46 protein-coding genes (2 of these 46 only partly in view) are annotated in these 57671 nt (G+C 42.6%); 26 read left to right on the top strand and 20 right to left on the bottom strand.

What is annotated here, in order from left to right; translation table 11 throughout:
• From xdhB to ACSLUK_RS07310, 11 genes are all read left to right on the top strand, one after another.
• Positions 1-336 carry the final stretch of a xanthine dehydrogenase molybdopterin binding subunit gene (gene xdhB / locus ACSLUK_RS07360; RefSeq protein ID WP_448547897.1) on the top strand. 2031 nt of this gene lie to the left of the window's left edge, so 336 of the gene's 2367 nt are visible here — the last part of the coding sequence; its start codon lies off the left edge, out of view; the stop codon is at positions 334-336.
• Between the two features lie 19 nt (positions 337-355).
• Positions 356-1369 carry a xanthine dehydrogenase accessory protein XdhC gene (xdhC, locus tag ACSLUK_RS07355; protein WP_448547896.1) on the top strand — a complete coding sequence of 338 codons (1014 nt, stop codon included), beginning with the start codon at positions 356-358 and terminating at the stop codon, positions 1367-1369.
• Positions 1370-1390: 21 nt separating this feature from the next.
• Positions 1391-2749: an allantoinase AllB gene (gene allB / locus ACSLUK_RS07350; RefSeq protein WP_448547895.1), complete on the top strand. Its 1359-nt coding sequence runs from the start codon at positions 1391-1393 to the stop codon at positions 2747-2749.
• Between the two features lie 25 nt (positions 2750-2774).
• Positions 2775-3836, top strand: a complete 1062-nt coding sequence (gene alc, locus ACSLUK_RS07345; RefSeq protein ID WP_448547894.1) for an allantoicase — start codon at positions 2775-2777, stop codon at positions 3834-3836.
• 8 nt (positions 3837-3844) lie between these two features.
• Positions 3845-4345 carry a 2-oxo-4-hydroxy-4-carboxy-5-ureidoimidazoline decarboxylase gene (gene uraD / locus ACSLUK_RS07340; protein ID WP_448547893.1) on the top strand — a complete coding sequence of 167 codons (501 nt, stop codon included), beginning with the start codon at positions 3845-3847 and terminating at the stop codon, positions 4343-4345.
• The gene (gene uraH, locus ACSLUK_RS07335) at positions 4342-4683 is read left to right on the top strand and encodes a hydroxyisourate hydrolase (RefSeq protein WP_448547892.1); all 342 of its coding nucleotides are present in this window, start codon (positions 4342-4344) and stop codon (positions 4681-4683) included. Before uraD ends, uraH begins: the two co-directional genes overlap by 4 nt.
• 21 nt (positions 4684-4704) lie before the next feature.
• A complete protein-coding gene (locus tag ACSLUK_RS07330) occupies positions 4705-5220 on the top strand; it encodes an ureidoglycolate lyase (protein ID WP_448547968.1) in 516 nt (171 codons plus the stop codon).
• A 21-nt stretch (positions 5221-5241) separates the two neighbouring features.
• On the top strand, positions 5242-6528 hold the full coding sequence (guaD, locus tag ACSLUK_RS07325) for a guanine deaminase (protein ID WP_448547891.1): 1287 nt from the start codon (positions 5242-5244) through the stop codon (positions 6526-6528).
• 28 nt (positions 6529-6556) lie between these two features.
• A complete protein-coding gene (locus tag ACSLUK_RS07320) occupies positions 6557-7756 on the top strand; it encodes a urate hydroxylase PuuD (RefSeq protein ID WP_448547890.1) in 1200 nt (399 codons plus the stop codon).
• Between the two features lie 85 nt (positions 7757-7841).
• The gene (locus tag ACSLUK_RS07315) at positions 7842-10058 is read left to right on the top strand and encodes a malate synthase G (protein WP_448547889.1); all 2217 of its coding nucleotides are present in this window, start codon (positions 7842-7844) and stop codon (positions 10056-10058) included.
• A 126-nt stretch (positions 10059-10184) separates the two neighbouring features.
• A complete protein-coding gene (locus ACSLUK_RS07310) occupies positions 10185-10814 on the top strand; it encodes a TetR/AcrR family transcriptional regulator (RefSeq protein ID WP_448547888.1) in 630 nt (209 codons plus the stop codon).
• Positions 10815-10909: 95 nt separating this feature from the next.
• Here the strand turns inward: ACSLUK_RS07310 and ACSLUK_RS07305 are convergent, their stop codons facing one another.
• Positions 10910-11098, bottom strand: coding sequence for a hypothetical protein (locus ACSLUK_RS07305; RefSeq protein ID WP_448547887.1), 189 nt, complete (start codon positions 11096-11098; stop codon positions 10910-10912).
• Positions 11099-11343: 245 nt separating this feature from the next.
• Here ACSLUK_RS07305 and ACSLUK_RS07300 point away from each other — a divergent pair, with 245 nt between their 5' ends.
• A complete protein-coding gene (locus ACSLUK_RS07300; protein WP_448547886.1) occupies positions 11344-11652 on the top strand; it encodes a cupin domain-containing protein in 309 nt (102 codons plus the stop codon).
• A gap of 23 nt (positions 11653-11675) precedes the next feature.
• On the opposite strand, the gene ACSLUK_RS07295 is transcribed toward ACSLUK_RS07300, so the two are convergent.
• Entirely contained in the window at positions 11676-12563 is an 888-nt protein-coding gene (locus ACSLUK_RS07295) for a LysR substrate-binding domain-containing protein (protein ID WP_448547885.1), read from the bottom strand.
• Between the two features lie 147 nt (positions 12564-12710).
• On the opposite strand from ACSLUK_RS07295, the gene ACSLUK_RS07290 reads away from it, so the two are divergent.
• From ACSLUK_RS07290 to ACSLUK_RS07280, 3 genes are read left to right on the top strand one after another with little or no spacing between them, the layout of a single operon-like run.
• Positions 12711-13154 (top strand): DoxX family protein, encoded by a 444-nt coding sequence (locus tag ACSLUK_RS07290; RefSeq protein ID WP_448547884.1) that lies wholly within the window; start codon positions 12711-12713, stop codon positions 13152-13154.
• A gap of 27 nt (positions 13155-13181) precedes the next feature.
• Positions 13182-14141 carry a glutathione S-transferase family protein gene (locus ACSLUK_RS07285; RefSeq protein WP_448547883.1) on the top strand — a complete coding sequence of 320 codons (960 nt, stop codon included), beginning with the start codon at positions 13182-13184 and terminating at the stop codon, positions 14139-14141.
• 19 nt (positions 14142-14160) lie between these two features.
• On the top strand, positions 14161-14868 hold the full coding sequence (locus ACSLUK_RS07280) for a pirin family protein (protein ID WP_448547882.1): 708 nt from the start codon (positions 14161-14163) through the stop codon (positions 14866-14868).
• A 19-nt stretch (positions 14869-14887) separates the two neighbouring features.
• Here the strand turns inward: ACSLUK_RS07280 and ACSLUK_RS07275 are convergent, their stop codons facing one another.
• Positions 14888-15388, bottom strand: coding sequence for a DUF2938 domain-containing protein (locus tag ACSLUK_RS07275; RefSeq protein WP_448547881.1), 501 nt, complete (start codon positions 15386-15388; stop codon positions 14888-14890).
• Between the two features lie 362 nt (positions 15389-15750).
• Between ACSLUK_RS07275 and ACSLUK_RS07270 the strand changes: the two genes are divergently transcribed.
• Complete coding sequence (locus tag ACSLUK_RS07270; protein ID WP_448547880.1) at positions 15751-16473, top strand: PEP-CTERM sorting domain-containing protein; 723 nt, start codon at positions 15751-15753, stop codon at positions 16471-16473.
• Between the two features lie 89 nt (positions 16474-16562).
• Here ACSLUK_RS07270 and ACSLUK_RS07265 read toward each other — a convergent pair whose 3' ends face one another.
• Positions 16563-16934 (bottom strand): thiol-disulfide oxidoreductase DCC family protein, encoded by a 372-nt coding sequence (locus ACSLUK_RS07265; RefSeq protein ID WP_448547879.1) that lies wholly within the window; start codon positions 16932-16934, stop codon positions 16563-16565.
• Between the two features lie 291 nt (positions 16935-17225).
• On the opposite strand from ACSLUK_RS07265, the gene ACSLUK_RS07260 reads away from it, so the two are divergent.
• Together ACSLUK_RS07260 and ACSLUK_RS07255 are read left to right on the top strand one after the other, a co-directional pair.
• Positions 17226-17636, top strand: a complete 411-nt coding sequence (locus ACSLUK_RS07260; RefSeq protein WP_448547878.1) for a hypothetical protein — start codon at positions 17226-17228, stop codon at positions 17634-17636.
• Positions 17637-17741: 105 nt separating this feature from the next.
• Entirely contained in the window at positions 17742-18047 is a 306-nt protein-coding gene (locus ACSLUK_RS07255) for a putative signal transducing protein (RefSeq protein ID WP_448547877.1), read from the top strand.
• Positions 18048-18498: 451 nt separating this feature from the next.
• On the opposite strand, the gene ACSLUK_RS07250 is transcribed toward ACSLUK_RS07255, so the two are convergent.
• Positions 18499-19620, bottom strand: a complete 1122-nt coding sequence (locus ACSLUK_RS07250; protein ID WP_448547876.1) for a pyridoxal-phosphate-dependent aminotransferase family protein — start codon at positions 19618-19620, stop codon at positions 18499-18501.
• A 388-nt stretch (positions 19621-20008) separates the two neighbouring features.
• Here ACSLUK_RS07250 and ACSLUK_RS07245 point away from each other — a divergent pair, with 388 nt between their 5' ends.
• Positions 20009-20827 carry a hypothetical protein gene (locus tag ACSLUK_RS07245; protein WP_448547875.1) on the top strand — a complete coding sequence of 273 codons (819 nt, stop codon included), beginning with the start codon at positions 20009-20011 and terminating at the stop codon, positions 20825-20827.
• Between the two features lie 401 nt (positions 20828-21228).
• On the top strand, positions 21229-22836 hold the full coding sequence (locus ACSLUK_RS07240; RefSeq protein ID WP_448547874.1) for a permease family protein: 1608 nt from the start codon (positions 21229-21231) through the stop codon (positions 22834-22836).
• A 289-nt stretch (positions 22837-23125) separates the two neighbouring features.
• Here the strand turns inward: ACSLUK_RS07240 and ACSLUK_RS07235 are convergent, their stop codons facing one another.
• The 5 genes from ACSLUK_RS07235 to pulA all read right to left on the bottom strand — a co-directional run bounded on the left by ACSLUK_RS07235 (position 23126) and on the right by pulA (position 32238).
• Positions 23126-25228: an ATP-dependent helicase gene (locus tag ACSLUK_RS07235; RefSeq protein WP_448547873.1), complete on the bottom strand. Its 2103-nt coding sequence runs from the start codon at positions 25226-25228 to the stop codon at positions 23126-23128.
• Between the two features lie 168 nt (positions 25229-25396).
• A complete protein-coding gene (locus tag ACSLUK_RS07230) occupies positions 25397-26167 on the bottom strand; it encodes a ribonuclease H family protein (RefSeq protein ID WP_448547872.1) in 771 nt (256 codons plus the stop codon).
• 3 nt (positions 26168-26170) lie between these two features.
• Positions 26171-26962 carry a prolipoprotein diacylglyceryl transferase gene (lgt, locus tag ACSLUK_RS07225; RefSeq protein WP_448547871.1) on the bottom strand — a complete coding sequence of 264 codons (792 nt, stop codon included), beginning with the start codon at positions 26960-26962 and terminating at the stop codon, positions 26171-26173.
• A gap of 245 nt (positions 26963-27207) precedes the next feature.
• Positions 27208-29268 (bottom strand): glycoside hydrolase family 97 protein, encoded by a 2061-nt coding sequence (locus ACSLUK_RS07220; RefSeq protein WP_448547870.1) that lies wholly within the window; start codon positions 29266-29268, stop codon positions 27208-27210.
• A gap of 111 nt (positions 29269-29379) precedes the next feature.
• Complete coding sequence (gene pulA / locus ACSLUK_RS07215) at positions 29380-32238, bottom strand: pullulanase-type alpha-1,6-glucosidase (protein WP_448547869.1); 2859 nt, start codon at positions 32236-32238, stop codon at positions 29380-29382.
• Positions 32239-32698: 460 nt separating this feature from the next.
• On the opposite strand from pulA, the gene ACSLUK_RS07210 reads away from it, so the two are divergent.
• The 3 genes from ACSLUK_RS07210 to ACSLUK_RS07200 all read left to right on the top strand — a co-directional run bounded on the left by ACSLUK_RS07210 (position 32699) and on the right by ACSLUK_RS07200 (position 38033).
• Positions 32699-35491: a TonB-dependent receptor gene (locus tag ACSLUK_RS07210; RefSeq protein ID WP_448547868.1), complete on the top strand. Its 2793-nt coding sequence runs from the start codon at positions 32699-32701 to the stop codon at positions 35489-35491.
• Between the two features lie 93 nt (positions 35492-35584).
• Entirely contained in the window at positions 35585-37087 is a 1503-nt protein-coding gene (locus tag ACSLUK_RS07205) for a tryptophan halogenase family protein (RefSeq protein ID WP_448547867.1), read from the top strand.
• A 31-nt stretch (positions 37088-37118) separates the two neighbouring features.
• On the top strand, positions 37119-38033 hold the full coding sequence (locus tag ACSLUK_RS07200; RefSeq protein WP_448547866.1) for an aldo/keto reductase: 915 nt from the start codon (positions 37119-37121) through the stop codon (positions 38031-38033).
• A gap of 315 nt (positions 38034-38348) precedes the next feature.
• On the opposite strand, the gene ACSLUK_RS07195 is transcribed toward ACSLUK_RS07200, so the two are convergent.
• Positions 38349-39557 (bottom strand): aromatic amino acid transport family protein, encoded by a 1209-nt coding sequence (locus tag ACSLUK_RS07195; RefSeq protein ID WP_448547865.1) that lies wholly within the window; start codon positions 39555-39557, stop codon positions 38349-38351.
• 244 nt (positions 39558-39801) lie between these two features.
• Positions 39802-40392 (bottom strand): carboxymuconolactone decarboxylase family protein, encoded by a 591-nt coding sequence (locus ACSLUK_RS07190; protein ID WP_448547864.1) that lies wholly within the window; start codon positions 40390-40392, stop codon positions 39802-39804.
• A gap of 205 nt (positions 40393-40597) precedes the next feature.
• Here ACSLUK_RS07190 and ACSLUK_RS07185 point away from each other — a divergent pair, with 205 nt between their 5' ends.
• Positions 40598-41185: a MarR family winged helix-turn-helix transcriptional regulator gene (locus tag ACSLUK_RS07185; RefSeq protein WP_448547863.1), complete on the top strand. Its 588-nt coding sequence runs from the start codon at positions 40598-40600 to the stop codon at positions 41183-41185.
• 18 nt (positions 41186-41203) lie between these two features.
• On the opposite strand, the gene ACSLUK_RS07180 is transcribed toward ACSLUK_RS07185, so the two are convergent.
• A complete protein-coding gene (locus tag ACSLUK_RS07180; protein ID WP_448547862.1) occupies positions 41204-42157 on the bottom strand; it encodes a helix-turn-helix domain-containing protein in 954 nt (317 codons plus the stop codon).
• A gap of 134 nt (positions 42158-42291) precedes the next feature.
• Here ACSLUK_RS07180 and ACSLUK_RS07175 point away from each other — a divergent pair, with 134 nt between their 5' ends.
• Positions 42292-42687 (top strand): rhodanese-like domain-containing protein, encoded by a 396-nt coding sequence (locus ACSLUK_RS07175; protein ID WP_448547861.1) that lies wholly within the window; start codon positions 42292-42294, stop codon positions 42685-42687.
• A gap of 83 nt (positions 42688-42770) precedes the next feature.
• Here the strand turns inward: ACSLUK_RS07175 and nhaA are convergent, their stop codons facing one another.
• The 7 genes from nhaA to ACSLUK_RS07140 all read right to left on the bottom strand — a co-directional run bounded on the left by nhaA (position 42771) and on the right by ACSLUK_RS07140 (position 56401).
• Positions 42771-44147 carry a Na+/H+ antiporter NhaA gene (gene nhaA, locus ACSLUK_RS07170; protein WP_448547860.1) on the bottom strand — a complete coding sequence of 459 codons (1377 nt, stop codon included), beginning with the start codon at positions 44145-44147 and terminating at the stop codon, positions 42771-42773.
• A 21-nt stretch (positions 44148-44168) separates the two neighbouring features.
• On the bottom strand, positions 44169-45053 hold the full coding sequence (htpX, locus tag ACSLUK_RS07165; protein WP_448547859.1) for a protease HtpX: 885 nt from the start codon (positions 45051-45053) through the stop codon (positions 44169-44171).
• A 353-nt stretch (positions 45054-45406) separates the two neighbouring features.
• Positions 45407-47236 (bottom strand): alpha-amylase family glycosyl hydrolase, encoded by a 1830-nt coding sequence (locus tag ACSLUK_RS07160; RefSeq protein ID WP_448547858.1) that lies wholly within the window; start codon positions 47234-47236, stop codon positions 45407-45409.
• Positions 47237-47255: 19 nt separating this feature from the next.
• Entirely contained in the window at positions 47256-49430 is a 2175-nt protein-coding gene (gene malQ, locus ACSLUK_RS07155) for a 4-alpha-glucanotransferase (RefSeq protein ID WP_448547857.1), read from the bottom strand.
• A gap of 8 nt (positions 49431-49438) precedes the next feature.
• Complete coding sequence (gene glgX / locus ACSLUK_RS07150) at positions 49439-51640, bottom strand: glycogen debranching protein GlgX (protein WP_448547856.1); 2202 nt, start codon at positions 51638-51640, stop codon at positions 49439-49441.
• Positions 51641-51642: 2 nt separating this feature from the next.
• A complete protein-coding gene (gene glgB, locus ACSLUK_RS07145) occupies positions 51643-53826 on the bottom strand; it encodes a 1,4-alpha-glucan branching protein GlgB (protein WP_448547855.1) in 2184 nt (727 codons plus the stop codon).
• A 55-nt stretch (positions 53827-53881) separates the two neighbouring features.
• Positions 53882-56401 (bottom strand): glycogen/starch/alpha-glucan phosphorylase, encoded by a 2520-nt coding sequence (locus tag ACSLUK_RS07140; protein ID WP_448547854.1) that lies wholly within the window; start codon positions 56399-56401, stop codon positions 53882-53884.
• Positions 56402-56735: 334 nt separating this feature from the next.
• Between ACSLUK_RS07140 and ACSLUK_RS07135 the strand changes: the two genes are divergently transcribed.
• Positions 56736-57671, top strand: partial view of a LacI family DNA-binding transcriptional regulator gene (locus tag ACSLUK_RS07135; protein WP_448547853.1) — the 5' portion only. Its footprint extends 87 nt past the window's final position; the window shows 936 of its 1023 coding nt (coding positions 1-936); it begins with the start codon at positions 56736-56738; the stop codon falls past the right edge of the window.

The raw sequence follows: 57671 nt of genomic DNA, 5'->3' as shown, positions 1-57671 counted from the left end.
GGCTGGCTTACTACTGAGGAACTGGTATGGAATGATCAAGGTCGCATCCTTTCGATTAATCCAGCCACCTATAAAATCCCAGCCATTAGTGATACGCCAGAAGACTTCCGCGTTGAATTAGTGCCTGACGATCCTAATCGCGAACAAACAATTTACAATTCGAAAGCAGTAGGTGAGCCGCCGTTTATGTTGGGCATGTCGGTGTGGTCAGCGTTAAAAGATGCAATTGCTAGTGTGGCCGACTACAAAGTTAGCCCTAAACTAGATACGCCGGCAACACCAGAGCGTGTGCTGTGGGCAGTTGAACAAACACGTTCAGCTGTAAAACAGTCATAATTCGGCATGTGAGGGCAGAATGATGAATTGGTCAAAAGCGACATATAAACTCGCTAAGCAAGGCAAGGCGTATGTTTTAGTCACCGTGATAGGCGTGACAGGATCTACGCCGCGCAATAACGGCACTAAAATGGTGGTCACCAATGATGCATTGCATGACACTATTGGTGGCGGTCACTTAGAGCATGTATCGATCAAGTTTGCCCGTCATTTACTGGTTAATAATCAAGATAGTCAGCAGTTGGAACATTTTCAGCTCGGCAGCCAGCTAGGTCAATGCTGTGGTGGCAGTGCGAGTGTGCTGTTTGAATGTTTCGCAGCAAGCGAAGTGAATATTATGCTGTTTGGGGCTGGCCATGTTGGGCAAGCCTTAATTCCTATGCTAGCCGCTTTACCTGTGCAAGTGACATGGGTAGATAGCCGCGAGTCTCAATTTCCTGAACACTTTGACCAGATAAATAGTCATGGCAATATTCAGCGTGTGGTGAGTGAACAACCAGAAGATGAAGTGGCGCTTATGCCGGCAAATAGCTACTACATTGTGATGACACATAACCATCAAATGGACTTTGAAATCACACAGTCAATCTTGAAGCGAGGTGATTTTGGTTATTTAGGCTTAATCGCATCAGACACTAAGTGGCGACGATTTCAGCAACGATTTAAACACCGTGAAATTTCGCCTGAATTAGTCCAACGCATGCACTGTCCTATTGGTTTACCTGATGTGACCGGAAAATTGCCTATGGAAGTGGCGGTGTCTGTAGCCGCACAAGTTATCAGTATTTATCAGCAACAGGCATTTGCTCAACAGGCAATAAATCGGACGACTAACGATCAGGAAAACGTAAAGGGCTCACATAAAGGTGTGTCATGGAAAGCGTTGGCTGCATCATTACAAGCAGCTGAGTCACCTTCTGAACAGAATGAATCGTCTGTCAGCCAGAACGGAGAAGCTAGTGGCTTAACTGAGACACCAGAATCGCCTGAGGCACAATTATCCTTTAAGGCGCCTACGCGTCATTCCTCGTAAATTTTATATAGGAGAAGCAAGGTGAAACATTTTGCCCTGCAAAGTCAAAACGTCATTATAAACGGCAGTATGAAGGCTGCCTGTGTGGAAGTTAAAGGCGAGTATATTCACGCCATTCACGCGTATGGTACCGAGCTTAACTGTGACGTACGTGATTTAGGTCAACAGGTGCTGATGCCCGGTTTAGTGGATTCGCACGTACATATCAATGAACCGGGACGTACGGAATGGGAAGGATTTAATACGGCGACACAAGCGGCCGCAGCAGGCGGCATTACCACTTTAGTCGACATGCCATTAAATTGTATTCCAGTAACTACAACGCCTGCAGCTTTTCAGGAAAAGCTAGATTCAGTGCACGACAAGCTGTGGGTGGACTGTGGCTTCTGGGGCGGTGTAATCCCACAAAATTTAGATGACCTAGATGATTTGTTAGAAGCTGGTGTACTCGGGGTCAAATCCTTTCTGATAGATTCAGGCGTTAAAGAGTTTCCACATGTTGAAGCTGAGCACATGCGCAAAGCAATTCCAATTTTGGCGAAACATGATGTGCCGTACCTAATTCATGCGGAATTAGACTGTGGCGGCTTTGATGATATTGTTATTGGTGATAAATATCAGAGCTTTTTGGCTTCTCGTCCTAAAAAATGGGAAAACGATGCGATTTCTCTAATGGCTGACTTAGCGCGTGAAGCTAAAAGTAATGGTCATAATAGCAAAATTCATATCGTGCATTTGTCGTCAGACGAAGGGCTCGAATATATTTCACAGGCGCAATCGGAAGGCATTACCTTTACCGCTGAAACCTGTCCGCATTATTTAACGTTGGCATCTGAAAACATTCCTGATGGGAAAACGTTATTTAAGTGTTGCCCCCCAATTCGAGAAAATAAGAATCGTGAACATTTATGGCAGGCAGTAAAAGACGGGCGTATTAGCTTTATCGTATCTGATCACTCGCCTTGTACGCCACAACTGAAACACATTGACTCTGGTGATATTGAGAAGGCTTGGGGTGGGATTTCTGCATTGCAATTTAGCTTACCGCTTATCTGGACAGAAGCGCAAGCGAGAGGATTCACGCTGGTTGATTTGGCACGTCTGATGTCTTTGGAAACCGCTAAATTCGCTGGACTCGATAGCATAAAAGGCAAGATTGCCAAAGGTCATCATGCTGATTTCTTAGTATTTGACCCAGATACTGAATTTACCATTAGCAACGACATGATAAAACATCGTCACAAAATCACCCCGTACGCAGGACGAAAAGTAAAAGGGCAAATTCTACATACTTATGTGCGTGGACATTTGGTTTATCAAGAAGATGAATTCATTGATTCACCTGTAGGGCGTCCGCTGTTAAAAGGCATGTTGAGCTAAGCCAAAACACTATTTGGAGTTATAAATGATAGAAAATACACAAGAACAAAATCATCTAACAGGCGAAGCAAAGGCGCTCGACCAAAAATTAAAACGCCAGTATGTCGACATAGCGAGCGAACGCGTTGGTGGTGAAACATTATGTTGTAGTGACGACTTTTTCGCTGAAATGGAAAACCTACTTAAGCCGGGACGTGGAATTTTCATCGATGACAAATATACTGAACGTGGCAAATGGATGGATGGTTGGGAATCAAGGCGCAGTTACGGTCGAAACAACGGTCGTGAATTTGACTGGTGTATTATTCGATTAGGCATTCCCGGTGTTATCCGCGCTTTTGACATTGATACCAATTATTTTCGTGGTAATGCGCCGCAGGAAGTTTCAGTTGAAGCGTGTGTTAGTGAAGGGCAACCAGACGAAAACACCGTATGGACGCCTATTCTTGAACGCAGTGCTGTAGACGCCCATAGTCAAAACCTATTTGAAATTGACGAATCGTCAGCATGGACGCATGTGCGACTGAATATGTTCCCTGATGGCGGCATAGCGCGTTTTCGTGTATACGGTGACGCGGTAGTAGACTGGTCACAGTTCGTTGACGGTGAGCTAATCGACCTCGCGTATATCAAAAATGGCGCTAAAGCATTATTGGTTAGCGACATGTTTTTCAGCGATAAGAACAATCTGATCATGCCTGGACGTGGCAAAGATATGGGTGATGGTTGGGAAACGAAACGTCGTCGTGATCCAGGGCCTGATTGGTCAATCATCAAACTTGCTGACCGTGGTACTGTTGAGAAGGTCATTATTGACACGTGTCATTTCAAAGGCAACTTCCCAGATACTTTCATGCTAGAAGGGTGTGTGAGTGATAGTGATGACTTTGAGCGTCTTGGCGACAGCATAAAGTGGCAGCCGATTATTGAACGCCAAAAGTTATATGCGCATCGTGAACATATGTTTATGAAAGAAATAGTTGCTGATAACCAGCAAAGTTTTACCCACGTTCGCTTAAGTATTTTCCCAGATGGTGGCGTGTCTCGCATGCGTGTATTTGGCAGACGAATGAGTAACGAAGGGTAATAATTAAGATGGATTTACAAACGCTAAATCAGTTACCTGCAAGTGAAGCGCACCACCACTTCATGCAATGTTGTACGGCGCAGCGCTGGGTAGACGAAATGGTGGCAGCTAGGCCGTTTGATTCGATTGATAAATTACGAAAAGTAGCGGATGAGGTTTGGCAAAACTGCAGTGAAGATGATTTTCTGCAAGCATTTGATGGACACCCTAAAATTGGCGATGTAAACAGCCTGCGTGCCAAATATGCCAATACCAAAGCGTTGGCTAGCGGTGAACAAAGCGCAGTAAATGTTGCAAGCGAAGCGGTATTGCAGGCACTTGCGCAAGGTAATACCGATTATCAGGAAAAATTTGGTTTTATTTTCATTGTCTGTGCAACGGGTAAGAGTGCAGAACAAATGTTGCAATTGCTACAAGCGCGTTTGCCAAACGACAGAGCAACGGAACTGAAAAATGCCGCAGAAGAACAGCGTAAAATATTTCACATTAGGATTGATAAACTATTATGAGTCAGATAACCACACATATTCTAGATACAACTCGTGGGCTGCCTGCGCAAGCTGTACCAATTAGCTTGTATGCTAAACAAGGCGACAGCTGGGAGAAACTAGCGGAAGGTAAAACCAATGACGACGGGCGAATTCCTGATTTGCTCATGGCAGAGCAAACACTTCCGGCAGGCACGTATCGTATGCATTTTGAAACCCAAGCCTATTTTGAAGCCAATAACGAGCAAGGCTTTTATCCTTATGTTGATATTGTATTCGATATTGATAGCAGTGGCAGCCATTACCATATTCCCTTGTTGTTAACAGCGTTTGGTTATTCAACTTATCGTGGCAGCTAAGTCGTTTGAGATGAATTTGTGATGATGATTACACCTGAACCACTTACAAAAGCTGCATTCGCACCATTTGGTGATGTGATTGCGGCCGATGATTCTGCCCATCATTTTCCGATCAACGATGGCTATACTGAGCGATATCACGATCTAGCGAAGGTCGATGTATTGGAAAATGGCGGTCGAGCCATCATCAGTATTTTTCGTTCAACACCACTAGCACAACCTGTGGCAATAAAAATGATGGAGCGGCACCCGTTGTCGAGTCAGGCATTTATGCCGTTAGACAATCGTCCGTATTTAGTGGTTGTAGCGCCGGCTGGCGAGTTAGATGAGCGTCAAATAAAAGTGTTCATAGCCAATGGCAAGCAAGGCGTGAATTACCATGCAGGCACTTGGCATCATTTCTGTTTAGCGTTACATCAGCAAAGTGATTTCTTAGTGGTTGATCGCGGCGGTGAAGGTGAAAATTGTGATGTCGAAACGTTAGACGGCAGCTTAGTGATAGAAACGATTACCGTTAACAGCAGTGTTAGCGAATAGTAAATAGAAAGGTTTAAAAAGATGTTGAGAGCATATAGAGGTGAGATACTGCATTTTCTCGCTGATCCAGCAAAAGTAGCACTTGAAGACAGCTACCAATATTTCGCAGATGGCGTGCTCGTTGTCAAAAATGGCTACGTTGAACAAGTCGGTAGTGCCGAAGATGTTCTTGCATCGTTGCCAGAAGAAACCGAGTTGTCGCATTATCAAGAAGGGCTGATCATGCCGGGGTTTATCGACACGCATGTTCATTACCCACAAACTGAAATGATAGCTTCTTATGGCGAACAGCTATTGGAATGGCTGGAAAATTACACGTTTCCAGCAGAGCGTCAGTTTAGCGATGAAGCGCATGGCCGCAAAATTGCAGAATTCTTCTTGTCTCAACTCTTGGAAGCTGGCACGACAACCGCACTTGTGTTTGGCACTGTACACAAAGAATCGGTAGATGCATTTTTTACCATCGCCCAACAAAAGAAACTACGCATGATTTGCGGCAAAGTATTGATGGATCAGAACTGTCCTGATTATTTGTCTGATACCGCTGAGAGTGGCTATAGCGATAGTAAAGCGCTGATCGAAAAATGGCATGGGGTTGATCGATTGCAGTATGCGATTACGCCTCGATTTGCGCCAACGTGTTCAAAAGAGCAACTAAACAAGGCAGGCGAGTTACTCAGCGAATACCCGAGTGTATACCTTCATACGCACTTGTCAGAAAACAAAGATGAAATTGCCTGGGTTAAAGAACTATTCCCCGACAGCAGTGGTTATTTAGATGTATACGATCAAAGTAAGTTATTAGGGCGTCGCAGTGTCTTTGCACATGGTGTGCACTTGCATGACCACGAGTGTCAGCGATTGGGGGAAACTGATTCTGCAATCGCATTTTGTCCAAGCTCAAATCTATTTTTGGGCAGTGGCTTGTTCAACTTACAACAGGCGCAAAAGTATGATGTGCATGTTGGTTTCGGTTCAGACATAGGAGCAGGTACAACATTTTCAATGTTAAGTACCCTCAACGAAGGCTACAAAACGCAACAGCTTCGCAATGAAAAACTCAGCCCGTTTCAGTCTTTTTATCTGGCTACATTAGGTGGTGCAATTGCGCTTGATTTAGAAGGCACTATTGGCAATTTTGTTAAAGGTGCAGAGGCCGACTTCATCGTACTTGATTATCACGCTACGCCGTTGATGGAACGCAGAATGCAGCATTGTAAAACGCTGACAGAGAAGTTGTTCATTTTGAGCATGCTGGGTGACGAACGTCACGTAATGGCAACGCACATCATGGGCGAACGTGTTTAGCCAATATAATAAGAATAAGAGGTAAATTATGGATCCGTATATTACTGAATGGCTTAATCTCATCATCCGATTTGCACACCTAATTACAGGTATAGCTTGGATAGGTGCATCTTTCTATTTTGTTTGGTTAGACAACCATCTGGAAAAGCCGCCAGCGTGGAAAGACGAGAAAGGCATTGCTGGCGATTTATGGGCAATTCATGGCGGTGGATTTTATGAAGTTGCAAAATATAAATTGGCACCACCACAAATGCCAACTACTTTGCATTGGTTTAAATGGGAAGCTTACACCACGTGGATCACTGGATTCTTACTTCTTTCGCTCATGTTTTATGTGGGCGCTGACGCTTACTTGATAGACAAGCGTGTGGCTGACTTAACGCAGTTTGAAGCTATCGCTATAGGCATAGGTTCTATCGTGGTCGGTGTAGGTAGTTACGAGCTCTTAGTTCGAACTAAGTTGAAAAATCATGGCTTGTTACTGGGTATTATTCTCATTCTATTGGCTACCGCATTATCGTATGGATTAACGCAAGTTTTTAGTGCCCGTGGTGCTTATATGCATATTGGTGCCATTATCGGTACCATTATGGCGGGCAATGTATTTTTTGGCATTATGCCTTCGCAACGCGCATTAGTGAAAGCGGTGGAAGAGGGAACTCGTCCAGATCCAGCTTACGGATTAAACGCCAAGCTGCGCTCAACACACAATACCTATACGACTTTGCCTATTCTGTTCATCATGATCTCGAATCACTATCCAATGACCTATAATCATCAGGCAAACTGGATCATTTTGGTTGCGATAATTTTGATTACTGCAGCAGTGCGCCAATATTTTGTGCTACGCCACTTTGGAAAGCAAAAACCGATGATTCTAGTGGGAGCGGTCATTGCCACTGTTGCCTTAGCTTATGCCGTTGCACCGAAAAAACTAGCGGTAGAAAATGCTAACACGCAACTACAGGTAAGTATTGGTCAGGTACAACAAATTATTGAGCAGCGCTGCGCAAGTTGTCATTCAGATAAGCCGACTGATGAGGTATTTACTGTCGCCCCTGCGGGCGTGATTTTTAATGATATGGCGTCAATTAGCCAATGGGCGCCACGAATAAAAGCGCGAACGGTTGATTCACATGACATGCCATTTATGAACAAAACACAAATGACAGATGAAGAGCGTCAAACGCTTGCACTATGGATTGCTCAAGGTGCTAAAAGCAACTAAGAGTAATTAAGTGCTAGAGCAGAAACGACAATATGAAACGCAAAAAGGCCGCAAGGCTACTAAATTTCCGAGTTGAGGAGATACTGTGAACAAATCAACAACAGCACAGTTGCCAGATGACGCAATTGAACGCATAGACGTAAATGGTTATCAGGTTACCAAAAAGCTACATGATTTTATCAATAAAAAAGTGTTACCTAACACCGGGTTATCTAACAAAGAATATTGGCAGGCAGTTACCACGGTTCTGGACGAATTTATCCCGAAGAATCAGGAATTGTTGGCGCAACGAGAGCGCTTGCAATCTGACATTGATGCTTGGCATAAAGCTAATAATGATGTTACCGACATTGAAAGCTACACCCAGTTTTTAACGGATATTGGTTATATTGTTCCAGAGGGCGAAAATTTTCAGGTGACGACTGAAAATGTCGATGAAGAAATCGCCACTATCGCGGGGCCTCAACTTGTTGTTCCTGTAATGAACGCTCGTTTTGCGCTAAATGCCGCTAATGCGCGCTGGGGCAGTTTATATGATGCGTTGTATGGCTCAAATGTAATTGCCGACGAAGATGGTTGCGAAGCAGGTAAGTCATATAACCCCAAGCGTGGCGCCAAAGTTCAGGCGTATGCTAAGTCATTTTTAGACAAGGCAATCCCTTTGGCGAGCGGTTCGCATTGTGACGCGGTAAATTACGCTATCGACATGCAGCAACTCCGCGTGACGTTAAAAGGTGGTGATGTCGTTGGTCTGGCATCGCCAGAGAAATTAGTGGGTTTTGTCGGCGTTATTACCGAGCCTAAAGCAATACTTTTTGCGAATAATGGCTTACACATAGATATTCGATTTGATAGGGAAAGTGTTGTCGGGCAATCAGATGCGTCGGGCATCAGTGACATCGTTTTAGAGTCCGCGCTTTCGACAATACAGGATTGTGAAGACTCAATAGCAGCCGTTGATGTTGACGATAAATTGCAAGTGTATACTAATTGGCTTGGCTTAATGCAAGGTACACTGGAAGAAACGCTCGAGAAAAATGGACAAACCATTACTCGCAAATTGCATGAAGACCGAACTTATCATGATTTAAATGGCGGTGAGTTCACTTTACCGGGTCGAAGCTTGTTGTTTGTTCGAAATGTTGGCCATTTGATGACCAATAATGCCATATTATCGAGCGATGGCAGTGAGGTACCAGAAGGTATTCTTGATGCGTTGGTGACAACGGCGATTGCATTGCATGATCTTAAAGGCAATTCGCCTTTCAAGAATTCACGTAAAGGCAGTATTTACATCGTTAAGCCCAAGATGCATGGTCCCGAAGAAGTGGCATTCAGTGATGCTATGTTTGCACGTATTGAGCAGCTATTTGGCTTAGCCGATAGTACGATTAAAATGGGGATTATGGATGAAGAACGCCGTACGTCAGTTAACCTGAAAGAGTGTATCCGCGCAGCTAAGTCTCGCGTTGCCTTTATCAACACTGGCTTTTTAGATCGAACGGGCGATGAAATACATACCAGTATGTTGGCAGGGCCAATGGCACCTAAAGATATGATGAAAAACCAGCCATGGATTGACGCGTATGAAACACGCAATGTTGAAATTGGCTTAGCACTAGGTCTTCAAGGAAAAGCACAAATTGGTAAAGGAATGTGGGCCGTACCAGACCAAATGGCCGCTATGGTAGAAGATAAAATTGCCCACCCACAATCAGGCGCAAATTGCGCATGGGTGCCGTCTCCAACAGCTGCAACATTGCATGCTATGCATTATCACAAGGTGCATGTGTTTGATGTGCAAAATGCTATTTTGAATAAAACATTAGATCCATATTCACTCGAAAAATTATTAACGGTGCCCTTACTTTCAGATGCATCAAGCCTAACGCAAGATGAAATTCAGCGTGAGCTTGATAACAATGTGCAGGGGTTATTAGGTTACGTGGTGCGCTGGGTTGATCAGGGGGTTGGTTGTTCAAAAGTCCCAGATATTGACAATGTTGGCCGAATGGAAGATAGAGCCACATTGCGAATTTCCAGTCAACATGTGTGCAACTGGCTCCATCATGGCATAGTGACCAAGGAACAAGTTGATGAGTCACTTAAACGCATGGCAAAAATTGTTGATAAACAAAATCAACATGACGCGTTATATCAGCCTATGGCGGATAATTTTGACAAGAGCATCGCATTTAAGGCGGCTCAAGACTTGATTTTTAAGGGCAAAGAACAGCCTAGTGGTTATACAGAACCACTATTACATTTACGTCGCAAGGAATTGAAGGCAGCAAACACTTAATGTTTGTCCGGCTGATAACTAAAACGCCACACGAATCGCTTCGTGTGGCGTAAATATTTTTGCGACTTGCTCTAAATATGTTTAGTATGCTGCTGATTTATTAAATTTTTGTGTAAGAGGGGCACAGTGGTAGACAAAAAAATGGCTGGCGGCCAAATTCGTCAGAAAAATAAAGCACTCATTTTTAACGCAGCAAAAACCGAATTTGTCACCTACGGGTTCAAAGGCGCATCAATTAAACGTATCGCCGAACGTGCTCAAATCCCTCGCGCCAATATCCACTATTACTTCAAAGATAAAACAGACTTATACGAGCAGTTGCTGTCAACCATCATTGACGTGTGGAACAAAAATTACGACACGTTTAACGTAGATGATGATCCTAAAGCAGCGCTTACTGCGTATGTTCGCTCAAAAGTGATGTATTCCCGAGATGACCCTGAAGCGTCGCGTATTTTCGCCAGTGAAATTATTCATGGTGCGCCGGTGTTGAAAGATTACTTGGCGACTGAATTTCGTTCTTGGGTAGACAGCAAAGTTGCGGTGATAAATGGCTGGATTTCAAAAGGCGCAATTGAACCGATTAATCCCCATCACCTGTTGTTTCTTATATGGAGCTCAACGCAGCACTACGCTGATTTCAACGTGCAAGTACTTGCCGCGCTCAACAAAAACCGCATGTTAAAAAGCGACTATGAAGACGTTGCAGACTCTCTAGTGTTATTTGTGCTCAAGATTTGTGGCATTAAGCCCTAAAGTAGAATGCCATAAATCTGTAGCGACTAAATTGCTTATAAGTGTCTTCTAGCCAAGAGAACATTAGTTGTCGATAGAATCACTAATGCAGCGTATTAGCGATCATTTTTCTTTGAAGATGATTTACTCGATTTAATACCTAATGCAAGCAATACAACGGTGAGCGCAATGAGGAGAAGTATCTCGCCTGTCTCCAAAGTGTCAGTTTTATAATGCGTGAATAACATTGTTGCTAAAGCAGCCCAAAAGTAAAATTCAGATGATGTTGACGAATTGGATTTCAAAACTCTTTCCCTTATAGAATTGACAGATAGTATTGTTTAAACGATTGTCGCTAATTTAGTTGATTGAACTTAAATAGATTGGTGATAGTCTCACCATTATAGATAAAGTCGTTAATTGTTAATAAGTTATCGTTTTCAGGATGATTATTCGCGATTCCTAATTGGAATGCAATTGGATATTGCGCTGTACACCGAGTTTAATGTAACTTTATCGAGATAATGTTGAACTTAAAAGACTAATAATTATGCCCGGTAAATACCCCGATAAGATAAAACAACTACCACTCTATGACGGGCGTTTTGATGCCTACAAACTCGCTGCAAATGGTAGCGACGTGTTATTTGCTTCATATCCCGCGGGTACGTCCATACCGCCACATACGCACGATACCGATAATCATGGCGTCATCACACGAGGTGAGTTGATATTAACAATGAACGGTGAAGTGACTCGTGTCAAAAAAGGGGAGTGGTATCATGTACCAGCCCATGTTGAACATGCAGCACGCTTTGACGTAGACACTGACGAAATTGAATTCTGGTTTCATGAGTAAAATGCACTGGTACTGTTAGTAAGCTATTCAAGTAATATCTGCCGAAGCTTCTCCAGCCCTTTGCCACGATTAACTGTTTTCCAAGCGATTAACAACTCATTGTTGATGACCGGCATGTTATTGGGTAATTCGACGAGCTTACCAGTAGTAAGTTCGTGCTCGATTCGAGATCGAGGCAAAAAACCAATGCCTAAATTCGCCATAATCGCTTTGATTTTTTGTTCAACCGATTGCACATATAGGTGACTGCTTTGCTCAATGACGTTAGCCGATCGAGCAACATCAAATCGCACTGAGTCTCTAACGACAATAGTTCGGTATTGCTTCAGAAGTTCTGCGGTAATTGCTTTGTTGCTTTTGGTTAATTGATGGGAAGGGGCCGCCACAAGAGTGTTGTCTATCTTGTCAAAGTGACGAATTGACAACCCTTGATGGTTTGGCGCTGGGGCTGGTGCTCCAATAACTAAATCAACCCTATCATCGACTAATGCTTCCCAAGTTCCCTTCATGACCTCTTCATGCAAATGCAGTTCAATTGAAGGATATTCATTCAAAAATATCGATAACTTTTCAAAAATTTGGCTGATATCCACAATGGAGTCAATGGCAATGTTAATTTTCGGCTCCCAGCCGTTCGCAATGGTTTGCGTTTGATTGCCAATTTGTTCAACGGCATTTAGTACTTTTCGGCCCTCGTTCAGTAAATGTCTACCTGCTGGGGTTAACACTGAGCGTCGGCCTTGTCTGATAAAAACACTAATACCAAGCTGTTCTTCCAACTTTTGAATGATGTATGACAGGGCTGATGGCACTTTGTTGAGCTCTTCAGCCGCTGCCGCAAAGCTACCTCTATGCTCTATTGCATCAAGCACAATCAGTGCTTCTAAACTAATACCATTGTCATTTGCCATGTGTTTTTACTAATTGTTCAAATATTTTGAATATATTGGTCTGATTTTGGCGGTTATTCAAGGAAAATTGTTGGCTCATAATGCACTTGTATTGAGGGCAAAGGCCCTTTATTGAAAAACAAGTTTATTAATCGTGAGGATTGAAAAATGAATATCGCAATGTTTAAAAAATTACTGGCTTCACAACCAACTATTGCAACCCTACCACTACGTGTGATTGGTGGCGTGATTTTCGCGGCACATGGCGCACAAAAACTGTTTGCCTGGTTTGGAGGCTATGGCCTTGCAGGCACTGGTCAGTGGATGGATTCAATTGGTTTATCACCGGGTTATTGGCTGGCGTTAATGGCAGGAAGTGCTGAGTTCTTTGGTGGATTGCTGTTAATTGCAGGCTTATTAACACGGCCAACGGCATTAGTACTAGCCTTTACTATGTTGGTTGCAATATTTGCGGTGCATTTTCAAAACGGTTTGTTTATGGCGAACAATGGTTATGAGTTTGGATTATCGCTATTAGCGTTGAGTGCTGCATTGGTATTTCAAGGTGCTGGCAAGTTTAGCTTAGATAACTACATCAGCAAGAAACTGTAACGACGATATAGTGCGCGGGAGAACGATATGGGTTTATTAGTAAACGGTAAGTGGCATGACAAGTGGTATGACACTAAGGCGTCAAAAGGTAAGTTTGAACGGCAGGCAAGTAAGTTTCGACACACCATTTCAACCGAGGCTGATAATCCCTATCAGCCAGAGGTTGGCAGGTATCATCTTTACGTGTCGCTAGCGTGTCCTTGGGCACATCGCACCTTGATATTTCGAGTATTAAAGGGGTTAGAGGACATTATTTCTGTGAGTGTGGTAAGAGCTGAGATGCTAGAAAATGGGTGGGAATTTGGTGAAACTGGCGACCCTTTGTATGACTTAGACTATCTGTATCAGTTATATGCCAAGTCAGACGCCACATACAATGGCCGAGTAACAGTGCCTGTGCTGTGGGACAAGCAAACACAGACAATTGTCAGCAACGAGTCTGCCGAAATTATTCGCATCTTTAACAATGCATTTAATGAAATAACGGGCAATAGCAATGACTACTATCCAAAGGCTTTGGCAAATGACATTAATGATGTGAATGACAAAGTGTATAACCTGATCAATAACGGTATTTATAAGACAGGGTTTGCCACTACACAGGAAGCTTATGAGCAAGCATTTAATGCGCTGTTCGATGGTTTAGATTGGGTTGAATCGATACTAGCAAAGCAAAGATATTTGTTGGGAGACACGTTAACGGAAGCAGACTGGCGACTTTTTACAACACTTATCCGTTTTGATGCGGTCTACTACGGCCACTTCAAATGTAATAGACGCACGTTAAATAGTTATCCCAACATAAGTCATTATGTTCGAGAGTTGTTTCAAGTCGATAGAGTAAGTGACACGGTCGACTTGGCGTATACCAAGCGCCATTACTACGGTAGCCACAAAACCATCAACCCAACACTTATCGTTCCTTTGGGGCCTGAGTTAGATTTCAGTTTGCCGCACGATCGCGATACAAAGTTTAAAATTAATTAGAGATGTAGGTGGAGATATCATGATCAAGCACTATCCATTTTCACAACTAGGAAAGGCAAATCACGGCTGGTTAAAAGCAAACCACCATTTCAGTTTTGCTCATTATTACAATCCACAGCGCATGGGCTTTGGTACACTTCGCGTGGTTAATGATGACTGGGTGAAAGCTGGCACTGGGTTTTGTGCACACCCACATCAAAATATGGAAATAATTACCTATATCCGCTCAGGCGAAATCACTCATCAAGACAGCGTCGGCAACAAAGGCGTTACGCGAGCAGGTGAAGTTCAGGTAATGAGCGCCGGCTCAGGTGTGGTGCACTCAGAATTTAACCTAAGCAGTGAGCCACTGACACTATTTCAGATTTGGATCAAGCCGAATCAAATGGATGTACAACCTCGGTGGGATGCCAAACAATTTCCGCGTGAGCTTAATCAGCAGAGTCTACCTTTGCTCGTGTCAGGGTATGAAGAAGATGCAGAAACAGCCTTGTTTATTCATCAGCAGGCGAGAATATTTGGCGGTAAATTAGCAAAAGGCGCGCAAATCAGTCATGAGATCACACATCAAGCCTATGTATTGGCCTCTAGTGGTAGGTTTAAACTAAGTGTAGATAATGACGAAACGCTAATGCAGAAGGGCGATGGCGCGGAAGTGACTAACCTTAGAAATGTGAAGATTACGGCGCTTGAAGACAGTGAAATCATTATCATCGACGCACCGTAAGCGTTACGAAAAAAATTTACTACACCGTAAGCAACAGTGCAGAAAGATAAAGACCTGAGCCAAATATCAGGTGGGTGATCATGCTCTTTAATCTCGCAATATTAGGGGCTGGCGTTTTTGATGCCGCCAGTCCCATACCTAAACAAGGTTGCATAACAAAATAAGGAAATATGACTGTAATAGCGCCAAACACCATTGCGGGTAATAACCTTGGGCTTGAAATCCAGTTTTCGTTCACTATTGCGACGAACACAATTGCAAATACAATACCGGTGAAATAGTGTACGACCCAACCAATCAAACTTTCATGTTTAATTGGTGTCGCAGCCATAATCTTTTGGTGTTTAAGTTGTCCAAATCGCATATGGCCTATCCAGCGACCAACCAAAGCATAGTTCAAACCTGCTATGCCAAGTATGTGTTTAAGCAATATCCCCCAAATATCCATGATGATCGTTGCGCCAATACCGATTGTTAAGGCATTAATGATCATTGTTAAAGTGATAATGTCGTGACTCATTTATAGCTCCGCGTTTATATTTTCGAGTATATGTTTGCACCTGAGGAGTAATTCAAATTCACTCGTGTTAATTAGTCGCGGATAGTCTGCCACTTAAAGTTAGCTTTAAGTCAAGGTTCTCGTATTGATTAATTCATGAGGCTAAACTTCAGTTGCAATACGAGGAGATGCTAAGTAGTTGATAAATTGCACAACAGCATTGTTGTTGCGGTGAAAAAGTGTTCGTTTTTTTTACATATTTCAAACACTTGTGAAGGGGTGTTTTGTAACTTTTTGTAAAATAACTTGTTTTTTTTTCTGGTGTTAAATTTGCTTACGTGAACCGTTGTGAAGAAAAAATAAAATAAAAGGATAGAGTCAAAATGAAAAAATTTATATTACCCTTACTTTCATGCTTAGTCGCAGGTTCAGCTAATGCAACGATTATCGACTTTACAGGAGGCACTTCGACTTTAACTGGTGGTGGTGAATGTACCACTACTGCCGCTGATGATCCTTGTGATTCAGGTATTGATTATTATACTGAAAATGGTTTTATCTTCGACTTTATCGGTGATAGTGGCTATGTTGGTGAATACTATGGGAAAGATTCAACAGGTGAGTATAACGATGTTATCCACTCTCACTGGGCGCCAAACCATGGCAATATGACGGCAATGGAGATTAGACAAGTAGGCGGTGGAACATTTGATCTTAATTCATTCATATTAACCAGTAATACAAGTGTTGGTGGCGGCGCAGCTTCGGGAAATGAATTAACTTATGTTGAAGCTTGGTCAGGTGGCATAATGCTTGAGCGTTTATTATTATCACCGGAGAGTTGGGGATTTAATGGTGTACACAACACTACCAGCGCTTTTCAAAACGATCCAGAAATCTTTTTAAGTAGCAATTTTGATGCTGTTGATTTAGTTAGGTTTACGTCTGATACGCATATTCATGATGTTTATTGTTTTGGTATGGACGCTTTTTTCATTAACGAACAATCACCAAATACACCAATCCCAGAGCCTGCGGGCTTAGCTTTGTTAGGTATAGCGTTAGCTGGCTTGAGAGCTTCAAGAAATAAAGAGAAGACTAAATAGCTCTAATTTGTTACGCAATGGCTTAAGTTGGCATGATTAGATTAGTATAGAATCAAATCATGCCAACTTAATTTCTATTCACAATAACGCTAAATTCGCCCCGCGTCTTTTAATCGCTTATTCACTTTTTGATGGTATTTTCTGGCTAGATAGGGACGAATAATAGGCAGCGAAATTATCCACGCTAGCCATTTCAATTGCCAAACCCGCTCCATCAATACGATATAGGCGTCTAACTCCGATAAGATCCTACCGTCTGGAAGTTTAATGTGAAGTTCTGTCAGTGCTTGGTATGGGTCGATGCCTAGGCTTTTTAAATATTCATCCTGATTAGTAATGTCTAGCCAATTGACATTCTTTCCGCCTTGGCCAGCTAACTTTTCATAGAAACGTCTGTCTTTAACACATCGTGGACAAGCACCATCGTAAAAGACAGTGACATTCTCATTTTCACGGCTCATAACTCAATATTACTTATGGCTAACGCTTAATAATATTATGGACAATGTAAGACAATTTGTCCTTAGATTTTGTCTCGCAGGGAACTATTGAGCTTTGTGTTCACTTCACATATGCGAATTTGCGGTTTGGCAGTTCGCGTAGTAATAATTAGCGAAGTAAAAAACTGACAAGAAACACACGAAAACAAACATATTTTTAATCGTTTTATGTATGTGAATCTATATTAATTTATTGAATTGTATTAATAACTTGTGTACCTTAATCTGGCGATTTTGAATATAAGGAATACAATGAACAGGGAATGTAATATCAAATTTTTTGCTGGCCTTTTAGTGTTGCTTTTGTCTGGCTGTGTGAGTACGAATGAAAAGCCCCAAGCAACCCAAGTGAAAACTAACGAAACTAGCCAGACAAGATTCGTCACCGTTGAAAAAGAATATACGCCACAATTGTGGTCTCACCATAAACAATTAAACGAGTCGCCAGCGGTATGCGCCCAAAAAGGTGTTCAGATTCTCAATTCCCTGGGATTCACATCTGTTGTAAAAAATGGCAATTACGTCTACGGAAACCATAGTCAAAATCGCGCTGCCATAAAATGTGTGACGGCGTATGAGAAAACATTTGTGTATCTCGCCGTTGCGGGAGCTGACGTAAAACTGGTCGAAAAACTACGTAATCAAATCTCATGGAAGTTATAGTCATTTACTGTGTATAGTAGAAAGTTGTGAAACCATTTTTAACTAGGCAATTTTAGCTGGCCAATTTGAGCTGAATAATTCATTCGTAAAGAGGAATACAATGGCATGAAAATGATTTATACCCACGAAAATCGGCTAATGACGCATAACATTAAGAACTTGCTAGAGGCAAAGGGAATTGAAGTGACGATCAAAAATGACTTTCTGCAAGGTGCTGTAGGAGAGTTATCCGCATTCGATGCGTGGTCTGAAGTATGGGTAGTTAATGAAGCACAATTTGACCATGCCGAAAGCATTATCAAAGAGGGCTTGAGTGAGCAATACCACGGTTCATGGACTTGTAGCCACTGTAGTGAATCGAATGAAGCAAGCTTTGAAGTGTGCTGGAATTGTCAGACCGAACGACCGTAAATGACATTAACAATTTTTCAGGTGGAGATTAATTCCTCTTTGGTAAATGTATGTGTGAATTTCTTCAATAATTTGATAAAAATATAAATTGTCCAGCTGACTTAGTGAACTATTTAAAATAATAAGACGTTAGGACTCGTCTTAAACATATGCATAGTGGAATATTAGCGCTGCATACTTTAGATACGCGGTATGGCAACTGGGCAATAAGCAAATGGCCGCGGCATGAGAGTTTAAAGGCTATGATTACCAGTTCGAGTTTGGTCAGGAAGGGCATAACCTTATTCACGGTACTGAACAGCAAGAAGAGTCAATTTGCTGGTTGTTTCAATAATCTTTTCTTGATTTCGTATTAAAAGCCTACATTTTAAACGTGATGCTTCACCCGACTGACTAATCAGGTGAAGCGCGCTAGTTTATAATGGCTTTGTTATGTGTATGGACGAGCGCACTATTGCTTCAATGCATCTTCCAATGCAGTTAAACACAGTGCAACATTTTCATTACGTGCGGCGTAACCCATTAATCCAATGCGCCACGCGTTGCCCGCAAAATCACCTAATCCTGCGCCAATTTCCAAATTGTAATGATTCAGCAAGTAGCTTCTTACCTTAGCATCATCAACCCCAGCAGGAATTTTTATCGTGTTGAGTTGTGGTAAACGTTCTTCTTCCGGTACGATAAATTCAATGCCGAGTTTGGCTAGTCCTTTTGCTAACACTTGGTGTTGCGCTTTATGACGTGCCCAGCTATTTTCAAGACCCTCTTTGTGCAACTGTAACAGCGCTTCATGCAGGGCATAAAGAGAATTGACTGGTGCTGTGTGATGGTAACTACGCTTTCCTTCGCCAGACCAATAGCTCATAACCAATGATTGATCTAAAAACCAACTTTGGATCGGTGTCTTACGATTTTTGATCACTTGCACCGCTTTTTCACTAAATGAAATAGGTGATAAACCTGGCACGCACGACAAACATTTTTGTGAACCAGCGTAAATGGCGTCTATGCCCCATTCGTCAACACGAAGTTCTACACCACCTAATGAGGTAACTGCATCAACGATGGTTAAACAATCTGCATTTTGTGCTAGTTGACACAATGCTTTTGCGTCAGAAAGTGCGCCAGTTGATGTTTCTGCATGGACAAATGCCAAGAACTTAGCATCTGGATTTTCATCGAGGGCTTGGGCTACTTTGTCTAGTTCAACAGCACGTCCCCATGGTGAATCGACAATGATTGCTTTTGCGCCAATGCGCTCAACATTTTGCTTCATGCGATCGCCGAAAACACCATTACGACAAACAATGACTTTATCGCCTGGCTCCACTAAATTAACAAAACACGCTTCCATACCAGCAGAACCTGGAGCAGATAACGCAATGGTAAATTCATTCTTTGTTTGAAATGCGTATTGGAGCAAGGATTTAACTTCGTCCATCATGTTGACAAATAATGGATCTAAGTGGCCTACAATTGGGCGTGACAAAGCAGATAGTACATCAGCACTTATATCTGAGGGGCCTGGGCCCATTAGGATCCTTCGGGGCGGGTGAAATGAACTAAATGTCATGATTTTGCCTTATTATTAATAGCTACATTGAGGTTATATCAAGTTTACGAGAATTATGCCCATTTTCACTGCTTATAACCGCTATAAGTTTACAAATTTCAGAATAAACAAGCCGATGCTTTGTCCGCATTAAATTTTATGCGGATAAGTGAAGGTTGTTCATATCGTACAACTCTTATTAGCACATAGCCTAATAATAAGTTGACACTCATGTCAAGATTTGCGAGTTTAAAAATGTGTACATTTTGTCATCAATACAAATTCAAAAACCTAAAAAGTTAAGCAAATTCGTACATATAGACTATGCTTGCCAATAATGGTGAAGCATCTTTTGCAAGAATTAATATATAACAAGAAATACTGATCATGTAATGGGCAGGGAATTAATATGATAAATAAAACGTCACTGGTATTAGTCGCTGGACTAGCTACGTGTTTTGGCTTAAGTGCTGAAACATGGAGTACAACAGAGATACATTTTCAACATGGTGAACTGGAACGTGTTGGCACAGGTGGTACTTCCGATAGTACAGTTATCACGTTTCAGCATGCTGGCGGTTGGGAATATGGCGATAACTTCTTCTTTGTTGACCACTCGAGGCACAATGTAAATAACAATGCTAATTTTCCTGTAGAAGACAGCAGTGAATTCTATGGTGAGTGGTATTCAACCTTTAGCTTTAGCGCAATGTCAGGAAATAAAGTCGCGTTTGGCCCTGTAAAGGATGTTGGTTTTGTGGCGGGCTTTAACTTCGCGCCTGAAGTGGATTCATATTGGCTGTTACCTGGTTTTAAATTTTCTCTGGATCTTCCTGGTTTTGCGTTTGCTCAGATTGCCGTAACTTCATATATACATCAAGGCGGAGGAAGTGAAACCTCTTCAGTCTTTACTATTGTGGATGAAGAGTCGAGTTATATGGTTGATTTTAGCTGGGCCTATCCATTTAAATTGGGTAATACCAGCTGGAGCATTGAAGGACATTTGGAATATATCGATGGGCGCGAGCAAACGAATAACTTCGGTACCACTGAGCTTGAATCATGGGTTCTGTTTCAGCCTCAAATCAGGTTAGATGTAGGAGAGCTGATGATAGGTAAAGCAAACCGATTGTTTGTTGGTATTGAATACCAGTACTGGAAAAACAGGTTGGGTGAAAAAGGAACGGACGATAACGCTGCGCAACTATTAGCAGTGTGGCGTTTTTAATACAAATACTTAACTGACCTAAATATTTAAACAACCACCTATGTTAGAGGGCATTTGACATAGGTGGTTTTTATTTGTCCTGAATTTATCAACTCTGTACTTGTAGCGAAATACTCTTAACTTATTAAGTTGTTGTAAAATAAACTGATGTTAAATTTTTCATGAAATTAGTTGACACAAGTGTCAGTATTGATACTGTGAAAGGTGAGTGAATTGTCATCAGTAATGAGTCAATTTCTCAACAATAATAACGAAAAAACGAGCCTGGGCTTGTGCTTTCAGTTGATATTGAATCGACAAGCATAGGTTGCGGCGAAATAAGTTACCCATCAGAGGTAACCCAAATAAGCTGATGTCGGTTGGAGTGTGGATCGATGTGGCCACTTGATAGAAGAGAAGCTATGAACCAAACAGTCAATTCTTATCGCATGTTCAGTCGACATGATCTTAGCGCGTTTTGGGCGCTATTTACTGATAACCTAACGAACCTAATTGTCATGAGCGGTGTCTGCATGTTTGTATTTAACATGCCTACGGATATTGTTTTTGGTCGTATAGTACCCGGCGCAGCAGTCGCAATTTTAGCCGGTGTCCTAGTTTATAGTTGGATGGCACACCGACTTGCAAAAAAAACAGGGAGAACAGACGTTACTGCCTTGCCATACGGCATTAGTACTCCGGTCATGTTTGTCTATTTATTTGGTGTTATTGGACCGATTTATTGGTCAACGAATGATGCAACGCTTGCATGGCAAATAGGTATCGCAGCGGGCTTTATTGGCGGAATTGTTGCGGCATTTGGTGCGATCGTCGGCCCATTTTTGAAGCGTGTGACACCAAGAGCAGGTATGCTAGGGACATTGTGTGGCATCGCGTTGGTATTTATTGGCAGCGTGTCACTTGCAAGTATAATGGAAGAGCCGGTAATAGGCTTTACCTCGTTGGTCATTATCGTGTGGGGGTTGGTTGGAAAATTTCGCTTGCCATTTAACCTGCCTGCTGGGTTAGCAGCTTTACTTGTCGGTACTATCATTGCGCTCGCAATGGGCAAAACCTCGATTAGCTTTGAAGGAGTAACAATTAATCCGCCGATTCCTTACTTCGGTGATTTAATCGTTGGTATTCAGCATCTGTTCAATCATCCGGAACTCTTTTTAGTACTGATCCCTGTGCAAATCTATAATTTTATTGAAACCATGAATAATGTGGAGTCGGCTGAATCTGCTGGAGACGAATATCCAGTAGGGGCGTGTCAGGTAACTGATGGTGCAGGTACTATGATTGGGGCATTATTTGGTTCACCATTTCCAACAACTGTTTATATTGGTCACCCAGTTTACAGCGGCATGCAAGCACGTTGCGGCTATGTGCTTGGCGTTGGAATCGTATTTTTTCTAGCTGCTGTGTTTGGTTTACTGGCTTTCTTGAGTAGCTTAATCCCATTGTCTGCAGCCGCGCCGATTCTCGTATTTTTAGCGATTTCATTAATTTCAGAGAGTGCAGGCTGTGTTAAGAAAAAGCACATGATGGCAATAGCGATTGCGATGATGCCGCATGTCTCCAGTTTCGTCATGGTGAAATGGAGCGCAATGTTAAATGCTCTTAGGGAAATTGGTGCGCAAAACTTACCGAATTTAACCGATGAAGCATTAGTAAATGCAATGATGCAACAAGGCGCACATGTGCTTGGTCATCAAACACTTTCGCAGGGGGCAATTATCACCGGTCTAATGTGGGGGGCAATTGTTGCTAATGTGATTGACTGCAAGTTTAAGCATGCTGGCTGGTTCTCTGTTGTTGGTGGTGTGATGGCATCAATAGGTATTTTGCATTCGTCTTCACTACATTTACCGCAGTTCGACGGCATTGTGGTGGGCTACATGCTAATTGGTACGTTTTTACTGATTTACCCGCGTGTAGCGCAGGTGAAGCAATGGGAAAGTCCAGAAAGGAGCGACGCCGACGTAGACATTGTTGAAAGCGTTAAAGCCTCTGAACAAGTTACTTAGTTTCTCTCGTTAATAATGGATTTTAATTGGCCATCGGATGGCTTTCTTTATTGCTTGATATCAAAGGTTTAGGAGAGAACTGTTCGATGTAAAGGTTTCCTCCACCCATAATCGGCATCTATGTGCCATGATTGTAGTGTTAACTCAACAATCAAAATGGAGAAGACCATTACATCGAACGGCTAGTTTTATCCGAATGTCCTGAGTTTGCCCAAGGGGCTGAGTGCGACGGACAAGTAATCAAAGGGCGCACTTAGCACGAACGCGATCTAAAAGTAACAATACGTATTTATTGCCATGTCGCTAAAATGCTCTTGCGAATATCTGTAATAGCAGCGTTCGCTGTTTTCCGTTGTTTTGCTGCCTTATCTGGGCAGGGATAAAATACTTTTTCCATTTTGCTCAAGATGCTATCGGTCAAAAATCGACTTTTTCCGCCATAAACATGTTTGTCGCCATATTTGGCTTGTTCGGGGATCCAATATTTTAATGGTTGCATCAGGTGGAGTTCATCTTTAGCGCGTGTGATAGCGACATTTAACAATCGACGCTCTTCAGCCATCGCTTTTTTATTACCAACTGCATACTCGTTAGGAAAGTTTCCATCGGCTACGTTTAATACAAAAACATTTTGCCACTCTTGCCCTTTGGCGCTATGTACCGTAGATAAAATTAAAAAGTCATCGTCAATGTGTGCTTTTCCTGCTAAATCACCTGATGCTTGAGGCGGGTCGAGCGACAACTCGGTAAGGAACCGTTCTCTATTCGGGTATTGTTGTGATATCGCGATGAGCTGTTCAATGTCGCCCCAGCGAGCAAAATGATCGTCGTAATGATCTTCTAGTAGTTGTTGATACAAATTAGCGATTGTTTGCAATTGCTCAGTCCAAGGAATTTGTTCTGAATGCACATTCGCGAGCAATGGTGCAAGTTGCTGCCAGTAGCCTTGTGCTGCTTGTGGCGCACTGTAATTTTTCAGGCTCTGCATATCAAACTGATGTAACGCAAGGTAATCACACACCTTTTCAGCAGATTTAGGGCCTATACCCGGCAATAATTTCAAAATACGAAAAGCAGAAATTCGATGTTTAGGGTTGTCAGCCCATCGCAATAAGCAGAGCAAGTCCTTTACATGCGAAGCCTCCAGAAATTTTAGCCCACCGTATTTTACGTAGGGGATATCACGTCGGGTAAGTTCTAATTCTAATCGGTCACTATGGTAGCTGGTACGAAATAACACGGCTTGTTTCTTTAGTGGGATATTACGCTCGCGCGCTGCTAATACCTGTTCGCAAATATATTCGGCTTGTTTCGCATCATCTTCTACGTTAACGAGTCGTGGCTTTTTAGGCTGAGCGATGATTTGCACTTTGTTATCTTGGTTGGCATTCCTAGGTAAAGACTTATGGCTAATAAGTGGGATTTTAAAGCCTTCATCACCTTCGGCTAATAGCGTATTAGACAGATCTAAAATACCTTGATGCGAGCGATAGTTAACGTTGAGTGAGATAACATCAGCAGGTTGTGAGAATTGCTCTGGAAAATTTAAAATATTGTCTACTGTGGCGCTACGAAAACTATAAATGGATTGAGCATCGTCGCCAACAACGGTCAGGCCATTTCCATCAGGAAAGAAGCCTTTTAAAATACCTGATTGCAGTATGTTCGTGTCTTGATATTCGTCAACTAAAATAAAGTCGAACTGTTCTCTAATTAGTTTGGCGATGTCAGGTACTTGCGCCATATGATAGCAATACAGCAATAAATCGTCGTAATCTAAACTAACTTGATCCATTTTGGTTTGCGCATACGCTGCAAATAGTTTAGTGAGTTCATCATGCCAGTTTTGACAATGCGGAAACGCATCCGCTAACACCTCCGCTAATGGGATTTGTCCATTAATACATCGTGAATATATGTCTAGGCAGGTCTTCTTTTTAGGAAAACGCTGTTCAGTTGCCGAGTAATCCAACTGATGCCTTAACATATCAATAATGTCGGCAGCGTCACTGCGGTCAATCACAGTAAAATCGTTTTCAATGCCAATACTTGGAGCATGCTCACGTAATAATCGACTGGCAATTGAATGAAACGTGCCACACCATGGCAGTTTGACATCACTATGAGATTGCTTTTTTGCCGATAATACTTTGTTGACTATGCTATTTGCGCGTGAGGTTAATTCAGCTGAAGCTCGTCTTGCAAAGGTCATTAATAATATGCGCTCAGGCGCTATACCATTTAATAGCAACTGCGCCGTTTTGTGCGAAAGCGTATTGGTTTTGCCAGTTCCTGCACCTGCAATTATTAGGGTCGGTGGGCAGTGTGCTAATGTGGCGTTTGTTGTTGCAGCTTCTAGTTGCTTTTCATTTAATGTGCATTCGCTATACATAAGTCTACTTGATAATAGCCGTAAAGTATTATCGGTTAATATAGCGCAAGAATTGTGTGCTGTATATATTTACAGTTGTTTTTGTTGGGGACTGATTGGGGAGTTATCAAACGATGCTAAAGCTGGCGCCCAAGCAACGCTTGAATATAAAGTGCAGTAACCTTAAGTTTAGCCGGAAGGCATGGCCAAAATTTCTTTGATATCTAATTTTCCTTGAAACTTAATAAAGCTTGTTTGCTGATGAATCCTCGCTTGTACCGCCATGCGATCTGCTAATTCATTGCCCTCAATATCAGCATGTCCTCTTACGTGTGTGATCGTTATATGCTGGCGTAATTTCAGATAGTAATCGTAACATTGCTGTACAAGTTCTGGGTTCTTTATCGGCGAACCATCTGCTTTTTTCCAGCCCTTGTTCTTCCAGCCTGTCGCCCACTTGGTGACACAGTCGATCGAATACTTCGAATCCGATAATATTTCTATTTTCAAACCTTTTTGGCTGTATTGCTCTGCTAGCTTAAAGGCTTCAAGCAAGCCATTTAACTCAGCGGTGTTATTGGTGCCGTAGTCGTCATACAAGCCATACATTAAATAGGCAAGTTTGTCTTTTTCGTAGACCGCAATACCTGTCCCGGCCTTACCTGGGTTGGGTGAGCAAGCACCGTCACAATAAATGGCGACATCAGAAGGTGGGCTATTAGCAGGAGTTGGCGCTGCTGTACCTGATTTTGCGCTTGGTGCTGATTTTGACTTACTTAATGAACGTTTCATTAAGGCTTTGGTATAAGTAGAAGCAAAGGCTGCGTCAGCTTCTGCTTTCGATTCAAATCCCATATATTGTGCATCGGCACGGCCAGAAACTAATGCCTGAACTTTAGGCCAGTTGTCAAATACGCCAGTTTCAGCGCCTTTCCATACAACGTAATACTTCTTCGCCATGGATTATTTAGTCTCCGTTTTCGGTGATTTCAATGCCCAAAATACAAGGCCTAAACCGACAATAAAAAATGGAATGCTTAGCAGTTGCCCTGTGTTTAGCAAAATAGCGAGATCATAGGCAGCTTGTCTTTCTTTAAAGAATTCAATGATAAAGCGTGCAGTAAAAGTCATGATTAAAAATAGACCAAGCAGCATGCCTTTTTTATTCTTCGCTGATGTCGTTTTATAAGTCACTGTAAGAGCAATAAATATTAACAAATACGCTATCGCTTCATACAATTGTGCTGGATGGCGTGCAACATTGTCGATACGTTGAAATACGATTCCCCAAGGCACATCAGTAGGTTTACCAACAATTTCAGAATTAACGAAATTGGCTGAGCGCACAAATATGCCAAAAAGCGCAGTGGCAATCGCTAATCGATCAAGTAACCACATGAGGTTGAAATTGTTACGTTTCGTATATAACCAAACAGCCAATATCACCCCAAGACCCCCTCCATGACTAGCAAGGCCGCCCTTATTAATCATCAATATTTCTATAGGGTTACTTAGATAATATGCTGGTTCGTAGAACAGACAATGACCTAATCGAGCACCGACGACTATACCGATAACTGCGTAAATCAGCAGGTTGTCAAGTGATTCAACGGGCTGATTTTCTTGCGCGAATATCCAGCGCATATAGTAAAGCCCAGAAAAAATTGCGGCGGCAAATAATACGCCATAATAGTGAATGGTAATTGGCCCTAAACTGATCAGTTCAGGATCCATATTCCAAAGCATATGTTCCACTGTGATGCCTGTTTGAATGTTGGTAATAAATCGATGGCGACTAATATATCAGGCAAAGGCGTAATTTACAGTGACAATGACTAATTAACTGTAAAAACTCATGTATTCGGTGGTTTATTGAGCAGGGGGCAAGAGATACCTTATTCGGATTGGTATTAGGTATTGGATGTGCTAGTAAATCGGGAGGGAACAGATCTGCGCTTGGAGGCGCAGATCTGTTTAGGTGAAAAACCTAAAGTTGTGTATTAAAGCGCTTTAAAACGAATGGCTACACCGCCACTCGTAGCCAGCGGCAAAGTTAACACTGTATTGGCGTTAACTTGCTGTTTTTCGATGATTATCTCGTATGGATTGTTGATCCATTCTGCATTTTCACCATCGCGATATATTTGTGCTTCGTATTGCTTACCTTTTGCCAGGAAACTTAGCGGTAACTTTAAGGTACGTGCTTGCTCATCGGTTAAAGCGCCTAAGTACCAGTCGTCACCATTACGCTCGTGGCGAGCAAATGCTACGTACTCGCCCACTTCACCTCCAATTGCGATACTTTGTTGCCAGTCAGTTGGTACGTCTTTGATGAATTGAAATGCGGGTAAGTTTGCTTCGTAATTACGCGGTAAATCCGCTGCCATTTGAATTGGACTATAAAGCACGACGTAAAGCGCTAACTGTTTTGCCAAGGTTGTTTGTGGTCGATCAGTATCTGCGCCTAAGCCTTTAAAGCCCATGTCAAAGATACCCGGTGTAAAGTCCATAGGCCCTGATAGCATGCGAGTGTAGGGTAAAATAGCTGCGTGCTCAGGTGGGTTAGGTGGTGAACCCCAAGCGTTAAACTCTTGTCCTCTGGCTCCTTCGCGAGCAATCCAGTTTGGATAAGTTCTGCGTAAGCCAGTATCTTTGATTGGTTCGTGCGTATTGATGCTTATTTTACGTTTAGCGGCTTCTTTAATGTTATGCAGGTATTCACCAGCCATAAATTGGCCGTCATGCCACTCGTAGCGTACAACGCCATTTTCATCAACACGTTTAATACGACCGCCATCAGCTACGTATCCAGTTTTTACCTGACGTACGCCGTGCTTTTCGTATAAATCAAAGGCATCGCCCATTTGATTGCGGTAGTTGGTAACACTGCCAGACGTTTCGTGGTGACCAATTAAACGCACACCTTTACTTGCACCGTGTGCAGAAATTTTAGCTATATCAAAATCTGGATACGGTTGAGTGAAATTGAAAATATCACCATTGCTGTACCAATCATCGTCCCAGCCGTAATTCCAGCCTTCAACTAATACACCATCAAAGCCATGTTTCGCGGCGAAATCCATATAGCGTATGGTTTCACTGGTGGTAGCACCATGTTTTTCTCCGCTGCCCCAAGTGTTTTCGCCAATATGCATGCCCCACCAAATTCCGACATATTTGCCGGGTTCTACCCAAGACACATCGCCTAATTTGTTAGGTTCGTTAAGATTCAAGATAAGGTCAGAATTAAGTAGACCTACCGCGTTTTCACTAATTTGGATAGTGCGCCAAGGTGTTTTAAATGCACCCGCAGTTTTTACACGAATTCCGTCAGACCATGGTGTTAAGTCCGCTTTTAAGGTACCTGGGCGACGCTGGTCGATAGTCATGGCTGCATAATCAACCAATGCCGCTTCATGAATGCTTACATGCGTGCCATTTTCCAGTTTAAAGGTTAACGGCGTATGGGCACGGTCAATACTTTCTACTGGCGTGGTGTTATATACATATTCATAACGGTTCCAGCCGCGTGAAGGTATCCACCAAGCGGTGGCTTTGGCTGGTGCATCAATAGCAAATTCGGTTAATTCGTCGGTAATTTCAACTTTGTCTAAGCCACTTTGCTTAGGCACTTCATAACGAAAACCAATACCATCATTAAATACGCGAAAACGGATAGCAAATTGATTCACCAGATCGCGTTTATGTTTGTAGGTAACAAGGACTTCGTTATGATGGTCAGTAACAGTTTTACGTTCGCCCCAAGGCAATTCCCATTGGCTTTTGTGGCTGTTTTTTGCGACATCTGTAATTGTGAAGCCTTCGGTAAAGCCAGCTGTGGTTTTAAATTCCATACCAAGTTTTGAGCTTACTATGACGGGGTGGTCGTTGAATGTCACGCTATAGCTTGGGTGCTTTTCGTCTGAAATCGTCACATTGATTTTGCCATCTGGTGAGGCAAGTGAGACTGATTCAGCCGACGCAGTTGCTGCGCACAATAGTGAAGCAACCGACAGCGAGGCAACAGTTAAAGGCGTTGAAAGCGCGTTGGAGAGTTTCATGCGTTATCCTGTATTAGTTTTATAATTTGTCATCATCTTAATTGAAGTTGCCTTAACTTGAACTAAGCTACATACGTATTCATGCGTTAGTTCAAGTTCAACACGCTCTACTTATCGCTTCTTCACAAACACGGCGGTAGAGATTTTGGGAATGTGGAAAGCATTACTATCGGTTACGGCATGTTTAAGTAGGTCATCCACACCAGTAACCTGAACAGGGTGCAATTCAAATCCTTGTGCATTGTGATACTTAAATACTTTAGCTGAAGTGCTGGCATTGAAGAACACAATTATTTCCTGATAGTTACTATCATTCGGCTTTGAACTGTTGTCGATGATTTTCATCGCAATCAAGCCCAAATCTTGATCTTTGCCTGTATTGAGAAAGGTCACCTGTTGGTTGATTTCTTCTGCTGTGTTGAGTCTGAACAGTGGCGAACTCATTCGTATTTTTACCCACTCTAGAAAAACGTCGCGTGCTTTTATAATGTCAGCTGATGTCACCATGTCTCTGCCTTGGTTATAGTCCAAAACAGTCTCAATGATTGCCCAGTTTTGCTCGTCTTTGTCTTTCGGTGGCAAGCCCACATGATAATTATTCGTTTGGTAACTAAAATCGACGCGGTTAAACCAGTCACCATAATCATAGCTGTCACGTAAAAATGACTTTGAACGTAGTAATTCAGAACCCATGTGAATAAATGGAATGCCTTGAGCTAGTAGTGCATAGCTTAAGCTTAGCTGGTGAAATCGGATTCGATCGGCAGTTGAAGTAGTAAAGGGCAAACGATATTGGTTGTTGTCCCACAGCGTTTGATTGTCGTGTTTGGAAACGTAATTAATGGTATCACTGGGGGTGAGTGCGTAGCCGCTTGGTTGGCCGCCGTAATTAATATCACGTCCGAACACTTGCTTGTTCTCATCATTTATCAATGCATAACTTGCGAGGTTGCCAGCAAGGCCAACCCTGAGTTGGTCTGCTTTGGTTAAGTAGTCTGCAAGTAAAGCAGATTTATTGGTGTTTAGCTCGTTATGCGCATCGGCTAAGCCATTAGCTATGCCTTGGCTCTTGCGTATGCCTTCACCTGCGGCTGTAAAAGCTCCGCCTCTTACGGCGTCGCGCAGGCGGTCTGTAAATGTGCCAATACCTGTGCCAGCTAATTCTAACTGGCTGGCTTGAACAAAGCGTTGATTGTTGGCTACTTCACCAAAGTTCCAGCCCTCGCCATAGAAGTATGTGTCTGGGTCAATTTCTCGCACAGCTTCACGCGCTTTTAGCATAAGATCTTTTGGCTGATGCGCCATTAAGTCGAAGCGAAAACCATCAATTTTGTAGTGTTTTGCCCAAACTTTTAGAGAATCAATCATCAATTTTCCCATCATCACTCGTTCTGTCGCTGTGTTGTCACAGCAAGTGGATTGGGCAATTTCGCCACTGATAGGGTCAAGTCGATGATAGTATTGCGGCACGATTTTATCGAGAACTGACGTTGCCGCTAAGCCCGCTTGATGAGTATGGTTATATACGACATCCATCACGACGCGAAAGCCCATGTTATGGATACTCTTCACCATCTCGCGAAATTCGATGATTCGCGTAATGCCGTCAGGTTCGAGCGCATAGCTACCTTCAGGAACAGTGTAATGAAATGGATCATAGCCCCAGTTATAGTTGTCTAAAGTTCGTAGCTCTGAAACTATTTGCTGCGCATCAGATGTTTTTGGATCTTGCTTGCTGAGCAATTGCGCTAGGGTGAAACCTTTTGCATAAGGTTGGCGGTCTTCTGATTGCTGACAAAAACTCACTTGAGGCGCACGATGGCAAATAGAGGTTAATGTATCATTGAGCGTGATCGCTTTACCTTTTTCTTCATTCACTGTGCCAATATCGAAGGATGGTAATAAGTGAATGGTGTTTATACCCGCATCTTTAAGCAATTTAAGGTGCTTGATACCGTCGCTATTCTGTTGTGAAAAAGCTGCGTACTTGCCTCGTTTTTCTAACGAAACATTGGGGTCAAACGCACTAAAATCACCGATGTGAAGTTCATAAAAGATATTGTCGGTGGCTTGTTTGACCGGATTGTCTTGTTGTTCTTGCCAACCTGCGGGGTAAGTTGCCTGATCGGTTAAATCGACAACTTGAGAATATACACTGTTGGTTGATAACGAGAGCGAGTAGGGGTCTGTCGTGGTGATGGTTTCCATTTGCTCACTTTCTGGGTGATAAAGCGTTACTTGATATTGATAAAATGTATTGGCAGGAATGTCATTTGCTTTTACGCTCCAGCTACCCGTTAGCCAATCTTGCGTCATTGCTAACGGCGACTTTATTGGTTGCTTAGTGTTATCAAACAATAAAACATTTATCGAACGTGCCGTAGGCGCCCATAGCTTGAATTGCGTATATTCACCGATAAAAGAAGCGCCATAGTCAGAGACTTCATCGGCGTCATCGCTGTTCGTGGTATATAGCGCATCGAGTAAATTACCAACGTGCACCTTTGATAATGCCACTACGTTGTTCTCAACTATTGCTATTACAGCCAAAGGATATTTGATGAGTTGTTTTGCACTTAAATTGTCAATAGGCAACTCAAAGCGAGCAAAATTTTTCAAATGTGGGAACGTATTATCGCTGTTATCGCTATTATCGCTATTATCGGGCAATAGGGCTAATTTCGCCTGTATTTGTGCGCCCGATGGCGTCATTTTAGCTAGGTAATAGCTGCCAGTGCCGCTAGTTGCCTTTGCTAAAATATTTGAAGAAACTCTTATGTCTGCTGGCGTTAGCCAATGCGCACCATTATCTTCCACTATGTTGGCTGATATGTAATACGTCTTGTCTTTTCCTGTTAGACTTTGTGCAATTGCTAACGAGGGAGTTAATAATGCCTGTGTAACCAGTGCCCCTGTGGCCAATGCACCTGCAACCAATGCCTTAGCAACCAATATTCGGTATATTTTCATAAGCAGTTATTTCCACGAAAATCATTGAGATGCGCATCAGATTATCACGCCTAAAGGGCGAAGATTACTGGCATTGTTTTGCATACGTATTCACACGAAGTGTTCAACAATTGACCTTTGAGGCGGGGATTTGTTCAGTTTAGTGACTTTTGAAGATGGCTGTAAATCCAGAGTTTCTCGTTAACGTTTTGTTTTTATGTGATTTTAGTTTGGCCGTGAGTGTTTGGTTTTTGTTCAGTTTTGCCAAGTTTTATCCACAATCATCGGTGCTTTTTACAACAGACAAATATGCTGCAAAGCCTTTGAATACGTATGCAAGCTATATCTATCATCGAATTGCTTTCATATATTAGTGCGGTCTGAATAAACACACAGATGATGCTATAAATACAAAGACAATCAGCACGGGAAGCGCTGATAAAATTAAGAATCAGCATGGATGCATTGGGGAGAACAATTAATGTCACAATTTACACCAAGTAAGCTAACCCTCGCGCTGCTTTCAAGCGGATTGTTGTCGCTGCAAGCACCTTTGTACGCACAAGAACAAACCACTGAGAAAGCAGAAGAAACTAAAAAAGCAGAAGTTGAAGTTATTGAAGTAAAAGGTTTCCGTGGAAGTATTATTGAATCAATCAATACTAAGCGTTTTTCTTCAAACGTTGTTGAAGCTATTTCTGCCGAAGATATTGGTAAATTGCCAGATTCATCAATTGCTGAGTCAATTGCCCGACTACCAGGCTTAACTGCGCAACGCCTTGATGGCCGAGCGAGTAAAGTCAGCATTCGTGGTTTCGGTGAAAATGAGAGTGGTACCACATTTAACGGTCGCGAGCAGGTGTCTATTGGTGATAACCGTGGCGTTGAATTTGACTTATACCCATCTGAAATTATGAGCGGCGTGACCGTTTATAAAACACCTAATGCCAGCCTTGAAGCGGAAGGTATTGCGGGTGTAGTAGACATGCAAACCATCAACCCGTTGAGCACGAGTGAACGCGTCATGCAGTTCAACGGTACTTATGAAAAAACGAGCTTTGATAAACTAAATCCAGACGGTGATGACGACGGTTTCCGTGGCACGTTCTCGTTTGTAGACAAATTTGCTGATGATACCTTTGGTGTTGCATTTGCTTATTCTTCAATGAGTTCGCCAAACCAAGAGAAACGCTGGAACTCGTGGGGTTATCCAGAATTCACTCACGAAGGAAACACTTACTCAATTTTGGGTGGAGCTAAGCCGTTTGTTCGTTCTTCAACCTTAGAGCGTGACTCTGCAATGTTAGTACTGGAAGCTGCGCCACGTGATAATTTGCACATGACGTTTGACGCTTTGTACGTTGACTTTAAAGATGAAAAAATCTTGCGTGGTATCGAAGTACCATTTGCATGGGGTCAAGGTGCAATTCATGAAAGCAATGCAGTTGTTGACCCAGAAACGGGTTTCATCACAAGCGCTGTTACTGAAGGCCAACGCGTTGTTGTACGTAATGACTTTGAAACGCGTGATGCAGAATTAACTTCCTTAGGTTTCAATACTGCGTGGGATGTAAATGAAGGTCTTACGTTAGATTTTGATGCCAGCTACTCACAAGTTGACCGTAAAATCTGGAGTATCGAAAGTTACTCAGGTACTGGTCGAGGTAACGATAACGGTGTGGCTGATACTATTGGTTATGAATTTGCGGGTGGTAACACTGGCGCAATTTTCACACCTGGTTTAGATTACAGCGACTACGACTTAATTCAGTTAGGCGGCCCATTAACTTGGGGTTGGAGTAGTGCACTAAACGAAAAATATGACATTGTTGGCACGCCATTAGAAAACACTGCGCAAGATGGTTTCATTAACGCACCAACGATTGATGATGAATTAATGACATTGAAACTTGCTGCATCGCAAGTGGTCGATAGCGAAGTAGTTTCAAATGTATCTTACGGTATTGCTTACCGTAACCGTGAAAAAACGAAAGAGTCTGAAGGTTACTTCATGACACTAAGTGCTTTCCCTAACACTGTTGTTGTACCTGAAGCGTATCGCTTAGGTAGCGTGTCTTTAGACTTTATTGGCATGGGCGATATGATTGCCTATAACCCAAATGCGTTAATCAACGACGGTTATTACGATTTAACACGTGAAAGTTTAACCAACCCAAGTCATGCAACCAAGTCTTGGACGGTTGAAGAGAAAGTAACTTCAGCATTCGTACAACTTGATTTAGACGCAGAAGTAGCAGGTATCCCTGTAACGGGTAATGTTGGTGTTCGTTACGTGCATACTGAGCAATCTTCTCAAGGTTCTGCATTTGGTACGGTAGATGGTTTAGTTGTGAGCTCGCCAACGGATGTTAGCCATGATTATTCACACGTGCTGCCTAGCTTGAACTTAACATTCCGCATCGACGAAGATCAAAATTTACGTTTTGGTGCAGCGAAAACTATTTCTCGCGCACGTTTGGATGAAATGAATGCTTCAGTTGGTGCAAATTACAGCCAAACACCAGACGACAATGGTAATAACTGGCATGTTAATGGTGGTAACCCATCGCTTGAGCCAAAAGAAGCAACAGGTGTTGATTTAACTTATGAAAACTACTTCAGCGATGAAGGTTATTTTTCAACGGCGATCTTCTGGAAAGATCTAAATGATTGGATTTTCGATGGTACTTACCAAGTTGAATTAGAAGGCGTCGCAATTCCTGGTACAAATGATATTCCAAGTAACTCAACGGCAACTGGTAGCGGTAAAGTAAATGGCGGTGGCGGTACCTTGTGGGGTTATGAAGTGTCGTTATCATTACCATTCAAGATATTTGATGAGCGCTTAGAAGGCTTTGGTATTATTGCCAGCTACACAGGCGTTGAACAAGACATCGAAGATCAAAATGGCAACGAGTATGAATTACCGGGTTTATCAGAGCGTATTCAAAACTTCACGTTCTACTATGAGAACCATGGTTTCCAATTCAGAGCTAGCATGCGTAAGCGTAGCGACTTTAAAGGCGACGTATACGGCATTGGTTTTGATACTAAACAAGTGGACATCTTAGGTGAAACCATTTGGGATGCACAAATTGGTTACGACTTTGGTGAGGGCGGTTTTGAAAACTTAGAAGGTTTGTCAGTATTCTTACAAGCACAAAACTTAACAGAAGAGCCGTTCACTTCGCTTCAAGGCGACAACGCACTGCAAGTACGTGATTACCAAGATTACGGTAGCACTTACTTACTAGGCTTCAGCTACAAGTTCTAACTTAGTGTTGATAGAAAAATAGTTGTATGTGTTCAGCCCCTGTTGTAAACATTACGCAGGGGCTTTTTTCTTTTAATTTTTAAAGGTATTCATATGTCACAGTCTCCCCAAATCTCAAATGTTGTTATTGTTGGCGGCGGCACTGCCGGATGGATTTCAGCAGCCTTACTGGTGAAAATGCTTGGTAAGGTGTTAAACATTAAACTGGTGGAGTCTGAACAGATAGGCACGATTGGTGTTGGTGAAGCTACTATTCCACCAATGGTGAGCTTTAACAATGCGTTGGGTATTCGCGAAGCCGACTTTTTAAAGGCGACACAAGGGACCATCAAGCTAGGTATTGAGTTTGAAAATTGGGGTGAAGTAGGTGATAGCTATATGCACGCGTTTGGCGGCATCGGCAAAAATTTCCCATTTTGTGATTTTCACCATTTTTGGTTGAAGCACCGCCAATCGAATCCAGAAAGTGACTATTGGCAGTTTTCTCCAAACTATCAAGCGGCAAAGAATAATCAATACGCACCACTAGCTAATTTACATGGCACACAAATGCCGGGGTTAACCCACGCCTATCATTTTGATGCAGGCCTTTATGCCAAATATTTGCGTCAAGTCGCTGAGAGCATGGGCGTTAAACGTATAGAGGGTAAAGTTGCACAGGTAAACCAAGATATTAACTCTGGTGATATAACCTCGCTGCAGCTTGAAGATGGTCAGCTGATCACAGGTGATTTATTCATAGATTGCTCGGGCATGCGTGGACTATTGATTGAAAAAGCGCTCCATGTGGGATTTGAAGACTGGTCGCATTGGCTGCCGTGCAATAGCGCAATTGCCATGCCGAGTGACAAACTTTCACCATTACCGCCGTATACGCGCTCCATAGCGCATGAAGCTGGCTGGCGTTGGCAAATTCCACTACAACACCGTACAGGCAATGGCATTGTTTATTCAAGCGATTATTTAAGCCAACAAGATGCGCTAGACAAACTACTCACAGATATTGACGGCGAGCCTCTAAATGAACCGAATGTTATTTCGTTTAAAACAGGGCGCCGCCGTAAATCATGGCACAAGAATGTGGTGAGCATTGGCTTATCAAGTGGCTTTTTGGAACCATTAGAATCTACCAGTATTCATTTGATCCAAACCGCGATCATTCGCTTGATCAAAATGTTTCCGCATAATGGCATTCAAGCGCAAACAGTGTGCGAGTTTAACCGTCAAGGTCAGCAAGAAATTGAACACATTCGTGATTTCATAATATTGCATTATAAGTTAAACACGCGCGAAGAGCCGTTTTGGCGTCACTGCCAGCAGATGGATATTCCAGACTCATTACGCAATAAAATCGAATTGTTTAAGTCTTCTGGCAACGTGTTCCGTGAACAAGACGAACTATTCACCGAAATCGCTTGGCAGCAGGTGATGATAGGGCAAGGGTTAATGCCTAACGATCATCACCCATTGGTTGATTCTTTGTCAAATGACCAGCTAAACGAGTTATTTGCTAATTTAGCGACTATTGTTAATAAGAGTATTGCGCCATTGCCTTCACATGAAGACTTTATTAGAAAGGCATGTGGTATAAATTAATTATGTTTTCATTGATGTGGTTGTAACAAATATGGAATTACGTGAACTGCCTTTAGCAAAAATAACATCATCTCGGTTGATCTACGGTTGTATGCGCATTTGTGGTGATAATTCAATGAGCGATCGCCTCAAAGGAAAATATGCCGTGCAAGCAGCAATTGACGCAGGCTATACCCACTTTGACCATGCTGACATTTATGGGCAAGGTCAGAGTGAATTGTTATTTGGTGAAGTTCTAGCCGAATCAGCGGGCCTGCGAGATAAACTAATTATTACCTCTAAGGCTGGTATACGGCCAAAAGTAGAGGGACAATGGGAACCCACGCGCTACGATTTTAGTCAACAATACATTTTGTCCTCGGTTGAAGGTTCACTAAAGCGGTTGGGCGTTGACTACCTCGATCTGTTTTTACTTCATCGACCTGATTACTTAATGAATGCGGAAGTTGTTGCGGAAACGTTTGCGATCCTTAAAGCATCAGGCAAAGTAAAGCATTTCGGCGTAAGTAATTTCAGTCATTCACAAGTAGAGTTATTGCGTGCAAAGCTTTCAATGCCGTTGGTCGCTAACCAAATAGAGATTAATATTCACAACATTGATAGTTTTCACAATGGCGTACTAGATCAGTGCCAACAGCATGACATTGCGCCAATTGCGTGGTGTCCACTTGGCGGCGTGGCTTATTCTGCATGGGGTAACACGTTTGCCGTAGAAGACGAGCTACGGATTGAAAATGAATTGGCCCAACAAGCTGAAAAATATCAAACCCAGCCTTGGTTGGTAATGCTTGCTTGGTTGCTTCGTCACCCAGCAGGGATCTTCCCTATCATCGGTTCAACCACACCAGAGCGTATTCAAGCTGCCACCAGTGCATTAGCTATTAAATACGATAGAGCGGATTGGTACCGGTTGTTAGAAGCAAGGAATGGCGTGACTGTGCCTTAATTGATTGGTAATTTTCTGAGAATATAAGGCACTTAAGACTATGAAGGCAAAAAGCTTGTTGTAGTTGCACAAAGTGCATATCAAATTTAAGTTAAAACTGTTTGTAAATACTCAACATTATTCAAGGAGAGAAAATGTTCAAACCGTCAAAAGTTTTATCCCAAAATAGCGCTCGATTAATATTTGCTGGCTTTTGTTTTGGTATTGCGGTTGGTATAAATATTGGGTTATTAATTTCGTGAATGTTAAACCAATATAATAATGAAGTGCGCAGTTGATGTGAGCATCAACTGCGGTTTTATAATTCGAAAAGAGTTAACCAATCGCTGGAATATACCCCAGCATTTGCGCGCACTGTGCACCAATGATTAATATGCCACATCCTGTAACTGCAACTAGGGCTGGTCGACCGCCTTTTACTCGATAGCCTTCTTGATATAGCTCAGTGCTTTGTCGCTGTACCCACACCATTGCAACCGGTAAAAATACGGCCAATACGACTAATGCGATAGATGCATAGCCCAAAGCCATAATGAATCCTTGTGGGTAGAACAACGCAAAACAAAGTGGCGGTAAGAAAGTCACTAATGCAACGCGGGAACGATCATTTCTAGTGTCAGATTTTTTTAACACATCGCTAAAGAAATCAAACAAGCCTAAACTAACACCCAAGAATGAGGTAGCAAGGGCCAAATCAGCGAAAATGGTAATGGCATTGCTGATGGTATCGCTTTGTACCATCGCTGAAACGCTGCCAATGAATCCGGCTAAGCCCTCGCTCTGTAAAAGACTTTCTTGTGCCATAATGCCTTGGCTGACCAGTTGCCAGAATAAATATATACACAGTGGTAGTGAGGCGCCAAAAATCATCACTTTTCGTAACGTTGCAATTTCAATGCCTACGTACTTAACAACCGATGGGATAGAACCGTGAAAACCAAATGAGGTAAACACTACCGGAATTGCTGACAGTATTAGTCCTTGCTGTACTGGCATATCGAGTAAATGCTGACCTTGCACATAAGGCGTCAGCATGAAAAACATGCTGGTAAGAACGATGATTTTAACTGTGAATAACAAGCGGTTGATTTTATCAACAGCACCGGTACCAAGTGTGATAATAAAGCCGAAAACTAGTGCGAATAATATCGAACCGGCTTGTGCTGGGAGACTTACGCCGAACACTGACTGTAGCTTCGTTTGTAATTGCGAACCTCCACCAGCGATATAGGCGGCGCATAGCGCATAAAACAAAAAGATCATGGCGAAATTAGCCAGCCATTGTCCTTTTTTGCCCAGTAAGTTTTTCGCTAATGAATTAAAGGTCGCATCAACTTGGGCGTGTTGATGTACTTCTAGCATCAGGAGGGCGGTATAGGTCATTAATGCCCACGCACCAATGAGCACAAGAATGGCGGTACTAAAACCTAAGCCGGCTGAGGCAATCGGTAGTGCTAGCATACCTGCGCCTATGGTTGTGCCAGCGACGATTAACATACTGCCTAAAGTTTTACTTTTAAACACGGAACGCTCGATTTTTTATAATAATTTGTTGCCGTAAATTAAAAGCTATTTGCCTGAAATGGAATCGTTATTGAAAACGGTGGTAAGCACAAGTGTTGCAGTTGATTTACAGCAACAGACATTAAAGGAAGGTGATAAATGACAATTTGAAACGCTAAGTTGTTGTTTATTCTTTTGTTGTTAATAAAAAAGCGACTGTCAGCTAGGATTGACAGTCGCTAAAGGGTTATTCAACGCAATACATTTAAACGTGTTTGCCTCTTGTCCAAGTCGTATCTGACAGCAATCGTTCGCCAGCATCTACCGCGCCACTTTCCATTGTGGTTCCCATGGAATCATTCCAGCGGTTTAGATAACCAAACAACGCGATGACCCCGAGAATTTCGACGATTTCGCCTTCATCCCAATATTCATGTAGCTCAGCGGCAATATTGTCGTCAACGGCATTAGGAACACTGGAAGCTGCCAACGCAAATTCAAATGCTGCTTTTTCTGCGTCTGAATATAGGTCAGATTCTCTGAAACTCCATATATTGGCGAGTCGTTCATCTGTACCGCCATAGCGCTCTGCAGCCAATATTGTATGTGCTTCACAATAGCGACATCCCGTATTAGCACTGGTAATGTAGCCAATTAAACGCTTTTGTTCTGCAGTCACTCTACCTTCGTTTGCCATGACAGCCATATTGAGATTGATGAAGGCTTTGGCAATGGCAGGGCGACGCTGCATGGTTAAAACGCTATTTGGGCAAAAGCCTAGTGTTTCGTTAAAAAACTTGGCTAATTCTGCTACTTCGTCATTCTCATCTGTGGCAAGCGGCTTAACTAACGGCATGGAACACTCCTTTATTGATTAATTTGTTTACAACAATGTATTTAGTATATTTGTAGTTATTGCATATGCAACAAGTTTTAGGTGGGGAAAAATCAATGAACTATGCATATGTGTAAATTTTTATTTGCACTACCTATGGCACAATACTGGATTAGCAAGTGATAGCGGTATAAAATTGCCATAATTTCAACAATAAAGCATTCGTATGTCGCAGCATCAGAATTCGCGTAAGCAAGCATTTGAGTTATCAAAAGTAGTAAATGACCCCATAGATTTACTCAGTCATTTACCCTTTCGAATTGCTGTTGTCAGTAATTTACTCGCGCTAAACCGTGATTGGAAAATACGTAACTTGTGTGATTTAGATCCCAGGGAAATGCGAGTGTTGATAAACATTGGCTCTTACATGCCAATTAAATCAGCTGATATTGCGTATCAGTCTCGATTAGACTCTTACACTGTGAGCCGTGCGGTTAAAAAGCTAATTGCACTTAATCTGGTCGAGTCTGTGCCTGACAAATTCAAGAAGAATGTAAAAAACCTCGTGTTGAATGAACAGGGCTTGGTACTCTATCAGGCGCTAAATAAGGCGTTAGTCGAGCGAGGAAAATTACTTGATAGTGCGTTGACCGAGCAAGAGTTAATACAGTTTTATGCCATGCTGGATAAAATTGAGGCTAAATCAGAACAAATGCTGGCGAAAAACGCCAAATTGATGATTGCTCAGGGATTAACACCACCAGCTGATCAAAAAGAGATTATCCGCTGGCATAAGAAAAGTACCAAAAAATAAGTTCTACTTTCCATTGCGCTACTTCTTACAACCAAACTGTGTCTGATATTGGCTGGGAGAGATGCCTAGTAGCCGCTTAAAATGGTGCCGGAAATTACTGGTGCTATCAAATCCACATTGATCAGCTATCTGCTCTACGGTGCCGTGATTGGTCTCCAACAAAGATTTAGCTCGCGCAATGCGTTGTTCTATAAGCCAAAGCTTAGGGCTAGTGTTAAAACTGACGTTGAATTTTCGATCAAACGTTCGACGTGACATATTGGCTTGCATGGCAAAATCGTTAATTGACCAAGATTGGGAAAGATTTTGTAACGCCCAATCAATGGCTTGACTAAAGTGGCTATTGCTTGGCGCCACAGGTGTTTCGACAAACTGATTCTGGCCGCCTTTACGCTGTGCTGAAATTACCAAGCGACGAGCAACATTGTTTGCAACCTGTTGGCTATAATCTTGTCGTATCACTTCTAAGCCTAAGTCCAGTGCAGCAGCACTGCCAGCTGAACAGCCAATAGTGCCATCATAGGTATACAGTACGTTATCTACATAATGAACATATGGAAAATATTGCTGAAATTTATCAGCATAGCGCCAATGTGTAGTAGTTTTTTTGCCATTGAGTATACCGAGCTGTGCCAACAAAAATGCGCCGGAGCAAAATGAAATGATGCGCTTATCGGATTTGAATGCTCTGACTAATTCAGCGGCAAGTTTTTCTGAAGGTGCCGTTAAATCTGCTGGCCAGTTAGGAACAATAATTACATCATAATCACTAAGAGAATCTACTTGTCTAACGTGCAATGTTATATCTGCACTTGCGTAAATAGGCTGAGCATCCAACGTAACCACACTGGCGTGATACCAATTGGAAATTTCAGGACGCTCAAGTGCAAACAACTCTACTGCACACGCCAACTCAAACAAACTGACTTGTTTAAAGGCTAGAATGGCTACTTGCTGTTGACGTTTGTCCATTGATTAAATTGGCTCTGTTAATGATACAAAGAAGTTCTATTTTGGCTTGATATTAGCGCAAGTTGTCTTTTAGGTCACTTTTTCGTGTTGCTTATGCTGGGATAATGAGGAAAACGAACCAAAAGGAGCAAACAATGCCGTCATCAGTATCAAGAATTCCTGCCGCCAGCAGTGAGAAAGCGCTTAAACATTTTAATCAGCTACTCGCATATGAAACCGATTGTTGGGATGTTCATCACGCCATTAGTAATGGCAGACAAGACTTTGTGTTAATTGATGTTCGAGGTGTAACATTGTATGAACAAGGCCATATTCAAGGTGCTATTAACATATTTCATGGACAACTGAACGAACAAAGCCTTGCTCAATTTTCAAATGATACGCTGTTCGTCGTGTATTGTGCCGGCCCACATTGCAACGCAACTGAAAAAGCAGCAATTCGGTTGGCTAAATTAAATCGCCCGGTAAAGAAGATGATAGGTGGCGTAACAGGTTGGCTCGACGAAGGATTTGAACTAAATAGCGCGTAGCAATATATCGTTATAATATAAGCATGTGAACGAGGTTATTGTTCACATGCTACTTACGTTAGCTAATATTACTTTGGGTTCGTTTATTTCCCTTCCATGCCAATTTTTCGCAGCCAAAAATAGCCAATGATACCTGCGGTTAATGAGGCAAACAGAATGCCTAATTTAGCCTGCTCTATGAGTTTCGGATATTGGCTGAATGCCAGCTCAGCAATAAATATCGACATAGTAAAACCTATGCTAGCCAATACAGCAGCACCACATACATGCTTCATAGTTACACCAGTAGGTAAAGATACCACTTCAATCTTTAGTGCGAGCCAACTAAAGCTAACAATGCCAATAAATTTACCCAGCAATAGCCCTAAACAAACTCCCATAACTACCGGTTGTTGTAACACTTGAGCAGTATTGGCAAAGTCGATTTGTACACCAGCATTAAATAGTGCGAATACGGGCAGTATAAAAAATGCGACAGGCTTGTGCATGCTGTGTTCAAGCCGCTGCAAAGGAGCTTCAACGCCAGAGACCCCTTTACGCAACGACTGTAGCGTTGACACCATGCGTTGATTCTTCAAAATACTGCCACCATCCTGAAAGCTATCATCAAATGAGCGTAGCAAGACTTTCATTCGCTTGCTAAAAGTCATTGGATCAAATCTTGGCAATGCCGGAACGGTAAAGGCACTAATAACACCTGCTAGCGTGGCATGCACACCTGATTTCATTAACGCGATCCATAAGAGAAAACCGAGAATAAAATAGGGCGAAGCCTTTCTGACGCCAATCAAATTCATTATGATCATTAATGCCGTGATTACCGCGCTAGCAACCAGCGCTGACAGTACCAGTGTCTCGGTATAAAAAAGCGCGATGATTACGATTGCACCCAAATCATCGGCAATCGCTAATGCAACCAAGAAGGTAATCAGTGCTTTAGGAACGCGGCCAGCAAGCAGCGCAATAACACCTAAAGCAAAGGCAATATCGGTTGCCATTGGGATCCCCCAGCCGCGCGCTGCAGCGCCTTCACTGTTAATAGCGAAGTAAATTGCCGCAGGGACTATCATTCCACCTAACGCGGCAAGAATAGGTAAAGCCGCCATGCGAATATTTGATAGTTCACCGACTAAAATCTCGCGCTTTAGCTCTAAGCCAACAACGAAGAAGAAAAGTGTCATCAGGCCGTCATTTATCCAATGGTGTAATGACTTTTCTATCGACATTGCGCCTAAACTAAAACCGACTGGCGTATGTAGCATATGGCGATAACTTTCACCTAAGCTTGAATTTGCCAGTACCAAAGCAATAAACGCTGTGAACATGAGCAACAAGCCAGCAGTGGCCTGATGTCTGGCAAACCTTTCTATAGGTGTGAGTAATTGATCAATGCGTTTTTCCCAAGGGGCGTATAGCAAACGGATCTTTTTGTGTTCAAATTCTTCGTCAAAATGTGCCATGTAGTTTTATTATTACTCTTCTTATCGATTAATTTCGGCAGTTTGTAATGCTGCAATTCTTTCTTCCAATGGAGGGTGTGTCATAAATAATCTTTTTATGCCGGCCGACCTACCGCCACTTATACCAAAAGCCGCCATTTTATCGGGCAATGGTTCGGTATGACGTTGTTGTAACCGTTGCAATGCGGCGATCATTGCTTGTCTGCTCGTTAATTGCGCACCGCCAATGTCGGCTTTAAATTCACGTTGACGTGAGAACCACATCACAATTACAGATGCCAAAATTCCTAGCACTAAATCGGCAATAATAACGGTTATCCAAAAAGCGGGTCCTTGACCTCGTTCATTCTTAAAGACCACTTTATCAACGGTATGACCAATGACGCGTGACAAGAACAGAACAAAGGTATTTACCACCCCTTGAATCAAGGCCAGTGTGACCATATCGCCATTGGCCACATGAGCAATCTCATGGCCTAATACCGCTTCTACTTCATCCTTTCGCATGTTCTCAAGCAAGCCTGTAGACACTGCGACTAATGCTTTATTTTTGTTCATACCCGTAGCAAAGGCATTCATCTGAGGTGAGTGCCAAATTGCCACTTCTGGCATAGCAATGCCAGCCATTTTCGCTTGTCGGCTTACTGTATCGAGTAACCACTTTTCATGAGGGTGTTGTGGTTGTTCAATTACAACAGCGCCCACTGATTTCTTCGCCATCCATTTTGACAATGCCAATGAAATTAACGAACCACCAAAGCCCATTACCGCGGCGAAAATGAGCAGCGCGTTCAAATTTAACCCTTGCGCATTCAAGTAGGGTTCAACACCGAGTATTCTCATGCTAATCGACAGTACCATGACAATAGCAAGATTTGTCATTAAGAAAAGAAAAACACGTTTCATTTAGAGCCTCATCGGGAAATATAGTTTACCTATAAGTAAAAACAATTACTTAACTAATGTTTTGTAGCTTAGTAGCCAAATTCAGCGAAATATATACTAATAACAACTATAGTGCGCAAAAAAGAAATTGTCATGACAGCAAAAATCTTTAATCAACAATTGATTAAGATAATTTCTAGTGTCAACAATATGTAGCGTCATACGTATTAGCTGAGATATTCGAACTGTGTTAGGTAATGAAAAAGAAAAACGCAGATGAGATAAGAGAAAGACAAAAGTTGAGCTATGGAAAATGTAAAAGTAAAAGGTTAGGTGATGGAGTACCAATCACCTAACGCTCTAGCTATTGAAGGTTATTTCGTGTCGATAATGAGCACCATAGCAGACAACGGTGGCATGCTCACTTCTACAGTATTTTTACCCGCAACGTCAAATGTTGCCTTTGTATTGCTCTGATATGCCGGTACTAGTTTACTTACTTCATTATTCAGAGCAATTGACTGCACGCGATTTTCGACCGCAGTGTTGAAGATCACTATCAAGCTTTGCTCATCATTGATTCTGCTGGCTGCGTATATCCCTGACTGCTCGTCGGCAAATAAAGTGTGTTGTTGACCATTGCGCAAGGCAGAATGGCGGTAGTACACATCAGCATAGTTGGCTAGCTGTTGATACAGTGGGTGGTTAGTATCAAAGTTATCGTCAGCAGTGGTTTTATTGGTGCCTAACAATACATCGTCATTATAACTTGCTACCTTTGAAGGCATCATGTCCTGACGTGAATCTTTATCATGACCATCGCCGGTAAAGCCTTGTTCGTCGCCGTAATAAATAATCGGCATGCCTCGTAAAAAGTACATCATGGCATGGGCGATATCAACGCGTTGTAATGCTTGTTCAGGTGAAAAATTTTCAGTCTTCATCAGCATATGGGCAAAGCGGCCCATGTCGTGGTTACCGGTAAAATTAAGCAACTGATTGGCGTTACTGTCTTCATCTAAATAGTCGACATCTCGGTCTAGCCAGTTAGCAATTGCTTTAGGTGATTTTTCTTCAACTAATACTTGGTGAACGGCTTGTTGAAAACCAAAATCTAATACCGATTGCATTTTACCTGTTGTGGTATATTGGCTAAGTACTTTACTGTCAGGGCTGTAAACTTCACCAAACATGAAAAACTCAGGAATACCTATTTGCTTGGCGTGATCAACTAGTGCAGGTGCAAATGATTGCCAAAACTCGATATTAACGTGTTTTACGGTGTCGATGCGAAAACCATCAGGCTTAAACTCAGTGATAAGTTGCTTGAATGTATCGATCATCAATTGAACAACTGCAGGATCGTCTGTATTAATGTCATCTAATCCGGCAAAGTCACCATAAACTGAGTTTTCACCTTCAAAGGTAGTGTCGCCTTGGTTGTGATAGTATTTAGGGTCGTTTAACCATGCAGGCACTTTAATGTTTTCTTCTCCTGCTGGTATCACCAAATTGTACGACTTACCATTTGCAACTTCTTCCAATGAAATATAAGGGCAGCCATTGTTACCTTCTACTAACCACTGATCGCCAGCTTCTCCATGACATTCTTGGTATTTGATAACATCTGCCGTGTGATTAGTGATGATATCGAAAAATACTTTGATGTTAGCCTGATGGGCTTTGTCGATGAACTGCTTCAAGTCTTCATTGGTACCCAAATGTGGGTCGATTTGGGTAAAGTCCAATACCCAGTAGCCATGATACCCGCCATCTTCACCTTGTATTGCTTTATTTCTTAAAATAGGCGTCATCCATATAGCGCTTACACCCAAATCAGCAAGGTAAGGGAGCTTTTGTTCGAGTCCCTTGATATCACCACCGTGATACATGCCTTTATTACTTGGATCAAACCCGCCAGAAGAAACTGCAATTGTAGACGAACCGTTGTCGTTGCTGGGATCACCATTAGCAAATCGATCTGGCATAACAAAGTAAAATACATCATCTTGCACACTTCGCGTTAAGTAGTTTGGCAAGTCTTGTGCTGTCATTCGTACTGGCGAATTAGCATTAGCTGTATCAGTGGTAACTGCGTTTTCAGTATTTTGCTGCTTTTGCTCAGCATTACAGCCGATTAATGCTGATGCGGTGGCTAAACACAGCCACATCAGTTTATTTTTCGAGGAAAAAGATAATTTCATAGTCATTCTTATTGTTATGTTAGGATTGAGATGGTCGAACATCGTTGAGCATTGCTGCCATTGACGCAACGCTATCGGTCGCTGCAAATTCTTCTAATGCTACGGGTAGTTTTTGTAGCCAGTTTGGGTGTTCGTCAATTGTGCCAGGAATGTTCACTTGTTCTGTTACGCATAGTGCATCTTCCAATGGTACAAGTTGCAAATGACTATTGGCATGAGCCAGAAATTTCTGCACGGCAATCGCCAATTCTTTGTTAGCTTTCGCAGGACATGTTGACGGTGCGTTTTGCATGTCAATGGTGTTCATATCTTGTAGCGCAGCCAATAGATTCTCTCGTTCAGATACGCGATTATTACGATCATCCACGCCCATTTGTTCATTCGGGTATAAATCTAACTGTTGACGCCACGCTAAATCACGCCCATTCCACCAACCTGTCAGTGTAGGTAGGTCGTGGGTTGATACCGTTACCATAGACTGCTCTGGATAAAGCTCTGGTCGCATAAATAGGCCAGATTCCCATTTTTCAAAAAATAGTACTTTATAAGAGAGTAAACCTGCTTCAGCCATAATTTCGCTGAAACCGTCAGGTACTGTTCCTAGATCTTCACCAATAACTACACACTGGTTACGGCGTGATTCTAATGCGATGACGCGTAGAATGTCTTTGAATGGAAAAGAAATATATACCCCTTCGTGGGCCGCTTTACCCGGCGCTACCCAATACTGACGCATCAACCCCAAGATGTGGTCAATGCGAAGTGCGCCAGCATATTGCATATTGCTGCGCAATGCGTCAACTAATGGTTTGTATCCCTGTTTTTGTAGTTGCACAGGATTGATTGGCGTTAACCCCCAATCCTGACCAAGTGTGTTCATCGCATCAGGTGGAGCGCCTACTGCGGCACCAGCTACATAGGCATCACGGTTTGACCAAACATCAAAGCCACTACCATCACAACCAACAGCCAAATCAAGATATAAACCGATTGGCATATGGGCTTGTTTTGCCAACTCGCTCACGTTTTGTAATTGCTGATGCGCAAGCCATTGCAGATACATAAAGTAATCAATTCGTGCGGCATGGGTTTGTCGGAAGTCATCTACGGCTTGAGAGTCAGGCGTTTGATAATCTTGTGGCCACGCAGTCCAACCATACGCGTAAGCGTCTTGTTCGCGGAAATATTCATATAACGCGTCAAATGTTGCCAGTAACGCCAGAGGTTCACCTTGATTTTGTTTGTATGTTTCAAATGCGAGCAATGACGAACTCTTCTTGTCTGACGTTACAAGATCTTGATGTAAGGCTTCCAAAACAGGGTACTTGAGTTCTGCTACACCCACATAATCGATATGTTCCGAAGTTCTTGTTGAGGCCAATTGCTGTTGAAATTGTTCCGTATTGTATATAGCCTGCGCCTTTTTGCAGCGCTTGAAATTATCAACGGCAGTAACGTCGATATACATGGTATTAAGGTAGCATCGGCTAGTTGGTGAATACGGGCTGCGGTGTGCAGGGTTATTTTGATAGAGTGGGTGTAATGGATTTAAACCAATAGTTGATGCACCTTGTTCTGCAGCTGTTTGAGTTAATGAGCGCAAATCACCAAAGTCGCCCATGCCCCAGTTGTTCGCACTTTTTAGTGAGTAAAGTTGCGCGGCATAGCCCCAGGTTTTATGTTCGCTGGCTTCCTGTGGGCTGAAACAGTCTTTTGGTGCACAAATGAGGTGACAGTGAAATTCCTGTTTGGCCAAAACGAGTGATAAGCTGTGATAACCTAGCGGTAAATCACGTAATTCCATTGTAAATTGCTGGTAGTTAACACCATTAATTGTTTGTTGTGCAATTGGCGTAGCCTGTGCCTTGTCGAACGAAATAGGCAATTCGTGGCCATCTTCTAGTGTGAGTTGTAGCGTTATTATGCTTGGCGCAGAGTCTGGCAAACTTAGTATGATGTCTTGCGTTGCTAACTCGTGTTTAGCCACAAATACACTGGGAAGGGCAGTTAGCCATTTGGCTTGCTCTAATTGTTGAATGTGCTGTTCAATCGTTTGCTCATTTGATAAGTCATAACCCATCGCCTGTAAAAGCGCTTGGCGTGCTTCTTTGTCAGCGTATACCGTTTCGCCAAAACAGTTACTGTAACTTGGATGAAAGCCGACTAGTTCAGCTAGTTTTTCGATTAAATTCATTTGGTTTACTACTCTTCGCTCTTGGTTGGTTGTGATGAGTCACAACTTGTTGCGGCGTTATTATTGGATGATGAATTCTGGCTATAACTTAAAACGATGCAGCTATGTGCTGCGACCGTGATAGCCGCTTGATTTATTTCTTTGCCAAAGACTTGTGTTGACGACAAGTCTTCGGTATTTGCGGTATCAATGAGTACTTGCCACTGTCCATTTAGTTCAGGTAACAAGTAGTGAATTTCGCATTGATGCGCGTTGAAAATGATTAACAGCGCGTCATCGTCATGGGCACTGTCTGTTCGAAAGCTGGCATTTTCGTCTGTTTCTGCCAGCAACATTGCAAAGCACTTTATTGCACTGTCATGCCAGTCGTGTTCTTTCATCGGTTGGCCGTGACAATTCAACCAACTTATGTCACTTAACTGGGTTTTTGCGGATTTGGCTAAACCATGTTGGTAATTTGTCCGGTTAAGTAATGGGTGTGCCTTACGTAGTGCGATCAGCTGTTTTACGAAGTTAAGCTCTTGCTCATTCGTATTTGACCAGTCGATCCAACTGAGCTCGTTGTCTTGGCAGTAAGCGTTGTTATTACCTGCTTGCGAATGGCCAAGCTCATCTCCCGCTAATAACATTGGAGTTCCTTGAGCGACGAGTAGGCTAGTGAGTAAGTTGCGTTTTTGGCGTTGACGTAACTTGTTGATGGTGCCGTTAGACGTTTCGCCCTCTACACCAAAGTTATAGCTGAAATTGCTGTTGTGGCCATCTTGGTTATCTTCGCCATTTCGCTCATTGTGCTTTTGCTGATATGTCACTAAATCATGCAAGGTAAAGCCGTCATGTGACGTGATAAAATTAACACTGGCACTAGGACGTCGTCCTGGCGTTTCAAATATGTCGCTTGAGCCATGAAGACGTCTGGCAAACTCTGGCGCCATGCCTTGATCACCGCGCCAAAAACGGCGACAGGTATCTCTGAATCTATCGTTCCATTCTAGCCATTGAGCAGGAAATCGGCCTAGTTGGTAGCCTTCAGGACCAAGATCCCAAGGTTCTGCAATTAATTTAACGCTTGCAAGTACAGGATCTTGTCGCAAGGCAGTAAAGAAGTGGTTGTCCTGCGTGAAGCTTGTATCGTTACGACCTAGGATCGGTGCTAGATCAAAACGGAAACCGTCTACACCCATATACTCCACCCAATAGCGCAATGTATCGGTAACGAGTTGCAAGACTCGTGGATGTTGAATGTTGAGCGTGTTGCCACAGCCAGTGTAATTTTGGTAGTAGCGTTGATCTTCTGGTTTGAGCAGGTAATAACTGGCGTTATCTATGCCTTTGAAGCTATAAGTTGGCCCAAGTTGGTCGCCTTCGGCGGTATGGTTAAAAACCACATCTAGAATGACTTCAATTCCTAACTCATGACATTCTTCTACCATTGAGCGAAATTCGCCGATTTCATCGGTTAAGCAATAGGCGGCATGGGGCACAAAAAATGCGACTGAATTGTAACCCCAATAGTTGCTGAGTGCTTTTTGATCGAGAAATGGTTCATTTAAAAACTGATGAACGGGTAGCAATTCTATCGTGGTAACACCAAGTTCGCGTAGATAATCTAGCGCATGCTTGTTGGCTAATCCTGCGAACGTTCCTCTGTGTTTCACCGGAATTTGGGAGTTAAGTTGGGTAAATCCTTTTACGTGTAACTCATAAATTAATGTATTACGATGGCGAATGTTCGGATGTGATGTGCATTTTTCCAGCGGTGCAATAACCTGACATTTCGGCATAACCTGCGCGTTATCACGATAATCTAAGGTCAGATCTTTTTGCGTACTTTGCTGGTCAAAACTGTAATTTAAGTCCGATGAAGCAAACTCTCCTACAAGTTTTTTCGCATAAGGATCAAGCAAGAGTTTATGAGGATTAAATCGGTGCCCATCATGGGGAGCAAATGGCCCATGCACACGGTAACCATAGAGCTGGCCAACTTTTAATCCTGTCATGTAGCCATGCCAAACATTGTCGGTAAATTCAGGCAGCACAATTCGTGCAATTTCTTCTTCGCCAGTTTCATCAAAAAGGCAAAGTTCCACTTTAACCGCGTGCTGTGAAAATAACGCGAAATTAATACCGTGCTCGTCGGCTGTTGCACCTAACGGATAGGGGCGACCGCTACGAATCTGGTATTGAGTTGAGGCGTTATTAACTTCGGTCATGCTTAGTCAGCCACACGTTGATACATGATGGTTGCCAGTGGTGGAATCGTAATTTCAGCGGAAAACGCTTGTTGTTGCCATGCGTTTTGTGAAGCATCGAACTCAAAAAGGGCTTCAACATCGCTGCCACCTAACTCATTGGCGTCGGTATTAACGAGCAATCGATATTTACCGGCTTTAGGCAGACCTATTCGGAACTGATAATGCGCAGAAGGTGCAAAGTTACTAACAACGACAACTGGCTCGTCATGTGCTTGTCCAAAGCGAATAAAGCTATAAGTTGATTGTTGTGCATTATCGTGATCAAGCCAGACAAAGCCGTCACTCTCACAGTCTTTTACATGCAACGCCGGTGTGTTGGTGTACACCGTGTTTAATTGCTTAACTAAAGATTGCACTTGTTGATGCCAATCAATGTCTAATTGGTGCCAATCAAGCGGTTGATCGTGATTCCACTCTCGCCCCTGTGCAAATTCACTGCCCATAAACAGTAACTTTTTACCGGGGTGTGCCCACATAAAGCCATAATATGCGCGTAAATTGGCAAACTGTTGCCAAGCGTCACCGGGCATTCTCGCCAGTATAGAGCCTTTTCCGTGCACCACTTCATCGTGACTAAGCGGCAGAATGAAGTTTTCATTGAAGGCATAAACGAGACTAAAACTCAATTCATTGTGGTGATAGGGGCGGTGCACAGGATCGCGTTTCATGTACTCTAAGCTGTCGTTCATCCAGCCCATATTCCACTTATAGCCAAAGCCCAAACCGCCATTATCAACGGGGGCGGAAACGCCCGGCCAAGATGTGGACTCTTCTGCCACTGTCATGGCATCAGGGAAGGCGGCATAAAGCTCTGTATTGAAGCGTTTGATAAAATCAATCGCCTCAAGATTTTCACGACCGCCAAATTTATTTGGGATCCATTCACCTTCTTTGCGGCTATAGTCTAAATAGAGCATCGAAGCGACCGCATCAACGCGAATACCATCAACGTGATAATCACTTAACCAATGAATGGCGCTGCTGCGTAGAAAATTGGCAACCTCAGTGCGGCCATAGTTGTAAATCAGGGTATTCCAATCAGGATGAAATCCTTGTTTAGGATCTTGATGTTCATACAAATGAGAACCGTCAAACTGGGCTAAGCCATGTGGATCATTGGGAAAATGTCCCGGTACCCAGTCTACCAATACTCCGATGTCGGCAATATGACATTGTTCGATAAAATATTGAAAATCAGCGCGACTGCCAAACCGAGAGGTTGGTGCAAACAAGCCAACAGGTTGATATCCCCACGAGCCGTCAAATGGATATTCGCTGATCGGCATGAGCTGAATATGGGTAAACCCCATGTCTTTTACATATGGAATAAGCTGCTTAGCAATATCGCGATAATTAAGAAAGTCATTATTTTCATCACGTCGCCAAGAGCCTAAATGCACTTCATAAATACTGATGGCAGCATTACGACTATTTCGTGCAGCACGTTGTTTTAGCCAAAGATCATCTTGCCATTGTTTACTGAGCGGAGCTGCCACAACTGAAGCAGTATTCGGACGCAGCTCTGATTGACTGGCACACGGATCGGCTTTCATTTCAGTATTTTGTTGAGGGTCAGTTATTTGATATTTGTATAACGCGCCTTCGCCAACTTGTGGAATGAACAGGTTCCAATAGCCACTGTAATTCACGTTTTGCATCACGTGTTGCTCACCTTGCCAATGATTAAAATCACCGACAACAGATACCGTGTTAGCGTTTGGTGCCCAAACTGTAAACGCAGTACCTGCTATGCCATGATGAATGCACGGGTGAGCACCTAATACTTTGTGAAGGAAGTGATGGTTTCCTTCTGCTAGTAGATGTATATCAAAATCACTTAATGTTGGTGGAAATTGACCCGCATGTTCAATGAGCTCACTTTGATCTTGAGTGATAAATTGAATTTGGTATTCGAATTTACGTTTGCGGCGTAATTTTCGTTGGAATAAGCCATGCTCATTGATACGGTTTAGCTGACCAAGCGACTTGCGTGTTTTTTTATCAATGATTTCTACCTGCTGTGCTTGCGGTAGAAAACATGAAATAACAAGATAGCCAGAATTAGGATCAGGTGCTAACCCCAAAATTGGGGCGAATTGACCGACATTAGGCTGTGCTTTCTTTTTTATCGCTTGGTTTGGCATTAACTTTTGTTCCTTATCATTAACCAAATAATTGACATTATTTAGCTGCTAGTCCTTAAGCCGTACGTGCAATCTGCTTAATATGCCAAATGTTATCGACATAATCTTGGATAGAACGATCGGAATTGAATTTACCCATGCAGGCTGTATTCATTATAGCCATACGTGCCCATAGTGCTTTGTTTTGATAGGCTTTACCCAATTGGAAATGCGCATCAGAGTATGACTGGAAGTCGGCCAACACTTTGTATGGATCACCGCCATCGAGCAGGCTATGTTTTATCGAAGACAATGCGCCTGGCTCACCCGGTGTGAAATAGTCGGTATCTAACCAATCTAGAACCGCTTTGAGCTCAGCATTTTCGTGATAAATGGCCAATGGATCGTAACCCTGTTGGTTTAAGGCTTTTACTTGGTCTACGGTTAAACCAAAAATGAAGATATTGTCTTCGCCAACTTCTTCTGCAATCTCTATGTTCGCGCCGTCTAAAGTACCGATAGTAACAGCACCATTTAGTGCTAATTTCATGTTACCTGTACCTGAAGCTTCTTTACCTGCGGTAGATATCTGCTCAGACACATCGGCAGCTGGAATGATTTTTTCGGCAAGGCTTACACGGTAGTTTGGTAAAAAGACTACCTTTAATTTGCCATTAATACGTGCATCATTATTGATTTTTTCTGCCACTTTGTTGGTGGCGTATATGATGTCTTTCGCTAATTTATATCCAGGAGCCGCTTTGGCACCAAAAATAAATACACGTGGTGTCATTTCCATATCAGGGTTAGCAAGCAAACGGCGATATAGCGCTAGAATATGCAATAAATTTAAGTGCTGGCGTTTATATTCGTGAAGTCGTTTAATTTGCACGTCGAAAATAGCATCCGGGCTAACTACTACGCCGGTCAATTGTGCGATTTCTTTGGCAAGTGCTTGTTTGTTCTGGTGCTTAATCGCCATAAATTCACGCTGAAATGCAGGATCATCTGCACGTGATGCAACAGCTCGTAGTAAATTCAGATCTTTCGCCCAATCACCGTCGACCGTTTTATAAAGAAGGTCAGATAACAATGGATTACACGCTTTTAACCAACGACGCGGCGTAATGCCGTTGGTCACGTTAGTTAATTTGTCAGGCCATAATTGATCAAATTCAGGGAATAAGTCGGCTTTAACTAATGAAGAGTGTATCTGTGCAACACCATTGACTTTATGTGAGGCGATTACACATAAGTTAGCCATGCGTACGCGACGCTCTGGTCCTTCTTCAATAAGCGAAAGGTGTGCGCGAATTGCTTCATTGTTAGGCCACATCTTATTGACCTCGTCATTCAAGAACGCCTCGTTAATTCGGTACAAAATTGTTAAATGACGTGGTAACACTTTTTCAAAGAGTGCTACAGGCCACTTTTCAAGGGCTTCAGGTAATAATGTGTGGTTAGTGTACGCAAATACGTTGCGTGTAAGCTGCCATGCGGTGTGCCAAACAAATTGGTAGTCGTCTACCAAGATACGCATTAATTCAAGAATCGCTAACGTTGGGTGTGTGTCGTTTAGCTGAATTGCCATTTTATCGGCAAAGTGAGACGCTTTGGCTTCGGTTAATGTGCCATATTGCAATTCGTAGCGTTTTAAAATATCGCGAATAGAGCATGCACAGAAGAAGTACTGTTGTAAAAAGCGAAGTTCATGGCCAGCTGCGTGCTCGTCATTCGGGTAGAGGACTTTTGATATCGTTTCGGCTGCCACTTGTTCTTGGTGGGCATTGAGGTAATCGCCATCGTTAAACTTCTGCCAGTCAAATGCTTCGGTTGCACGACATTCCCATAAACGAAGAATATTGATACTTTGTGACTTATAACCAACAATTGGAATATCCCACGGAACACCTTTGAAATTACGCGTCGCACGCCACTCTGGTTTTGACGAGCCGTCTGCTTGTGTCACATGCTCTACGTAACCGTATGCCGGAATAATTTGTTCTGACTCATAACGGCAGATTTCCCACGGGCTGCCAAATTCACGCCACATGTCAGGCGATTCAACCTGATGTCCATTTTTAAAGGCTTGTTGGAATAACCCGTGCTGATAATGAATGCCGTAGCCGATAGCGTTGTAGTCTAGCGTAGCTAATGAATCAAGAAAACAAGCGGCTAGTCGTCCTAGGCCACCGTTGCCAAGCGCGAGATCGGCGCCTTCTTCACACACATCAGCAAGTGAAATACCCAGTGACTCCATTGCTTGTTCGGTCTGTTGGTATAGATCTAAATTGTGTAGGTTGTTCGCCAGTAGGCGTCCCATCAAATATTCAACCGATAAATAGTTGATGCACTTAGTTTCTTGCTCTGCTTGCGCCAATTGCGTTTCGTTTAGTTGGTCAATAATGAAGTCATTTAGCGCTAGTGACGTAGCTTGCCAGTAAGCGCGTTTATGATCTTTAGCAACATTTGAGTGCAGCGATGCCATGTTTACATCACCTAAAGTGTATTTTAGGTGGTGTTTTATTCGTTCAGCTATGTCATCAGCTGTTAATTTTTTATTTTGTTTTTCAATTGTTTGTAGTTTGTTGACCATAACTTTCACTTAAATAAACGAGTTCAAGAAAAATACTACGTGCTCTGTGTTTCACTTTTGTTGCCTTATCGTGTCATCTGCTGACTTTGATAAACGGGCAATTCAAGCTTAGGAGACAAAAGTCACAATGCGCCATTTTTCGTTATTGATTCATTATGCTCAAGTGGGGTAGGAGAGCAATTGCCTACATACGTATGCATTCAGTTAGAACGCATGGGAATGCTGTGCATACGTATGTAATTCCGCTGTAATCTGTCAGTAATAAATTGCCTTGTGCAAACTTCGCGCCGCGGTTAGTATTTGTGACAAGCTGTAAATATTGGTTAGGTAAGCTGTGAAGCAAAAAAATACGTCATTTGATATCGCATACCGGGCAGGCGTTTCGCAATCAACTGTGTCTAGAGCGCTAAGAAATAGCCCGCTCGTTAACGAAGAAACGCGTTTGCGTATTCAGGCGATAGCCAAAGAACTTAACTACAAAGTAGATAAGAATGCGAGTAGTTTGCGCACGCAACAAAGTGGCACCATTGCATTGCTTTTATTTGAAGATCCTACCAATGATGATTCGCTGATTAATCCATTCTTTCTATCGATGCTTGGCTCTATTACGCGAGCGACAGCCAAGAAAGGCTACGATTTGTTGGTATCTTTTCAACAAATGAGCAACGATTGGCATGCTGATTACGAGGACACGAGAAAAGCCGATGGCATTATTTTGCTCGGTTATGGTGATTACACCGATTACGAAGAAAAGCTGGTTAAGTTAATCGAACAAGAAACTCACTTTGTGCGCTGGGGCGCTGACGTAGAGAATCTGCCAGTCATCTCTGTGGGTTGTGATAATTTTCATGGTGGCTACCAGCTAACTCAGCATGTGATCGACAATGGTAAACAACATTTTGCATTTTTAGGTGGAGTATCAAGTGGTTCGCCTGAATTTCGTGATCGTTATTTAGGGCATTGTCAGGCTTTAAAAGAAGCTAATTTGAGTGTGGATGATGCAAGACAAATTGACGCTATTTCAACTGAAGAAGCAGGTTATCAAGCCGTTCAATCTTTGATCGAAAAGAACGTACCTTTTGACGCAATTTGTGCCGCTAGTGACTTAATTGCTGTAGGCGCTATGAAAGCCCTTCAGGAAAAAGGCATTAATGTGCCAAATGACGTTGTCATTGTTGGTTTTGATGACATTCCTATTGCTAATTTTACGTACCCGCCGCTAACAACCGCTAAACAAAATACCGTATTGGCAGGTGAATTGTTAGTGGAT

This window comes from Thalassotalea fusca (genome assembly GCF_053485835.1).
This window is presented reverse-complemented; position numbering and strand designations above follow the sequence as displayed.

What these genes read in the sequence shown, in the direction of transcription:
- ACSLUK_RS07300 (WP_448547886.1), top strand. Translation starts at nt 11,344, where the DNA reads ATGCCCGGTAAATACCCCGATAAGATAAAACAACTACCACTCTATGAC.
- ACSLUK_RS07265 (WP_448547879.1), bottom strand. Translation starts at nt 16,934, where the DNA reads ATGAGCCGTGAAAATGAGAATGTCACTGTCTTTTACGATGGTGCTTGT.
- ACSLUK_RS07330 (WP_448547968.1), top strand. Translation starts at nt 4,705, where the DNA reads ATGATGATTACACCTGAACCACTTACAAAAGCTGCATTCGCACCATTT.
- xdhC (WP_448547896.1), top strand. Translation starts at nt 356, where the DNA reads ATGATGAATTGGTCAAAAGCGACATATAAACTCGCTAAGCAAGGCAAG.
- ACSLUK_RS07140 (WP_448547854.1), bottom strand. Translation starts at nt 56,401, where the DNA reads ATGGTCAACAAACTACAAACAATTGAAAAACAAAATAAAAAATTAACA.
- ACSLUK_RS07210 (WP_448547868.1), top strand. Translation starts at nt 32,699, where the DNA reads ATGTCACAATTTACACCAAGTAAGCTAACCCTCGCGCTGCTTTCAAGC.
- ACSLUK_RS07185 (WP_448547863.1), top strand. Translation starts at nt 40,598, where the DNA reads ATGTCGCAGCATCAGAATTCGCGTAAGCAAGCATTTGAGTTATCAAAA.
- uraD (WP_448547893.1), top strand. Translation starts at nt 3,845, where the DNA reads ATGGATTTACAAACGCTAAATCAGTTACCTGCAAGTGAAGCGCACCAC.
- ACSLUK_RS07260 (WP_448547878.1), top strand. Translation starts at nt 17,226, where the DNA reads ATGAACAGGGAATGTAATATCAAATTTTTTGCTGGCCTTTTAGTGTTG.
- ACSLUK_RS07275 (WP_448547881.1), bottom strand. Translation starts at nt 15,388, where the DNA reads ATGAGTCACGACATTATCACTTTAACAATGATCATTAATGCCTTAACA.
- ACSLUK_RS07220 (WP_448547870.1), bottom strand. Translation starts at nt 29,268, where the DNA reads ATGAAACTCTCCAACGCGCTTTCAACGCCTTTAACTGTTGCCTCGCTG.
- uraH (WP_448547892.1), top strand. Translation starts at nt 4,342, where the DNA reads ATGAGTCAGATAACCACACATATTCTAGATACAACTCGTGGGCTGCCT.
- ACSLUK_RS07245 (WP_448547875.1), top strand. Translation starts at nt 20,009, where the DNA reads ATGATAAATAAAACGTCACTGGTATTAGTCGCTGGACTAGCTACGTGT.
- glgX (WP_448547856.1), bottom strand. Translation starts at nt 51,640, where the DNA reads ATGACCGAAGTTAATAACGCCTCAACTCAATACCAGATTCGTAGCGGT.
- ACSLUK_RS07235 (WP_448547873.1), bottom strand. Translation starts at nt 25,228, where the DNA reads ATGTATAGCGAATGCACATTAAATGAAAAGCAACTAGAAGCTGCAACA.
- ACSLUK_RS07255 (WP_448547877.1), top strand. Translation starts at nt 17,742, where the DNA reads ATGAAAATGATTTATACCCACGAAAATCGGCTAATGACGCATAACATT.
- pulA (WP_448547869.1), bottom strand. Translation starts at nt 32,238, where the DNA reads ATGAAAATATACCGAATATTGGTTGCTAAGGCATTGGTTGCAGGTGCA.
- glgB (WP_448547855.1), bottom strand. Translation starts at nt 53,826, where the DNA reads ATGCCAAACCAAGCGATAAAAAAGAAAGCACAGCCTAATGTCGGTCAA.
- ACSLUK_RS07190 (WP_448547864.1), bottom strand. Translation starts at nt 40,392, where the DNA reads ATGCCGTTAGTTAAGCCGCTTGCCACAGATGAGAATGACGAAGTAGCA.
- ACSLUK_RS07285 (WP_448547883.1), top strand. Translation starts at nt 13,182, where the DNA reads ATGGGTTTATTAGTAAACGGTAAGTGGCATGACAAGTGGTATGACACT.
- ACSLUK_RS07270 (WP_448547880.1), top strand. Translation starts at nt 15,751, where the DNA reads ATGAAAAAATTTATATTACCCTTACTTTCATGCTTAGTCGCAGGTTCA.
- ACSLUK_RS07160 (WP_448547858.1), bottom strand. Translation starts at nt 47,236, where the DNA reads ATGAAATTATCTTTTTCCTCGAAAAATAAACTGATGTGGCTGTGTTTA.
- ACSLUK_RS07200 (WP_448547866.1), top strand. Translation starts at nt 37,119, where the DNA reads ATGGAATTACGTGAACTGCCTTTAGCAAAAATAACATCATCTCGGTTG.
- ACSLUK_RS07175 (WP_448547861.1), top strand. Translation starts at nt 42,292, where the DNA reads ATGCCGTCATCAGTATCAAGAATTCCTGCCGCCAGCAGTGAGAAAGCG.
- ACSLUK_RS07180 (WP_448547862.1), bottom strand. Translation starts at nt 42,157, where the DNA reads ATGGACAAACGTCAACAGCAAGTAGCCATTCTAGCCTTTAAACAAGTC.
- htpX (WP_448547859.1), bottom strand. Translation starts at nt 45,053, where the DNA reads ATGAAACGTGTTTTTCTTTTCTTAATGACAAATCTTGCTATTGTCATG.
- ACSLUK_RS07295 (WP_448547885.1), bottom strand. Translation starts at nt 12,563, where the DNA reads ATGGCAAATGACAATGGTATTAGTTTAGAAGCACTGATTGTGCTTGAT.
- ACSLUK_RS07250 (WP_448547876.1), bottom strand. Translation starts at nt 19,620, where the DNA reads ATGACATTTAGTTCATTTCACCCGCCCCGAAGGATCCTAATGGGCCCA.
- ACSLUK_RS07280 (WP_448547882.1), top strand. Translation starts at nt 14,161, where the DNA reads ATGATCAAGCACTATCCATTTTCACAACTAGGAAAGGCAAATCACGGC.
- ACSLUK_RS07240 (WP_448547874.1), top strand. Translation starts at nt 21,229, where the DNA reads ATGAACCAAACAGTCAATTCTTATCGCATGTTCAGTCGACATGATCTT.
- nhaA (WP_448547860.1), bottom strand. Translation starts at nt 44,147, where the DNA reads ATGGCACATTTTGACGAAGAATTTGAACACAAAAAGATCCGTTTGCTA.
- ACSLUK_RS07230 (WP_448547872.1), bottom strand. Translation starts at nt 26,167, where the DNA reads ATGGCGAAGAAGTATTACGTTGTATGGAAAGGCGCTGAAACTGGCGTA.
- ACSLUK_RS07205 (WP_448547867.1), top strand. Translation starts at nt 35,585, where the DNA reads ATGTCACAGTCTCCCCAAATCTCAAATGTTGTTATTGTTGGCGGCGGC.
- alc (WP_448547894.1), top strand. Translation starts at nt 2,775, where the DNA reads ATGATAGAAAATACACAAGAACAAAATCATCTAACAGGCGAAGCAAAG.
- ACSLUK_RS07290 (WP_448547884.1), top strand. Translation starts at nt 12,711, where the DNA reads ATGAATATCGCAATGTTTAAAAAATTACTGGCTTCACAACCAACTATT.
- guaD (WP_448547891.1), top strand. Translation starts at nt 5,242, where the DNA reads ATGTTGAGAGCATATAGAGGTGAGATACTGCATTTTCTCGCTGATCCA.
- malQ (WP_448547857.1), bottom strand. Translation starts at nt 49,430, where the DNA reads ATGAATTTAATCGAAAAACTAGCTGAACTAGTCGGCTTTCATCCAAGT.
- ACSLUK_RS07320 (WP_448547890.1), top strand. Translation starts at nt 6,557, where the DNA reads ATGGATCCGTATATTACTGAATGGCTTAATCTCATCATCCGATTTGCA.